Raw genomic sequence first — 57,671 nt, forward strand, 5'->3', positions numbered from 1 at the left:
TGGCCCGATACACCAACAACCTTGCCCGGCGCGGCATCGGCCCTGCTGCTATGCCCGATTGTCGCGGGCCTTGGTACACCGGCGGAAGTTCCGATCAGCGAACTGGCAATACTGGCCGGGTTTGGCGTGTGTTTTGCCTTTGCCTTCATTTTACTTTCGGCCGGGGCCAAACATTTACCCCCTGCCGAAACCGCCCTGCTTAGCGCCCTTGAAACCCCACTGGCACCGATTTGGGGCATTCTGTTTTTCCATGAAATTCCCAACATGCAAACCATCCTTGGGGGTGCCTTGATCATGGTTGCGGTATTTGGCACCTATGGCCATCAATGGCGCAAAAAACGCAAACAGGCCCGCATTGCCTAGCAACCGGGCCTGTTGATTTATGCTGTATGGTGCCCTAACGCTATCGCCAGGCTCAGATCACGCCAGCAGCACGCAAACGTTCGATCTGTTCATCATCCAGCCCACCAATATCTCGCAACACCGCTTCGCTATGCTGGCCCAGGGTGGGCGGGGCAGTTTCATCAAAAATGGGCGTTTGCGACAGTTTTAGCGGGTTGGCAACCGTTGGCACCCTGCCCGCCAGCGGATGATCCAGATATTTCACCGTGCCACGATGTTTGACCTGGGGGTTTTCAAAAACCCGGTCCAATGTATTGATCGGCCCACATGGCACATTGGCCTTTTCCAGAATTGCAATCCAGTCATCGGTGGTTTTTTGTACCATGGCCTGGCGCACCATTGGCACCAGATCGGTCCGGTTGGCCACACGCGCCCGGTTGGTGGCAAAACGCGGGTCCGCACTGGCATCTTCCATGCCTGCGACCTTGCAAAAACTTGCAAACTGGCTGTCATTGCCCACCGCCAGAATGATATAGCCATCCGCCGTCGGGAAGGCTTCATAAGGGACAATATTGGGGTGCGCATTGCCAAGGCGGCCCGGTGCATTTCCCGTGGTCAGGTAATTCATCGCCTGATTGGCCAAAATGGCGGTTTGCACATCCAGCAGGGCCAGGTCGATATATTGCCCCACCCCGGTTGCATCGCGATGGCGAAGGGCGGCCAGAATACCAATGGTAGCATAAAGCCCGGTGAAAATATCAGCCACCGCCACGCCCACCTTCATGGGCTGCCCGCCCGGTTCATGGTCTGGCGCGCCAGTCAGGCTCATTAAGCCGCCCATCGCCTGGATCATGAAGTCATACCCGGCCCGTTTGGCATAAGGGCCATCCTGGCCAAAACCAGTGATGGAACAATAAACCAGCCTTTCATTCACCGCTTTTAGCGATGCATAATCCAGCCCGTATTTTGCCAGCCCGCCAACCTTGAAATTTTCAATCACCACATCGGATTTCGCGGCAAGGTCACGAATAACCTGCTGCCCCTCCGGCGTAGTCATATCCACCGTCAACGATTTTTTACCGCGATTGGCAGACAAGTAATAGGCGGCTTCGGATGTATCATTCCCGGCAGCATCCCGTGCATAGGGCGGGCCCCAGCCGCGTGTATCATCGCCATTGCCCGGCCGTTCGATTTTGATGACCTCGGCGCCAAGATCGGCCAGTGTCTGGCTGGCCCACGGCCCGGCCAGAACACGCGAAAGGTCCAGAACACGAATACCGCCAAGTGCGCCGGTCATGGGAAATCATCCTTCAAAAAGGTATTTTGGCAAAAAAATAAACGGAATACAGGCGACAAACGAAAAACGGGCCACCCGCACCCTGTGCAAGCAGCCCGTTTTCACATCAGGATCAGGCGGTGAAGGCCTGAATGCCGGTTTGCGCGCGGCCCAAAATCAGGGCATGCACATCGTGCGTCCCTTCATAGGTATTGACCGCTTCCAGGTTCATCACATGGCGGATGACATGAAATTCATCGGCAATGCCGTTGCCGCCATGCATGTCACGCGAAACACGGGCAATATCAAGCGACTTGCCGCAGTTATTGCGCTTCATCAGCGAAATGGATTCAGGCGCTGCCGTACCAGCATCGAGCATCCGGCCCAATTGCAGCGCACCCTGCAGGCCAAGGGCGATTTCGGTTTGCATATTGGCCAGTTTCAACTGAATGATCTGGTTTGCCGCAAGCGGACGGCCAAACTGCACGCGGTCCAGGGTATATTGGCGCGCGGCATGCCAGCAGAATTCAGCCGCCCCCATCGAACCCCATGCAATGCCGTAACGCGCCTTGTTCAGGCAACCAAACGGTCCGCCAAGGCCCTTTGCATTGGGCAGCATGTTTTCTTCGGGGACAAAAACATTATCCATCACGATTTCACCGGTGATGGAGGCACGCAGCGAAAACTTGCCTTCGATCTTGGGCGCACTTAGGCCTTCCATGCCTTTTTCAAGGATGAAACCACGAATAACACCGTCATCATCCTTGCCCCAGACGACAAAAACATCGGCGATCGGGCTGTTGGTGATCCACATTTTGGCACCATTCAGGATAAAACCGCCATCGGCCTTGCGTGCCCGGGTTTTCATGCTGCCGGGGTCAGAACCGTGGTCCGGCTCCGTCAGGCCAAAACAGCCAATCCACTCACCCGTTGCCAGTTTCGGCAGGTATTTTTTGCGCTGTTCTTCGCTGCCATAGGCATAAATCGGATGCATCACCAGCGAGCTTTGCACCGACATCGCCGAACGATAGCCGCTATCAACCCGTTCCACTTCGCGGGCCACCAGGCCATAAGCAACATGGTTTACACCGGGTCCGCCATATTCCTCGGGGATGGTCGGGCCAAGCAGGCCCAGTTCGCCCATTTCGCTCATGATTTCGCGATGGAATACTTCATGGCGGTTGGCTTCCAGCACACGGGGCATCAGCCGTTCCTGGCAATAATCATGCGCCGCATCGCGGATCATGCGTTCTTCTTCGCTTAACTGGGCGTCAAGCCCCAGCGGATCTTCCCAGTGAAAATGTACGCGGCCTGCCATGTGTTTCTTTCCTTGTGACATGCGAAATCGGAAATGCCGCTACGGGCGCATGGCCCCGTGGGCGAGACGGCGGCATTTCCGAAACCCTGAAAATTCTGCAATCAAGGCTAGGCATTGGCAGACGCTTTCGCAAATGATAAATCTGTGCAACTTAATGCAAAAAAATCATGAACTTTGCAAATAGGGGCATCAAAAATGGCACGGCGCATTCCTGGCACAAAGGCCCTGGCCTGTTTTGAACAAACCGCCCGGCATGGCAGTGTTTCGCGCGCAGCCGAAGAACTTTACCTGACGCAAAGTGCCGTCAGCCGACAGCTTCAGGGTCTTGAAAGCTGGCTTAACTGCAAATTGTTTATGCGAAAAAAGCAAAGATTGATCCTGACGCCCGAAGGCGAGGATTACCTGCAGGCCATTCGCCCCGCCCTGGACCAGTTGGAAACCGCAACCTTAAAGCTGCTGTCGGGCGGCAGCGACGGTGGTGTTCTGACCATTGCCGCCCCGCCCACCTTTGGCAGCCGGCGGCTGATCCCCTATCTGCCGGATTTTCGGGCCCGGCACCCCGATATCGTGATTAATTTCATTTCACGCATCGGCATGCCCGATTTTGACCGCGAACAAATTGATATCGCCGTTTTATTTGGCAATGGTGAATGGAACGGCCTTGAAGCCCGCCGCCTGGAAGGTGAGGACATGGTGCCGATTTGCAGCCCCGGCCTGATCGCCAATATGGACCATGCCCCAAAGCCCGATGATCTGCGCCAGTTTTCACTGCTGCATATCGCCACCCGCCCCAATGGCTGGCGGGACTGGTTAATAGCCGCCAACCTTGAAGGCATTGACGGTGAAAACGGCCCGAAATTTGAACATTTCACCATGGCAATGCAGGCTGCCATTGCCGGTTTGGGCGTTGCCCTGCTGCCGACCTTTGCCATTGGTGATGAAATGGCCAATGGCCGCATCATCGCGCCCTTTGGCCCACCACGCGCCAGCCCGCACCATTATTTTGCCACCTGCCCGCAAAACCGCGTTCGCACACCCAAAATCCGCGCTTTCATGAAATGGCTGTCAGACCGCGATGAAAAACAAAATCCCGGCCTATGAAACAAAGCCGGGATTCGCAATGTTACTAATGTAACCGACCAACGACCAACCCGGCGACATAACCATGCAAACAAACACCGCACGGGGCTGAAACGGGCTTATCCCCGTTCCTCGATCGCGCGCAGGGCCGACATGCCACGCCGACGCAGCAGGTCGGCGTCTTCGGGGCCATCGATAATTTCAAGCAACCGCACAACGGCCATCAAATGGCGCTGGGCGTTGTCGTAATCCTTCATGGTCAGTTTTGCCATGCCATCCACCCCGGCACGGCCAACCTGGTTCAGCTTCTTTTTAATTTCGACCACGGCCTTGGTTGCCGAACTTTGCGCTGCCAGAATGTGCGAAATGCTGGCGGTTTCGGCAATGGCCTCAGCCGATTGTTCGGCGGCCAGCACCTTGTCGCCATCAAATGGCAGGGCAAATAATGGCGTTACCACCGCCCCCCTGCCCGCCGGACCACGGGGTGGTTGCGGCAGGGCTTCGGTCACGCGTTCGGGGCTGGCACCAAACATGGTATTGGCAATCGCCTGGCTGACGCGGCGGCGTGTCCCCAGCAGCCGTTCCCCCCACGGGCCATCCTTGCGGATGTTCAATTCGCGGGTGATACGCACAAATTCCGATGCGTACCAGCGCGCCAGCTGCAAAATCTGGTGTTCGTCCTTGCCCCGGCTGACACCCTCTTCAACCTGGGTCACAATTTCGGCCAGCATATCGATCACCATGTCACCAGCACTGGCAAGGTTGGTGCTGCCCAATGACCGGTCATCAGCCTTGCTGGAAAGAACACGGATCACTTTAAAAAGCTCGCTCGGTCGCAAAAGGCGGGTCAAAACGGCAGACATGAACTGCGTTTCGTATCCCGGCTTTTCGCGCGATACCTCGATGAACTTTTCACGCAACCACACCAGGTCCGAATTGCTCAGGCTACGGATGGGGGCCGACGGAAACCGCAGGCGCATTTCAATAATCGGTTCTGCCACGCGCAACATGCGGGCAATGGCGGCAAAGGGTTTTAAATGCACGCGCGATCCTAAGCGGGTCGCAAGCGCACGTTCCTGTTTTACGCCCTGTTCGGAAATGGCAATCTGCTGTTCGATGCAGGTTGCAGCCTCGCTCCATAATTTGCGTTCGGCGCGGTAAATATTTTCGCGATGATTGGCTTCTGCCGCCACCTCAAGGTCCTTGCAGGCCTTGTGAAATTCGGCCGAGGCGCTTTCGCACACCACATGCCAGATCGGCATCAGCGACGGCCGGCCAATGCGAATACTGGTTTCCGGCGGAATATCGGTCAGCAGCAAATCCTCAAACGGCGTGCAGAACTGGCGCATCGGTGTCGGATAACGTTCCGGCTTTAACGATGCCAGGCGCGGCCGCAAAATTTGCAAAATCTGATCATGGGGCAAAGGCAGGCGCGGTGCGTTCCTGTCGCTTTCAATCGCGCGGGTAAATTTGGTGATTTCCGCGGTGCTTAACGAATCAAAAAGCTGTTCAAGCTGGTTGATCGAGGGTCCTGCATCTGCCGCTGTGGTCATTGTGCACCCTCCCGGAAACGTTCCAGACGGGTTACCATCTCGGCATCCATGTCGCCCGACCCCAGTTTGCGCACTTCGGCCGCCCACATCACCTGATTAACCCGGATATCAGTCCAGAACGGGTATTCCTCGGGCTCCAGCTCGCTGATCGGAATGATCGGTAAAAAGCTTGCCAGTTCTTCCAGGGCATCACGCTGTTCGGTCCGGTTGATCTGCTTTGCCGCCTGCCAGCGCGCAATCAGTTCTTCCCAGCCATCAAGCAGCCACCATAGCCGGTCGATGCTGCGTTCAATTTCCTTTTCCGCCTTGGGCCAATTCACCAGAACCGCACCAATATCGTTGCTCCAGCGGTCAATCGCGCGCAGCCAGCGCACGGCATGGTCATAGGTGGCCCCCGCACCATTCACCACGTGATTGGCCATAAAGCGGATATTGGACATTTCCGATGTCGACCATTCTTCCAACTCGTTGGAAAGCTTGCGCAGACCCGCAACCAGATCGCGCAACGGCCCCGAACAGCCATCCGTCACCAGCCCGACCGGGCCGGTCAGGATGCTCCATTGTTCCAGGCTATCAATCACCGACTGGTTGGCCGCCCCGGCATCACGGGCAAATTTGTTCAGTGCGGCACGGGCCCGTTTCTGGCCTTCAAGCGTGGCAAGATCGGTGATTTTCATGTCCTGCACATCATCACCGCCCAGCTTGCGCAACGCCTGGTAAACCAGGGTTAGCTGCCCGGTATCGCGGCTGGCATTTTCCAGGGCGTCCAGGCGGGCTGCCTCGCGCGCCAGTTTGACACCGCCCACACCGGTCCGGGCAATATCGCGCGATACCCGGCGCAACAGTTCCGGGTTGGGTTTGGAAACCGGTGCCAGTTCGTCAAACAGCATACGGTCATGAACGGATAGATGAAAAATCTGGCGCATGGTTTCAAGCGGCATTTCATAGGTGCCAAGCCCGCCAGAAAGCCCGGGCAGATTGATAACCAGCTTGTTGTAAGGATCGCGCACCACGCGGGCAAATCGCAACGGGCGCGTCGTAAAGGGCGTTCTGACCCCGCGCGCCTCAAATGTTTTGGGCAATGACGACAACGGGTCCGGTTTCCCCGAAAGACTGCCGGTCGCACCGCTTTGGCCCTGTTGGCCCCGTTGCAGATTTTGTTGTCTTGTCATTCTGCCTATCGATCAGCCCTGCATTACACGGGGTGACCCCTCATAAGTATAATCCGACCTACAAACAAGATTACACCCACTCACCCCAAAAACATATTTCATGAAAGCACGCAGCCCGACAACCCCATTGCCGCAGAAAAACCGCCAAGTGCGAAATCTTTTGCAAAATTGACATGATCCACATCACTTTTGCGCCGTATCACAACCTGACAACCCCATAAAACCGGCAGATTTTGGCGAATTTTTGCCTATCACATCCCGCTAAAATAGCATGGATTACCCCCTGCCCGCACCGATGGAATCCGCACCATCGCGCTTTGTATCTGGGAACGCACAGCCCAATAAAAAAGACCCGGGCAAATCTGCCGGGTCTTTTCAATGTCATCAGCCTTCATTACACGGCAATCACCCAATTGCCTTTTCCGGGCAGCACCCCGTCATGCCAGCGGCAGGGAAACATGGCCGACCCTGTATAGCTGGCTGGTTTCGCCCGTCATTTGATCACCCGGCACATCCGGCCACAGGCAAAACTGCAATTGCCGCCATTCCGTCGGGTCAAAGGCGGCAACAGTTGCCAGCGCCCCTGCCGCCATCGCCCGTTTGACATCATCCATGGCATTTTCGCGCAGGGCGGCAAGGTTGCAATGGGGCGCAATCGGGCGAATATCGCGCGTGGCAAATTTCGCATCACCGGGATTTGCGGCAATGTCAGCCTGCCAGACAATCCAGGTTTGCACCGAAGGCCAGCCAAAATCACCACTTACCGCTGCAAAACCTGGCCCGGAAAGAAAGCTGTCGATGCCTGCTGCCTCATCCCACAGATAAAAAGGGGCATACAGGTTTTCCGTACTGGCCGCAGTGCCATCCTGTTTGCGTGCCGACAGATAGGCCTTGAAGCGCAGACGGGGAAAACCGTCAAGCAGCGGGCCTTTATCGCGAATACGACGGTCAATAATTTCCATGTCATAATCCGCAGGCAGGCTAAAGCTGTATTGCATCGCAATCATGTTACAAACCCTCCTTCTCCACCGGTTCAAACCAGTGGACGGCCGTGCCGTCTTTCACCGGCTGGATGCTTAGATAACTAAAGGAACAATCAGGCACTGCCCCGTGCCAGTGGCGTTCATTGGCCGCAAACCAGACAGCATCACCTTTATGCAGTGTTACAGGTTCGGCGCCCTCACGCTGGGCGCGACCAACACCATCAAGCACAAATAAAAGCTGCCCGCGCGGGTGGCTGTGCCAATGGGTCACAATGCCGGGCGGCACAAAGGCGCACATCGCCGTCATTTCACCCTCCGTACTGCTTGATAACAGCATCTGCACATCGAACCGCCCGTTTGAAACGCCATCTGGTGCGGCCAAAACACCCTCTCCGGCGCGAAAAACGCACATGGCTTGCGGGCAGCTTTGCGCCATATCGAATACGCTGCCCATCATCCGCGCCCACCAAATGTTGACGCCATCACACCCGATGCAAACGACCAGTCATCAAAGGTCGAATTCACAATCGCGACCATTACATCCTCGGGTCGCACACCGGGCGATGCCGCAAGGTTATCCGCCAGCCGCTGGTAAAAGGCGGCCCTGGTTTCAGGCGGGCGGACCTTGCCGGTGGTGATATGAAAGAAAATGTAATCGTCGGATCGCGGACCACCGCAATAATTGCGATCAAAAATCAGCTCGCCGGGCTGGTGCTGGTGAATGGCAGCAAAACGGTCATTGACCGGCACGTCAAAACAATCGACCAGGGCGCGACCAAGGCTATCGACAACAGCCGCAAGATATTCTGGCGACTTGCCAGCAATCAGGGAAATACGGGTGAAAGGCATCTGTCGTTTCTCCAAACGCAATTGACAGATGCAGTATGAAAGCACAGGATTATCCTGAAAATCGCATAATTCAGGATCAAATTTCCTGTTTTTCAGGATCAATAATCATGCGCCTGACCAATCTTGACCTTGCTGCCTTGCGAAGTTTTGTTACCGGTATTGATGCCGGGTCCTTCATGCTGGCAGCCGACCGGCTGGGGCGTTCCACATCGGCGGTCAGCGCCCAGCTCAAAAAGCTGGAAGACCAAACCGGAAGTGCGCTTGTGCGCCGGGCCGGGCGCGGCCTTGCCCTTACTGATCAGGGCGAATTGCTGCTTTCCTATGCCAGGCGCCTGTTAAGCCTGAATGATGAAGCCATCAGCGCCCTGCAAAGCCCGGAGCTGGAAGGCTGGGTCCGTTTGGGGATTCAGGAAGATTTTGGCGAAACCGTTTTGCCACAGGTGCTGGGCCAGTTTGCCCGCGCCCATCCCCGTGTCCGCGTTGAAGGGCGCATTGGCCGCAACAGTGAATTGCGCGAAAAACTTGCATCGGGCCATCTTGACCTGGCACTTGCCTGGGATGACGGCACAGCAAAAGACGACGACATCATCGCATCCCTGCCGCTATGCTGGCTCGGCCCGGCGGACGAAGGCCCCATTCCCCTTTGGCAACCGGGCAGGAATGCCGATCAAAGCGAACCCTTACCCCTTGCCGCACTTGAAGCCCCCTGCATGCTGCGCACAATCGCCTGCACCCACCTTGACCAGCACGGCATCCCCTGGCGGATCGCCTTTGTCAGCCCCAGTCTGGGTGGCATGTGGGCGGCTACGGCGGCGGGCCTTGGCATTTCTCTGCGTACACCCTTCGGCCATCCGGCCAGCCTGCGCGTGCTCGACCCCGCAAGCTACGGCCTGCCCGCCATGCCATCCCTTGGTCTCGCCCTGCTACGCGCCCCCAAACCCGACAATCAAATCAGCAACCACCTCGCCGCCATCATCCGCCAGGCTTTGCAGGATATGCTGCCCGCGGCCTGGACGATGATCAAGAAAAATCCAAGCGACATTCACGATTATAAACTTGATCCGGCTCCTACCGTGATCGAGTTCTGTCGCTTGCCCCCCAACTATCGGCACGTATAACCGTGATGGTCAACCGGATGATTAAGGGAATAAATTTGGAGAACGTCTTTGTATAGCCTGGTGATGTCAAGCGATGACAGCGCATGGATTACTCCGGTTGGCACTGCCCAACTATCGAGCTTTTCGCTTTCACGATATTTAGAATACACTGACGCGGCTCTCGAAGAGAAGTTGAAGCCGGTTTCCTCCTCTACCTTGTCATTCCTGTCAGAAATTCCGACAATATTTCTAAGCGAGCTAAGAAACGACTACGAGAACAACCGTCATGAATACCTTACCATGCGCGTGGGGCGGGTTTGGAATCTGCAAGTTGTCGGGAATGAAATTCGCTATGAGTTTTGCATAGATCGCGATTTCGGAGAAATCACGGTCCACGATCGCCGGCAATTCGAGTTGGCATTCGAGCTTGGTCGATGGGAACTAAACAGAACCCATTGGGCCGTCAAGAAAGGCGACCTTATGCAGTCGCTTAATCATGCGGGTCTTGCCGAGCATTTCAATAATCTGGCACCCGCGATGGCTGTAAACGTACCCCCGCCGCCCGATGAACCGCCATCGGACCAGCCGGTCGTTACCAACGTCGAAGAGTACATGGCGTATGTGCTTTCGCTCAACCCGGCAGCCGACGAAGAGATTTTCTATCGCGGTCATTCTGATCGAAAGTATCGCCTAGAACCAACATTGTTCCGCAGGAATGAGCGAGGCGAGTTTCGCTATCTACAGAAGGAAGCAACGCTCGTTAGAGAAATCCTGACCGCGCAGGCAAACGAATTTTCCAGTGACCAGTACATGCTGGATCGACTTGTCCGCATGCAGCATTTCGGCCTGCCAACGCGACTGCTGGACGTCACATCAAATCCACTGATCGCGCTTTACTTTTGCTGCTCATCTACGAAGTATGATGTTGATGGAAACGAAATCGATGGGGAGGTTATCGTTCTGGCAACAAAATCGGAAAACGTCATGTTTTTCGACTCCGACACGGTGAGTTGCGTCGCCAATCTGTGCCTGATGTCCGAAGGCGATCAGGATGCTCTCGATACGTCGCAGGATAAGACAGCCTTCAATGTCACGCCTGCTTGTCAAAAATTGCTTCATTTTATCAGGCGCGAGAAGCCGTATTTCGAAAATAGGATCGACCCTGCCGATCTGGACCGCATCCTGTTCGTGAGGGGACGAAACACGAATGCGAGAATTATATCACAATCCGGTGCATTTCTTATTTTCGGGAAAGACGCTGTTCTGCCTGAAACGGGGCATAGCTCGCTTAATCTTCACCGCATTACCGTTCGCGATAAAGCAGCCATTTTGGGTCAACTCGCAAAACTCAATATCAAATCGAGCACGGTTTACCCGGGCATTGAGAAGGCCACTGCCGAAATCGCCAACAAATACGAGCTTAACTAGCTACGAAGCCCGAAGGGTTAATGCCGGATGGTAGGGCATACGTGAAAAACACCACCAATCAGCGCGCGCCCGATATCTGACTGATTATAAATAACAATCCGGATTAGTTTGTGCGGCAATCGGCGGTTTTGGTGCGCCCGACAGGATTCGAACCTGTGGCCCCCAGATTAGGAATCTGGTGCTCTATCCTGCTGAGCTACGGGCGCACAACCTTGCGAAGGGTGATCTGACTTAGCAGGTTCAACCGCGCGGATCAATTATTCGATAGGGGCAGGATGCGTTTTCACCCTGGCCCCATTGCCGGTCCATAATCCGCCGCAGGTCAGATAACCTGCCAGCCCCTTCATAACGGGCAAATATCCGGGCCAGGCACCATTGGTAGCGCGGCCCGGACAACAGATTTAATTAAAAATCGATCCCACCGGGATCGTATAGGTCAGTGACAGTACTTCGGCACCGGGGTTTTCATCGCCCAGATTGGCGTTGGAAATATGGGCAAAGCCCAGCCCGACGCGCGACTGGTTATCGAAATGATAGGCCAGCTCAATGCCGGAGCGGAACTCGATCCAATGCCCCAGATCTTCGCCGTCGCCATCGTGGAACGCGCCAACCGATGTATAAAGCGAGGTCGCGAAATGATCGCCCCACAGAATATCGGCCATCACACCACCATATCCATGTACAGCCTTATCCGATGTCACCATCACACCTGCGATCGGACGCAGGAAATCCAGCAGGGCGTGATTATCCCGGTAATCAAGGCGAAACTCGGTCGCTTCGTCATCTTCACCGACATTGAAAATCCCGGTTGAAAAGCCGATCTGGGCCGAATCATTGCTGCTATTGGTAAATTCCTGTGCCTGGCAACTGCCAGCTACAACAAATGCTGCCATCCCCGCCAGCACTCCCCAAAACTTCACGCGCATTAACCATCCCTCATTATATGACACGTCGTTAGTATCGATCTTAGCAAAGCATCGGTTACTGGCAATCTTCTAAATGAAAAACAGCAGGTTATTGCGCAAGCTTTGCAGCAAAAAGGTCGGTGGCACGCACCAGTTCGCGGGCAATGCCCGGTTCGCTGGAGGCATGGCCCGCATCATCGACAATCACCATTTCCGCCTCCGGCCAGGCGCGGGCAAGGTCAAATGCGCTTACGGGTGGGCAGACCAGGTCATAACGCCCCTGAATGATGATTGCAGGCAAATGCCGGATTTTGTGCAGATCCTCCAGCAACTGGTTGTCGCGGAAGAACCCCAGATTGACGAAATAATGATGTTCCAGCCGCGCCAGTGCCAAAGCCACACCATCGCCTTCAAAACCTTCGACAAAGCTTTCGTCGGGCAAAAGCGTGCAGCAGCGCGCTTCATAACCGCTCCAGGCGCGGGCGGCCAGGCTTGCGGCATCGGCACCGTGTTTACCGGCAAAATAATCGCCATAAACATCCAGCAGCGCCTGCGCACCGGGGTTTTTCGCAAGGCCAACAGCAGCAAGAAACTGTTCCTGCGCATCAGGCAGGAAATTGCCCATACCCGTCATGAACCATTCAATTTCCGAGGGGCGGCACAGAAAAATCCCGCGCAGGACAAAACCCAACGCCCGGTCCGGGCAGGCCTGTCCATAGGCGAGTGCCAGCGTTGAGCCCCATGAACCGCCGAAAACCAGCCATTTTTCAATACCGCGATCAACACGCAGGGCTTCGATATCGCCAATCAGGGCCTGGGTGGTATTGTTTTCGAGCGATCCGAACGGGCGCGAACGGCCCGCGCCGCGCTGATCAAACAGAATGATCCGGTATTTTTCCGGGTCGAAATACTGCCGATGGTTAGGAGAAATTCCGGCACCAGGGCCACCATGCAGGAAAATAACAGCAATACCATCAGGATTACCGACATCTTCCCAGTAAATCTGGTGTCCATCCGGGCGATCCATCCAGCCTGATTCGCGCGGTTCAATTTCCGGATACAACATGCCATCCCCTTAAACTGTTCAGACCATCAAGACTTAAAGCATGTCGCCTTTAATGTCTCTATTCGCGTTCAACACATAATGACGCCAGGTTTTGCGGCGCCACATAGGGCCCGCCACGATTTTCAATGACCCCACGCACCAAAACCCGGTGCCCGACCCATGCCGACAGGCCAAAACCCGATGCAGCGATATCGGCCATCTGGTCCCGGTCAAAGGCGACGGTAAAATCCCGTCGCCAGTCCTGACCAAAATTAAGATAGGCGCGATATTGCTGAATCTCGACGGATCGCAAAACGCCCCCAATCACACCATAGGCCCCAATCGCATCAAGCGCCAAGGGCGCAGCATCACCTGCAGCATTTTCCGGCAATGCCGCGTCATGATTGGCGGCGTAAAAGTAACGTGCTTCCGGCTTTGATTGCGCCGCAACCTGACCCGCCCCTGCCCACATGCCTTTATGGTTTTGCCGGGCATGGGCCTCGGTATTGGTCAGGGCCGTTATCGCCATTTGGCGCGTTAAACCCGCCACATCGATCCTCATGGGCTGGTCGGCCTGCCCGCCAGGTAACACCATGGCCAAACCGGCGGCCACAAGTTTTTGCTGCAGCAATTCCCCATCCCGCAGAACAAAATATGCTGGCTGACGCGGGTCAGCACCGGCATCATTTTTGTCATTCCCGGCGGCCTTGCGCCGTTTACCAACGATGGGGTCGGGCAAAGGCACCAGTGTTGAAATATCGCGAAAATGCTGCTGCAAATAGGCCAGAACCGCACCTTCCTGCCCCGGCACCACGGCAATATCAGCCAGCCGGAATGTCATTGCCGTTACTTCGCCAGCAGGCTGGTTTTGCCCCCGTATTTTAACATTCAGGCTGTCAATATCTTCGGGTTTTGCCATTTCAACTACATCATAAAGTGGCAGGTTTAACGCAGGTCCTGCCTTGGCAATTCCGCAGACCAAAGCGGGCGTTTTCGCCGACGATCCGACCAAACCCACCACACCCGCCCCGTCGCCATTGGCAGCCACCTCCCACAAGGATGCTTGGCGTTGCCCCCCAACACCAGGGTTTAGGCCCCAATCATTCTTGCCATCAAAAAGGCCCGCTGTAGCGTTACTGGAGTTTAGCATCGCATTGGCCGAATTTTCAGGTTGGATGGCAGAACTTTTGGGAATGGAATGCGTTAATTCAGGATCAAAGGGATGACCTGCAACCGGGAAAACAGACGAACGCGCCGCCGCTCTTTCGGACATGCCAGATAGAGCAAATATCAGACAGGCCAGCAGGAAGCTGCGCCATGCTGCACCTGGCATGGTATGCATAAATGGCCTGAATGACAGACGGACAATATTTTCGCGTTTTGGGGACCATTTGGGGGACGATAAGGGGGCCATATGCTGGTGGCGTCCATTCTGCAATATTGATCCCGAATGCATCTCGCGATACGAAATTGAATATCGGCGCTGCGCACGTCCTGCCCGTGCAGCCCGGCAACAAAAACACCGGCAGCGGGTCCCTGCTTTTCAGTAAGGCACCCAAGCCACCACCGGTCAAGAAGCGGAGGCCAGGATAGTGACAGGTTGGCAATACAAGCGCAAAGCACGAACCGCATCCATATGGATCGCCCTTGGATTGATGAGCGGCCTTGCCGCCTGCTCCACCAACCCCGCCACCGGTGAAGATACCTTCACCGCCTTCATGCCACCCGCGCAGGAAGCCGAGGTTGGCGCCGAAGAACACCCGAAAATCCTTAAGGAATTTGGCGGCAGCTACGACGCCAAGGATTTGCCAAGCTATGTGACCGAGATCGGCCAGAAACTGGCTGCAGTGACCGAAACACCCAACCAGCAATTCACCTTTACGGTGCTGGATTCGCCCATCGTCAACGCGTTTGCTCTGCCCGGCGGGTATGTTTATGTCACCCGCGGCCTGCTGGCACTTGCATCGAACGAGGCTGAGCTTGCAGGCGTGCTGGCCCATGAAATTGGCCATGTCGTTGCCCGCCATTCCGCCCAGCGTTACAGCCGCGGTGTGCTAACACAAATTCTGGCAGGGGGTTTATCTGCCGCCATTGGCAATGGCGCAGGCGATGTGATTGGCATGGGAGCAAATGCCTATATGCAGTCTTTCTCGCGCGAGCATGAATTTGAAGCTGACAAGCTGGGCGTACGTTACCTGTCGCGCGCGGGTTATGCCCCCGCCGCCATGGCAAGCTTCCTGAAAAAACTGCGTGCCCATTCACGCCTGCAGGCCGAACTGGCCGGTCGTTCACCCGATGATGTTGACCAGTTCGACATCATGGCAACCCACCCGCGTACGGTTGATCGCATCGAACAGGCCCGTGCCGCCGCCAACACGCCGGTTTCGGGCACGCCGCGCCTTGAAACCGTAAAATACATGACCGAAATTGATGGCATCATGTATGGCGATGGCCCGGAAAACGGCTTTATTCGCGGGCGCAAATTTGTCCATGTGCCGCTGAATTTCTATTTTGAAGTCCCCGATGGCTTCTCCATGATCAACCAGCCCGACGCCGTTGTGGCCCAGGATAACAAAGGTGCTACCATCATTTTTGAAGGTGCCCCGGCTGCCGCACAAAATGGCCCGGTTGCCTATCTGCAGCGCGGATTTTCCAAATCCATCCAGTTGCGTGACGTGCAAAAAATTGATGTGAATGGCGAGGAAGCAGCCACCGGATCAGCCGATGTTTCCCTGAAATCAGGCACCCGCGCCCGTCTGCGTGTTGTTGCCATTCTGCATGGCAAATCGGCCTTCCAGTTCCTGTTCCTTTCGCCGCTGGACCAGGCGAATAATTATAACGTGGCGCTACGCCGCACGACCTATAGCTTCCGGTCCCTTAGCGCGTCCGAGAAAAAGCAGTATCATGCCCTTTCGGTCAAAGTGCGCGCGGTGAACCCCGGCTACACCATTGATACCTTTGTTAAATCCATGGCGGTTGACCGCCGCCCGGAAGAAACCTTTGAAGTCATCAATGGCATCGAAAATGCGCAATTGCCACCCGAAGGATCGCTTGTAAAAGTGATCAACGAATAACTGGCAGCACTTGGTTAGAGAATGCACAAAAAATCCCCCGCCGGCCAAAAGCTGGCGGGGGATTTTCATTTTGGGGTCTTTCGGCGCAGCAAACGGCGCGAATACCTAGCTTTCGATGCGATCAACAATCTGTCCGTTCGGGCCAATGGCGGCTGCGACCAGCGTGCCGCCCCGGCCTGCCCCGCCATCCAGCGACAGGGTATATTCCCGTTCGGAAATACCGGGATGATTGTTTGATGACCCGCGAATGATGCGCGCACAATCATAATAACGTTCGGTAATGGCCTCGAACATCGACCCGCCCCACCAGAATGTATCTGTTTGTGCGGTCAACGCGCGCGAGGAATCCAGCCCTGCATGAACAAAAATCAGCGATCCGTCGCTGACATAGGCAGCATGTTTAAGATCGGCCATCAGCGCGCCGTGGCCGGGATGACGACGCAAAGCATCGCTAAGCTGCCCGGTCCATTGCGAAATAAGATGCGCACCCTGGCGCATGGTGGCCTGCACCATTGCCGGGTCAAAACCATAGGCACGCACAATACCGGCGGCACCGCGCGTAAGCATCCATTCAAAGACTTCACCGGGATTGGGCGCAAACTGCAATTGCTGCAATTTGGTCAGCATTTCTTCGGCGGCACCGCGCAAAAACACGATATCGCCCATATCCACGCCATCCTGGGCAATGAAAAAACGGCGAAACAGCAGAATTTCGTTAATGGCGGCAACAACATTGTCACCGGGGCCATCACCCCAGTAATTGCCGGTATAAACCAGCCGGTCACCCGGGCGGATCTTGCGCGCCAGGCGGGAATGAACGGACTGCAGGGCGCCAATATCGCCATTTACAGCCCCGACGACCCATATCCTGTCTGCAGGTTTTAACGACGCCAAAACCGCGGCTGCTTGCGCCATGACATGCTCCTGATGAAAAAACCGGCCCAAGAATAATACCCGGACCGGTTTTAAGAAACTATATGCTTTTGGTGCATTCGCAAATGCGAAATCAGGCGGCTTTCTGCAGCAGCTTTTCCAGCTTGCCCGATGCCTTGTCCTTGTCGATCTTTTCGATCGCGGCCAGTTCGTCTACCAGACGTTCAAACGCAGCTTCGTAAATCTGGCGTTCAGAAAAAGACTGTTCCGGCTGGGTGGCAGAACGATGCAAATCGCGCACAACTTCAGCAATGGAAACAGGGTCGCCAGAATTGATTTTGGCTTCATATTCCTGTGCGCGACGCGACCACATGGTGCGTTTTACACGCGCACGGCCCTTAAGGGTCACCAGGGCTGAATCCATCTGTTTTTTCGAGGAAAGCTTGCGCAGACCAGAGTTGCCCACCTTGTTCACCGGCACACGCAGGGTCATGCGGCTGGAGTCAAAAGTGATAATGTAAAGGCGCAGTTCCTGACCTGCAATTGCCTGGGTTTCCAGGCCGTCAACACAGCCAACGCCGTGCGCAGGGTAAACAACAAAATCGCCAACAGCAAAGGGCAACTTATCCGACATCAAAGCTTCCTTCCGGCCCAAACGGCCTGGTCATATAAAACACCTTGGTCCAATCGACGCGAAGGCATACACGACCATGCTTTTGGCTTAGCCGCGGTAACAGACAGGTAATAAAACGGAAATCCGACAGTGCGGAACGGAGCCTGCCGAGCCCTCAACGCGAAGAAAGACCATAACACAACTGACCGGCCGATCACAGAACTTTTCCGTGCGGCCGGGTCATTGCTGCCATGCGCAGAAAGTTATCCTGCGCTATTTTACTGGTCTTTAGGGCGGTTAACGCCCTTAGTCACCGGCGCCGGGCGCCTCGGACAGAAGTTCGGTCTTGCCCGTTTTGCCATTCCATTCATCGGCATCTGACGGTGCATCCCCTTTACGGGTAATGTTTGGCCAGATTTCGGCAAATTTACGGTTAAGTTCAAGCCAGTTATCCAAATTTGGTTCCGTATCGGGAATAATGGCTTCAGCCGGACATTCGGGTTCGCAGACACCGCAATCAATGCATTCATCAGGGTGAATAACCAGGAAGTTTTCACCTTCATAGAAGCAATCGACGGGGCAAACCTCGACGCAGTCCTGATACTTACACTTGATGCAGTTTTCCGTCACCACATAGGTCATGGTGTAACTCCGTACAGGTTGCGGGGCCTGTGGCGGCTGCGCCCACCGTCGGCCTATTGTTCTCTCTCTCGGGCATTGGTTATCACGCAGGGGGGCGGTGTGCAACTCCAATAAAACACTACTTTTTTTAGTAGTATTAATTGCAAAACCACCATTCGCGCCAATGTTATGAATGCGACATCATTTTGTAATTATTGTAAAATAATCCATCCCCAAGCAGGAATTATTTTGCCCTGCACACGCCCCGGAAGCCTTGCAACAATTGCAATTCTGCTGCCCTTAACATACTGTTTGCTTCCATGAATGGTCGTAGAACCATGTTTTGGGGTGTGGATAGCGGAGGCCAGCCTGAAAAATGCGCGGCTCCAGTGGCAGAATCGCCTGTCTTTCAAGCAGGCGCGGGCCGCTGTCATAATTACTTTGCTGATTGGTGTTGGCTTCAGTGCGCTCCAGATTCTCTGGGATTTGCATGGAGAACGTAACCAGATTGACAGGACCGTAAACCAGGTTCTGTCAACGGTGCGGGAATCTGCGACCCAGGCGGCCTATGGGCTTGATGAAACCCTGGCTGAACGCGTGGTTTCCGGCCTGTTTGAATATGAACCAATCTATCTGGCCCTGCTGCGCGATGATTTTGGCAATGTTCTGGCCAAACAGCAGCGCCAGCAGGCATCATCCAGCCTGAACTGGCTGACATCGATGATGTTTGGCGACAACCAGCATTACGAAATCCCGCTAACCATTGGCGACTCCGGCGATCTGGTCGGCTATCTGGAAATCGATGTGGATACCGGGCTGATTGCCGCAGGCTTCATCAACCGTTCCGCCATGATCCTGGCATCCGGGCTGGTGCGCAATTTCCTGCTGGGTATTGCCCTGACGGTCTTTTTCTATATTGCCCTGACCAAGCCCCTGTTAAGGCTGGTGCATTCGCTGCGCCAGGTGGACCCGGCCAGCCCCGCCACCACCAAGGTCGATATCCCCAGCAACCATTCGACCGATGAACTGGGCCTGCTTGCACAGTCAGCCAATGGCCTGCTGATGGAAATTGACGACAATTTATGGCGCCTGCGCGAGGCCGAACAAAACCTGCGCGAACGCGAAAGCCGCCTGCGTGGCATCATGCAGAACGTGGCAGACGGCATCCTCAGCATCGATTCGGATTGCCAGATCCTGCAATGCAACCCGGCCTGCCTGCAATTGCTGCATCTGCCCGAAGACACCGAACTGGTCGGGCATAGCCTGTATGACTATATCGTCGATGCTTCCCAACTTAATCTGGCTCAGGTTCTTGAAAAGAACGAACGCGACGGCGATTCCTTCCGCCCGGTTCTGGACCGGTCTATCGAACTGGTTCTGCGCTGTGCCGATGGCAGCAAAATTCGCGTTGCGGCGGTTTTCCGCCCCATGCAGTTTGAAGAAAACCTGCTTTATACCGTTGTCTTCCACGATGTAACTGCCCAGCGCCGCTATGAAGAACGGCTGGTCTATATGGCCAACCATGACCCGCTGACCGATCTTCCCAACCGCTCGATGCTGGAGCTTAGCCTGCGCAACGCCCTGACCGATTTCCGCGAAAAGGGATCGGGCAGTGAAACCGAGGTGGTGCCGCTGTTAACTGCAACCGCCCTACTGTTCATCGACCTTGACCGTTTCAAACTGGTCAATGACAGCCTGGGTCACGATTTTGGCGACCTGCTGCTAAAAGAAGTTGCCAACCGTTTGCGCGGGGTCATTCGCCGCAGCGACACTTTAGGCCGCCTCGGCGGTGACGAATTCCTGATCATCATTCCGCATTTAAATGAAACCCAGGAAGCCGCCAATCTGGGCCAGACAGTGCTGGAAGCCTTTTCACCGGCATTTGAAATTCGTGGACGCCAGCTTTTTGTCTCGCCCTCTATTGGTATTGCCCTTAGCCCGGCGGATGGCGATGATTTCGCAACCCTGATGCGCAATGCCGATGCCGCCATGTACAGCGCCAAGGCCCGTGGGGGTGGCACCTATCATTTCTTCACCAAGATGATGAATGAAAGTGCCGCTGCCCGCCTGGCAATGGAAAATGACCTGCGCGACGCCATCAAGCGCGAACAGTTTGAAGTCTATTACCAGCCGAAAATTCATCTTTCGACCGGGCGTCTTTCCGGGCTGGAAGCACTTCTGCGCTGGAACCGGCCGGGGCGCGGTTTTGTCTCGCCCATGCAGTTCATTCCCATCGCCGAGGAAACCGGCCTGATTGGCAAAATCGGCGAATGGGTTTTGCGCCGCGTCTGCCAGCAAATCATTGAATGGGATCACCAGGGTGTAACCCCGGTGGTGGTTGCCGTTAACCTGTCGACCCGGCAATTGATCGAAGGGCGCATCACCGAAACCATTTCCAATATCCTGCAGGAAACCGGCGTGCCGCCGTCGCGCCTGGTTCTGGAAATTACCGAAACCGTGATGATGCAGGGAATGAACCGTGCTGTTGCCATCCTCAGCGAAATTCGCCGTCTCGGTGTCCAGATTGCGATTGATGACTTTGGCACCGGCTATTCATCACTGACCTATCTTAAACGCCTGCCGATCAATTCCATCAAGATCGACCGTTCCTTCATTCGCGACATCACCACCGACCCTGATGATGCCGCCATCACCAACACCATCATCATGATGGGCCGCAATCTTGGTTTGCGGGTGATTGCCGAAGGTGTCGAAACCACCGATCAACTGGAATTTTTGCGCGCCCATGATTGTGACGAAATCCAGGGATTCCTGATTTCCGAACCCCGCCCGCCTGCAGAAATCGCCGCTTTGATGGAACAACTGGAACAGGCATGACGATCTGCTTTATAATGAAAGCATGATCTGCCCCGGATATGTCCGGGCATGCCACCTGCCCCGCCAGCTTCGTGCTGCACCAATTTGAGGATTTTATGTCACATCCCCGTTCCGTTCTTCTGGTTGATGACAGCAAGTTTGCCCGTCTGCTGGTCAAGGCATTTATCGAAAGCAGCTTTCCCGGCTGGTCCGTTGACGAAGCCGAAGAAGCCGGCAGCGCCCAGAAAAAAGCCGATGACAACCGTTATGACTATTTCATCATCGATTTTAACATGCCTGGCAAAAACGGGCTGGAACTGGGGGCCGATATCCGCAAACAACACCCGGATTCAACGGTGGCCCTGCTAACGGCCAATATCCAGCAGGATATTCAAAAACAGGCCGATGCCCTTGGCATGGATTTCATTGCCAAGCCGCCGACGCAGGAAAAAATCGCCGCCTATTTCTCAGCCAAAGAAGCCTCCAATGATTGATTTATCCGATCTCGAACGCGATACGATTACCGAGCTGATCAATATCGGCGTCGGCCGTGCTGCGGCCTCTCTGTCGGAAATGGTCGATCAGTCTGTTGAACTGACCGTGCCTTCCATCAGTTTCGTGCAACGGTTTTCCGATGCCAACCTGATCGCCGCTCCACACGAAGTCGTTTCTGCCGTCACCCAAAGCTTCAAGGGCCCGTTTAACGGCGATGCCCTGCTGGTATTTCCCGAAAAACGCAGCCTGGAACTGGTCCGCCGGTTATTACAGGTCGATGTCCCGCTTGATAGCCTCAGCGACCTCGAACAGGAAGCGCTGATGGAAGTTGGCAATATCATCCTGAATGCCTGCCTGGGCAGCATTTCAAACGTGCTGGGGCATCCGATCAACTGTTCGATGCCTGTTTTCCGCAAATGCGAAACCCGCGACCTGATGCCCGATATCAGCCCGATCAGCCCGATTGAAGATGAAACAACCGTCCCGTTTCTTTTGATCCTGCATGTTCAATTCATGCTGCGCGAGAACGATATTGACGGTTATGTTCTGTTTGTCATGGATCTGGATTCAATTCAGACTTTGAAACAGATGGTTCAGCGATATCTGGAAAATGCGTTAAGCTAGCGCCCAAAACCCGGTCTGGACCCTTTAAAACGCCCTCGTGCTACCGGCACATCCGGCCGCAAGGAGCATCGACGCCATGCCCAATGGCAGCAAAAATTCCACCAGCGCCACTGGCCATTCCGATAGCGGCCAGCCCCAAATGGCGGCCACACCGGGCAATCCTGATTTTGGCAAGGCGATCAATCCCGATGCCGAACTTTACCTGACCCTGCTTGAAAACAGCGATGTTGGCATTGTCACCATCGACCAGGATAAAACCATCCGTTTCTGGAATAGCTGGATGGAAAAGGCATCGGGCCACATGACAGCGCATGTTCTGGGTAAAACCATGAATGACGTGTTTGGCGATGCCATGCCATCCCGCCTGCACAGCGCCATTCGCGATTGCCTATCGCTGGGTATGCCGGCCATGATTTCGCCCTCGCTGAACAAATCGGTGCTGCCCTTACGGCCGCTGCCGCAATTTGCCGAAAAATTCCCGCAAATGCAGCAATCCATCCGCATTCAGCCTGTCCGCATCAGCGATGGCAACCTGTTATGTTCAATCACCGTGCGCGATGTCACCCTGGCTGTCCAGCGCGACCAGCTTTTGCGCCGCCAGGCCGCCGAACTGGCCGAACTGGTCACAAAAACCCGTCGCAGCGAAGACCGCACCCGCGCGATTTTGCAAAACACCATCGATGCCATTCTGGTTGCATCGGAAGACGGTATTCTTGAACCGCTCAACGCCCGCGCCCAGGAACTTTGCGGCCCGCAGGGCGACCCCGAAATCAAAAATATCATTCAATTCCTGCTGCCTGATAGCGGTAATAACCCGCCACCCAAGCCCCCCAGCGACCGCCTGCTGACCGACCTTGGCACCGGGGTTATCGAAATTCTCGCCTGCCCGGCCAATGGCCATAACATTCCGCTCGAAGTCGCCATCAGCCATTTTACCGCCTATGGCCGCTATCATTACATCATCACGCTCCGCGATATTTCCCAGCGCAAACGCCACGAACTTGAAATCCAGAACACCATGCAGGAACTGGAAAATTCCAACGCTGAGCTTGAACAGTTCGCCTATGCCGCCTCGCACGATTTGCAGGAACCACTGCGCATGGTGTCTAGCTACACCCAGCTTCTGGCACGGCGCTACCGCGAAAAACTTGACGATACGGCTGATGAATTCATCCATTACGCCGTGGATGGCACCCAGCGCATGCAGCGCATGATCGACGATCTGTTAACGCTTTCGCGGGTGGGGCGTCATGGTAAACCGTTCCAGCCTGTCGCGCTGACCGGGCTGTTTGATGCGATCGAGGCCAATCTCAAACGTGCGGATTCCGCCCCGGCGGGCAATATCATGCGCGCACCCGACCTGCCCGTTGTTGTCGGCGACCCCAGCCAGCTTTTGCAGCTGTTCCAGAACTTGGTGTCGAACGGCCTGAAATACAGCGACCCGGCACATGCCGAAGTCCGTATTTCCGCCCGCGAATTTGAAAGTTTCTGGCGCATTTCGGTATCCGATAACGGCATTGGCATCGACCCGCAATATCACGCCAGCATCTTTGAAATTTTCAAACGCCTGCATGGTTATGGCGAATATGCCGGAACCGGCATTGGCCTGGCACTTTGCAAAAAAATCGTCGAACGCCATGGCGGCAATATCCATGTCGAAAGTGCGCCCCACGAAGGCAGCACCTTCCATGTCGACCTGCCCAAAGAGCACAGCGTATTGTGATTGCCGACAAAACCATGTAGTTTTCGTTTACGTAAGCGTAAACTTTAAAGATGTTTCATGACAGACAGTTTTTCCATCACCGATCTCGCCCGCGAATTTGACGTCACGACCCGCACCATCCGCTTTTACGAGGATCAGGGACTGATCGCACCGGCGCGCCAGGGGCAGACCCGCATTTACGGGCAACGGGACCGGGTGCGCCTGCGCCTGATCATGCGGGGCAAACGGCTGGGTTTTGCGCTCAAGGAAATTCGCGATCTGCTGGACCTTTATGAAACCGACCGCAGCGAAATAACGCAGCTTACCATCCTGATCGACAAGATCGATGAACGCCGCGATGCCCTGTGCAAACAGCGCGCCGATATTGATGCCACGCTGGAAGAACTTGATCTGCTTGAGGAAAGCTGCCAGTCGGAACTGACCCGCAAATCCGGCTAAAGCACGCCGTTTCCAGTATCAATACCTGTCCGTCCCCCTGCACGCCTTTGTGCCACGCAAACCCGCAATCAGGTCGCGATCCGGGCAATGACAATATCAACAAAGGCCCGCAAGCGACCCAGATCGCGCAAATCGCGGTGATACCCCATCCAGATGGAGCGCATCGGCGGTTCATCCAGCCCGCCCAGGCGGCGCAAATTGGGCACCTGATCCCCCACTGGCCGGGGCAATACCGTAATACCCAATCCCTGCGCGCACATTTGCGCCTGCACATGACGGTTATTGCTGCGCAAAACGATATCGGCCCTCGGAAAATGGTCCTGTAACCACAGCGTATCGGGAAAAGTGCCAAGCGATGCATCCATCGTCAAAAGCCGGTATCCCTTGCCATCACCAATCACCGGGTCGGGCACATCCTTGGCGATATAGGCGCCATAGGGCATATCAAGCAACCGGCGTTGAATGATGTCGCGATTATTGAATGGCACAATACGAAAGGCGAGGTCAGCCTCGCGCCGGGCAAGGTTAAACAGGCGCGAACTGGTTAAAATCTCCACCTCGACCGATGGAAATTGCGCGTTGAATTCGCGCAACACCGGGGGCAGTACATAGCCACCAAACCAGTCGGCACAGGCAAGACGCACCAGCCCTTCGGGCTCGCGCAGCCCCCCGGCAAGCCTGCGTTCCAGCGCCAGTGCGTTTTCTTCCATCTGCTCGGCCAGGGCAAAAATCGACCGTCCCTCATCGGTCAGGACATACCCATCTGCCGTGCGCTGAAACAGGATCTGCCCGGTGGCATCTTCCAGCGCCTTTAACCGGCGCCCCACGGTGGGATGGCTGCTTTTCAATATCCGTGCAGCAGCGCCCAGCGACCCGGCCCGTGCCACCGCCAGAAAGACCCGCACATCGCTCCAGTCCATTCCCACGCCTCCCTTACCGATCATTCCACAAAGCCCGGCTCGCGCGCTATCCGATGCCCCAAATGGCACGCACTTGTTGTTACGGCAACACCGGCACAGTCCAAGCATTCCTGCGCGGCATGAACAGCCAACCGTACGACAAATTGCCCCGCCCTAAGGCCCGCGCATGACAATTCCGCTGCTTTCCACCGCTTCAAATCGCCCCGCCGGCACTGCCTCGGACACCCCGTACAAATTTGAACGAACAAAGTGCATGATTGTTCATTGATAAACAACCCCGTTCGCGGCACAACAGGGGCAATCCTGTTTCCCGATGAATGGAAAAAATCATGTCTGCTTCAAACACTGCCGATGCGCCGTTCCGGCTGCGTCGCCCGCTCGTGTTTGCCATGGCCGCTGCAACCGGCATTGCCGTCGCAAACATTTACTACAACCAGCCCATGCTCAATATCATCTCGCATGACCTGCCTGCGGCGTCCTCGCTGATTTCCCCCGTTACGCAGCTGGGCTATGCCCTGGGCCTGTTCCTGCTGGTGCCGCTGGGCGATATGATCAACCGCCGCAAACTGGTGCTGGTGCAGTTTCTCGTCCTTGCGGCTGCCCTAGCACTACTGGCCGGTTCCACCACCACGGCAATGATTGTGGGTGGGTCAATCCTGGTTGGGATGACAGCCACTGTCGCCCAGCAGATCATTCCCTATGCCGCCCATCTAAGTGCGCCGGAAAAACGCGGTGCCACCGTGGGTACCATCATGTCAGGCCTGCTGGCGGGCATTTTGCTCAGCCGGGCAATTGCCGGGTATGTTGCCACTGGTCTTGGCTGGCGGGCGATGTTCATCATTGCGGTCCCGGTCGCCGTAATTGCCGCCATCACCATGTTCACTATGCTGCCCGATGACCGCAAACAGGTCCCAGCAAGCTATCCCAAGCTGATGGGGTCCATGCGCCACCTGTGGCGGGATTATTCCGAACTGCGCCGTGCTGCCCTGACCCAGGCGCTTTTATTTGCCGGTTTTTCGGCTTTCTGGACGGTCCTGCCCTTCCTGCTGGCACAGCCGCAATTCAATATGGGCGCGGAAATTGCCGGTCTGTTTGGTATTGTTGGCATGGTTGGCGTCATGGCCGCCCCCATTGCCGGGCGCCTGGCCGACCATCGCGGCCCACGCATTGTTGTGCGTCTGGGTGTGCTGGTTGCGTTGGCATCCTGGGTTCTGTTTGCCACATCCACCACCATCACCAGCCTTGTCATTGGTGTGATCCTGCTGGATTTCGGCATGCAGTCTGCCCTGGTATCAAACCAGCATATTATCTATTCGCTGGAACCTGCGGCACGTGCGCGCATCAACACCATTTTCATGGCAACCATGTTTCTGGGCGGTGCGGCCGGGTCGGCACTGGCGATCTGGGTTTGGCATCACGGCGGCTGGATCAATGTTTGCGAAATCCTGATCGCGGCCAGCGTGCTTGCCGTCATCATGCAGGTTCGCGCCCCGCGCACCATCCAGAACGCCCAAGCGAACTAATCGCAAGGCCCCGCCGGGTACACCTGACACATCCGGCACACCGGGCACACCTATCCATCAAAAACAGGGGCGGCGGGCCAAAACCCGCCGCCCTTTTTGTTTATCTGGCCTGCCATCATCCATTGCCGCCCGGCTTGGGGCGCATAAGGCGCAAAGGGCGCATCAGGAACATCGCACCACCCGCAACCGTTTACCGGGCAGCAACACACATAACGCCACCTGGCAGGCCTGCGGAATTCAAGATGCAGGCTGGTCCGTTTCTGGCGCGGGGACGGGCACGCGCGGCGTGGAAGGGCGGGTAAACAGGAAAATGCAAACCGGAATGGCAACCAGCAACTGCACCAGCGGCACCCAGCGCGCCTGGACAAACACCAGCGACATACCGATCATAAGGACAAAGGTCGATGCCGCCATGATTTTGGCGCGCAGGCTGATCACACCATGATGTTTCCATTGCTTGATCGGCGGGCCAAGACGCGGATGTTCATGCAGCCAGCGATGCAACCGCGGGGAGCCCTTGCCAAAAGCCCAGGCAGCCAGCAACATGAAGGGCGTTGTCGGCAGCAATGGCAGAAAAATCCCCGCCACACCAAACGCGACAGACAACCAGCCCAAAACAATAAAAAGATGTCCCGGATGCAAAAGAAGGCTCCTCATACCGCCAGATCAGCCCGGCGGGTTATTCCAGTCAGTCTGGATCAGACCATAATTCCTGTATCGGTTTCATTTTACGCAAATCAAATGGCATCGGTGCAGGAATGCCCACCACGATCGGCAAAATGAATCCCATAAAGGGAAATATGCTTTAACATCACCAAACTTCAACTATTTGCAAATCATTATCAACACGCCATGAGTTATTTTATAATCCGCATTCCCGCCAGTGCCAGCCCCCTGCCCGTTTTTTGGGGCGGAGGCGCATCATGATTCCGATTGGTGATGGCCTTTATCTTGATGAAAACCATCTGGAATTTCATTTTGTGCGTGCATCTGGCCCCGGTGGCCAGAATGTGAACAAGGTTTCGACCGCCGTTCACATGCGGGTACGTGTCAGCGAATTGACCGAACTGCCCGACCGGGTACGCGCCCGCCTGCGCGAACTGGCGGGCAGCCGCCTGACCAATGGTGACGAAATCATCATTGATGCCCAGCGTTTCAGAACCCAGGAACGCAACCGCCAGGATGCGATTGACCGTTTTGTCGAATTGCTGCGCAAGGCGGCCGAACGCAAAAAGTTCCGCGTCAAAACCCGCCCGTCCCTTTCGGCCAAACGCAAACGTGTGGATGCCAAAAAGAAACGTGGTGATGTCAAAAAAATGCGCCGCAGCCCAGTTGATTAAACCGCGATATCTCTGCCCTTAATCGCACTGACCAAACAAAACTAACGTGCTTTCCTGCCTGTTTGCCCGCCCATGCGCCAACCGGCCACGCCTGCACCCTGGCATAACCGGCACAGCCCCCTGCCCGAATGGCAAAGTGGCCATATCCTTCTATCGCATTGCGGGTGCCCGCCAGCCTGCCTAGGTTAAAACCCTGCCATTCACCTTACGGCCCCCGCCACACAGGATAGCCCACCACCATGACACCGGACTGGAAACATATCGCCGCAGCATCAATGCCCGCCAATTGCGGATGGCAGGGCAGCTATCGCGTGCGATATTCCGAAATCGGCGATAATGGCCGCGTCACCCTGCCCGCACTGGCCGATTACATGCAGGATGCCGCCGGTTGGGGCGCAAAACGCCTGCAACTGGCCTATGACGATACGGTCGATCAGGGTGTGGCATGGGTTTTGGCACGCATGATCATCATGGTGCATCATTACCCCGCCAATGGCGAAACCATTGCCCTTGAAACCTGGCCTTCCGGCTTTGCCCATCGTATGGCCAGCCGCGACTGGCGCCTGCGTGATGAAAAAGGCGATATCTGTGCCGTGGCGCAAAGCTTCTGGGCGCTGTTTGACCTTAATGAACGCCGCGCGGCGCGCTGGCCGGACTGGCTGGTAAAACGCCTGCCCGATCCACCCGGCCCCAAATTGATCGATGTTGGATCCCGCCCGCCATCACCGCCCGACGGGCTGGTCAAGCAAAACGCATTTACCGCCCAGGCCCCGGACCTTGATATTTACGGGCACGTCAATAACGTGCGGCTGATGCAATGGGTGCTGGCAACGGCCAATGATGGCAAACCAAATTTTCAACCTGCCGGTCTTGATATCCAGTTTCGGGCCGAATGCCGGTTTCAGGACAATGTCATCATCCGCGCACAGGATAATTACGCCACCATCAGCCGACAGGACGCAAGCGACAAGCAAGGCGATGACAGCCGTAACGCCACATTCACCGATCTTGTGCGCGCGCAAATCCTGCGCTGATCGCGCTAAATTTCCGACCCGATCAAATGCCAAAGGGCAGCATGTAAACCCCATGCTGCCCTTTGTGGTTTCTGTTCCAGACCAGTCCGATCAGGCAATCACACTTTATACAGGAAATTTCCGGGCATGAATGGCCTTGGGCTCCAGATGTGTTTCCAGCCCGAATACGCCAAATTCCCGTCCCAGGCCCGATTGCTTGAAGCCCCCAAAGGGTGCCTGTGGTTCATGGAAAAGCCCATTGACCAGCACCCGCCCGGCATTGATCTGCCGGGCAACACGATATGCCCGTTCGTCATCGCCAGAAAAAACATAGGCCTGCAGGCCGTAATCGGTGTCATTGGCAATGCTGATCGCGTCTTCTTCGCCGTCATAGGCAATCAGGCACAGAACAGGGCCAAAAATCTCCTCGCGGGCGATGGTCATATCGTTGGTGACGTCCCCAAACAAAGTCGGACGGACAAAATATCCCCCCAAACCCTCCGGGTGGCCCGGCCCGCCAATCAGCAATCTGGCACCTTCCGCGATGCCTTTATGAATATAGCCCTGCACACGGTCATATTGTGCCTGGCTAACCATCGGACCGATCTGGCTTTGCGGGTTATCGGGCATATCCACGACCATCGCCTTGACCACCGCAATGGCGGCGTCTTCGGCCTGTTTCATCAGATGACGGGGGACCAGAATACGCGTTCCGGCAATGCAGGCCTGGCCGCTATTCATAAAACCCGCCGTAATCGCAAGGGGCATGACCTCGTTTAAATCGGCATCATCCAAAATCACGGTCGGTGATTTTCCACCCAGTTCCAGTGTCACGCGTTTCATGGTTTCCGCCCCATTACGCCAAATGCGTTTGCCAACACGGGTTGAACCGGTAAACGAAATTTTGGCAATGTCGCGATGCAGGCTGATATGTTCGCCCACCACATCGCCCCGGCCATTGACCACATTCAAAACCCCGTCAGGCAGGCCCGCCTTGTGCAGGGCTCGTATCAGGATATCGGTTTGCAGGGCGCTCATTTCGCTGGGCTTGATGACTGTGGTGCAACCTGCGGCCACGGCCGTTGCCAGCTTGTTGGTAATAAAACCAGCATTGCTGTTCCAGGGGGTAATCACGCCAACCACACCAACCGGTGTCATTTCCACCCGCGTTGCCTTGATGGCGCGGATGAACTCATAAGTCTTCAGCGCCTCGGCCATCGCCAGGAAATTATGCGCCATCATGTCCATCCAGTTGCGCATAATGCCAACCGGCCCGCCATATTCCTCTACCACTGCGGCCAGAAGGTCATCCTTGCAGGGGATGACTGCATCATGCAGGGCATGAAGCATGTCAAGGCGCTGCTGAAGGGTGGTGGCGGCAAAGGCCGGGAAGGCAGCCTTGGCTGCGGCAATGGCGCGGTCGGCATCGGCTTCATTCCCCAGCCTGACTTTGCCAATCACAGCGCCGGTTGCCGGGTTGTGCAAATCAGCAAAGTCAGTGCCAATGGGCGTTTCAAACCGGCCATTTATGTAAATTTCACCAATCAAATGCATCACGCCATCCTTTGTTCAAACAGGGTCATTTCCCGCTGGGACAAAGATAGGCAGGAGATTATATTTAGATAAGCAGGACAAACCCGCATGTAATGTTTGGAAAATCGCAACAATGCATAAATCCGGCCTGGTTGAACTTGAAGCCGTCCTTGCCGTGGCCCGGCGGGAAAATTTCCGCGCGGCTGCCCATGATCTTGATATGTCGCCATCCGCGCTCAGCAACGCCATCGCCGGGCTGGAACAGCGGCTTGATGTGCGCCTGTTTAACCGCACCACACGCAGCGTTTCCCTGACCGAGGCCGGTGCCCAATTTGTCGAACAGATCGCCCCGGCCCTGTCGCGCATTCATCAGGCGGTTGAAAACATCAACACCCACCGCGATACGCCCAGCGGCACCCTGCGCATCAATGCCTATGCCGGGGCAGCACGGCAGGTATTCACCCCCGTCGTCACCGAATTCATGAAACGCTATCCCGATATGCAGGTCGAAATTGTTACCCAAACCCAGTTTATCGATATCGTCGAAGACGGGTTTGATGGCGGCCTGCGCCATTTGGATGATGTGCCGCGCGATATGATCGCCATTCCAGCAGGCCCGGCGATGGAATTTGCCGTGGTCGCCGCCCCGGCCTATTTCACAAACCGCCCCAAACCCCATACACCGGACGACCTGTTGCAGCATGACTGCATCAAATCACGGCTGGGAAGTGGTGCGATCTATCGCTGGGAATTTGAACATAACGGCCTTGCCAGCAGCCTTGAGGTTCCCGGTAAACTGGTGCTTGATGAAATCAACCTGCTGCTTGATGCCGCACGGGCAGGCATCGGCATTGCCAACCTGCCCTTATCTGCCGTGCAGCATGACCTTGCCGCCGGAACCCTGATGCGGGTATTGGCAGACTGGGCACCGGTCTTTTCCCGGCTGGCATTTTATTATCCCAGCCGCAAACACGTTTCGGCGGGGTTGCGGGCCTTCATCACACTTCTGCGCGAATTTGAAACCCGCCGCCAGCACGAAGATATACCCTATGGCCCGGTGATCCCGTTTTAATCCAGGGCGGGACTGATCACCGGGTCAGCACGACATCGCCCCTTTGCCCATCAGGCCTGTTCAAGTGCCTCGAATAACAGGGCAACGGGTTTAAAACTGCGGCGGTGATGCACCGTTGGCCCGGCGTGATTTAGGCCCTCCATATGCTTTTTCACACCATAACCGGCATTACCTTCCCAGCCAAAATGCGGATAACGCAGTGCTAGCCTTGCCATGGCGCGATCACGCACCACCTTGGCAACAATCGATGCCGCGGCAATCGACAGCGATTTGCTATCGCCCTTAACCACGGTTTGCACCGCGCAGGGAAGTCCCGGGTCCCGGTTGCCATCCACCAATGCCTGGTCAGGTAATTCCGGCAGGCGGGCGACCGCGCGGCGCATGGCAACATAGGTCGCCTGCAAAATATTGATGCGGTCAATTTCACGCACTGACGCCGCACCAATGCCAACAATTGCACAATCCATAATCCGCGCGGCAAGCAGGTCACGCTTTTTGGCCGACAGCTTTTTGGAATCATTTAGCAGGTCATACAAATCACCAATGCGCGCATCTTCGCGCGGCAAAACAACAGCCGCCGCCACCACCGGCCCGGCCAACGGCCCCCGCCCCACTTCGTCAATCCCGGCAATAATACCGCGATACTGGTCTTCAATCGCAAAGTCGGGCATGCCCGTCATCTACCTGTTTTGCATTGGCCCTACCGGGCTGGCCAGCATTGTGCTTATCCGTCTAATGGCCCTGTCATATCACGTCATGCAGCGGCAGAAACAGCCCGTTTAAATGACCAGACATATCACCTATAGCGGCCTCTCTGGCACACCGTCACATCTTCACACAGGCTAACCATCATTGCGGGGCGTAACACACGGCCTGCAATTTATTGCCATCCGGGTCGCGCACATAGGCGGCGTAATAATCCGGCCCGTAATGCGGGCGTTCGCCTGGTTCACCTTCGTCCATACCACCATGTTTCAGGGCCAGTTCATGAAAGGCGCGCACCTGTTCGCGCCGGTCGGCCAGAAAGGCGATATGGGTGCCGTTGCCCCATGTTGCCGGGCGGCCATCTTCGGGGCTGTAAATATAGATCGTGGGCATCTCGCCATCACGTTCATAGGCCAGCGGTTTTTCAGGCGGCTTTGGCAGGCGCTCAAACCCGATTGCCCCTAAAACCGCATCGTAAAACCTTGCTGATCGCTCCTTGTCATTGGTGCCCAGGGTAATGTGGCTTAGAACGGCCATGGAACGCCCCCTCAATTTGCAATTATTGATTATTCGGTGTGTCGCATCATCAGCATAGCAAAAACGGCATGCTTGCGTTTCACCAAAAACGTCCCTACCGGCACCCTCATGACAGCCCCCGACACAAACAAAAACACCGGCCCTGTTGCCAGAACCGGTGTTGTTCATCTTTGTTTCTGCCGTCGCAGCAGTCAGCCGGTTAGTCCTGCGGCAGTTTGCCGGGGTCTTTGGGCTGTTCTGCGGGTTTGCGTGCATCAAAGGTGGCCCAGCCTTCGGCTTCGCCGGTATGGGGCAAATCATCCTTCGGGTCGACATGGCGCAGCAGATACGCCTTGCCAATCAAATTCGCCGTGATCGGCGCGGTCAGGAACAGGAAGATCGTGATCAGCAATTCATGAATGGTGAATGTGCCGCGCTCAACCCAGAAAAACAGCATCGATGCAATCAGGATCGCACCAACGCCAACCGTGGTGGCCTTGGTCGGTGCGTGCAGGCGCATCAAAAGGTTGGGCAGCTTCACCAGCCCGAACGAGCCGATCAGGGTAAAAATACCCCCAATCACGATCAGAACGGAAATGACGAGTTCAACAACAAATTCCATCACATCCATTCCTATTCGATGATGTCGCCGCGCAGGACAAACTTGCAATAGGCCACCGTGGAAACAAACCCCACCATGGCAAACAGCAAGGCCGCCTCGAAATACATCGCCGTTGCCCGGCCAATGCCATAGAGCACCAGAAGTGCGATACCATTGATCGCCATTGTATCAACCGCAAGAACACGGTCCGCAATGGTCGGCCCGAAGGACAGACGCCACAGATTGATCAGCAACGCCAGACCCGCACAAACAAACGCAAAGTTCAGGGCATATTCAATCATTCGAAAATCTCCTTCAAACGGCGTTCGTAGCGCGATTTGATATCGTCAACCACGCCCTGCGGGTCCGGGGCATGCAGGCAATGCACCAGAAGCGAACGTGCATCACGCGACAGATCGACCGTAACGGTGCCCGGCGTCATGGTAATGGTGCCGGCAAGGGCGGTAATGGCTTCGGGCGATGTCAGGTCCAGCGGCACGGTCACACTGGCGGGTTCCAGGCTGTCCGCCTTGCGAAACAGAACCAGCCCCGCCACCACGACATTGGCCACCAGAATATCCCACAGAACAATCAGGCCATATTCGCAAATCGCCCAAATATTGCCGACCTTGGGCCGGCCCGGCCAGAAGCTTTGGCTGATCAGGGGAATGATCACTGCAAGGATGATCGCAAACACCACCGTACCAACCGAAATCTCGTTGGCCAGCATCACCCAGATCACGATCAGGGCCGCGCTAAGCAGCGGGTGGGGAAGATAACGTTTCAACATCATCACTGTCCTTTCTGCTGCTTATTGTGCAAATGGCGCAACGGTGGTGATTTCGGCAACAGGGGTATCTGGCCCCATCACCGCGCGAATATAGTCCGTCGTATCAAACAGTTCGGCACTGGTTTCATGCAGGTATCCCGTAACCGGCCCGGCAAAGACCGTCAGGGCCACCAGCATCGCCAGCATCATGCCTGCGGCAATAACCGTCTGGCGCGGAAAGGTCTGGTCCGGGGCGGTTTGAATTTCGCCTTCAATGGCTGAACTTTTCCAGAAAAGCACACTGCCAGCCCGGCCAAAACCGATGATGTTAAGAAACGACGTTCCCAAAATCGCCACCCAGATCCACACGGCATAGGGCGAGTTCTGGGCCGCACTCAGGATTTGCAGTTTCCCAAGGAACCCCGAAAGCGGCGGCAGGCTGGCCATGGCAATGGCCCCCATGAAAAACAGGGCTGCAATCAGGCCGCTATCACGAATGGCCGGGGCCGAATTAAGGCTGCCCCCAAATTGCCCGCGCCGCGAAATCACCAGATCGGCAATCAAAAACAGCGCCGCACCGGCAAAGGTCGAATGCAGCATGTAGTAAAGGCCCGCCGCCACGGAATCCGGGGTGAACAGGGAAACCGAAATCATCAATGTTCCCATTGATCCGACAACGGCAAAGGCCACCATGCGGGTTAGTTGCCGTGCGGCCAGCACGCCAACCATGCCCACAACCAGCGTCACAATCGCAGCAGGCAGCAGGTAAGGTGCCACCAGCCACGAAAGGTCACCGGCCGATCCACCAAATGCCAGCGAATAAAGCCGCAGGATGGAATAGGCACCCACCTTGGTCATAATGGCAAACAGGGCCGCAACCGGGGCCGGGGCATTGGCATAGGTGCCTGGCAGCCAGAAATGCATCGGCACCATTGCGGCCTTGATGCAGAACACTAAAAACAGGATCAGCGCACCGGCCTTAAGCAACGCAATATCGGCATCACCAACCAGCGGCACCTTCAAGGCCAGGTCCGCCATATTCAGCGTACCGGTAACCGCATAAATCAGGCCAACACCAATCAGAAACAGGCTCGAACCGGTCAGGTTGACCACGATATACTGCATCCCGGCTTTCAGGCGGTTTTCGCCCGCGCCATGCAGCATCAGGCCATAGGATGCGATCAGCAGAACTTCAAAAAACACAAACAGGTTAAAGAAGTCGCCAGTCAGAAATGCGCCATTCACACCCATCAGCTGAAACTGGAACAGGGCATGGAAATGCTTGCCACGCTTGTCCCATTCGCGTGACGAATAAAACCAGACAATAACCGCCAATATGGATGTCAGAAGCACCATCATCGCCGACAGGCGATCCAGCACCAGAACAATGCCAAAAGGCGTTGGCCAGTTGCCCAGCGAATACATTTCCGGCCCGGTATGGGCGGCATGAAACACCAGCGCAATCGACACAGCCAGCAGCGCAACCACCGTGAACGCCGAAAAAACCCGCTGCAATATCAGGTCATGGCGGACCGCCAGAACAGTCAGTGCCGCCATGACAGCCGGCAGCACGACGGGTACGATCATCCAGTTACCCATTATTTCGTTTCTCCGGAATCAGTGGGGCCGCCGGGAAGGCCATCAACATGGTCATTGCCGATCTCAAGATAGGTGCGCAAGGCCAGCACCACGATCAGGGCTGTCATGCCAAAGGAAATCACAATCGCGGTCAGAACCAGCGCCTGCGGGATCGGGTCGGTATAGCCCGGTGCCGTTTCGCTCAGGATCGGGGGCAGATCAACCTGCAACCGGCCCATGGCAAACAAAAACACGTTCACCGCATAGGACAGCAGCGACAACCCGATCACCACCGGAAAAGTCCGTCCACGCAGCAGCATGTAAACACCACATGCCGTTAGAAGACCGATACTGCTTGCTACCAGAAACTCCATAATATCAGGCCTCGTTCTGCTGCTGCGACGTCAGGGGACGCGCCACCGACGGGTCGTGATCCATCGGTTCGGTGTTGATGTCGATATGTTCGGCCATGCGTTCCACCTGCGACAGTTTGGCAAGGGCAAGCATCACGGCCCCCACCACCGTCAGGAACACGCCAAGGTCAAAGCCCATCGCACTGGCAAGTTCGATATCGCCGATAAACGGAATATGGAAATGCCCGAACGTGCTGGTCAGGAACGGATAACCCGCGACCCAGGCCCCCATGCCGGTAATAGCCGCGGCAATCACACCAAGGGCAATCAGCGCATGGTAATTGGCGCGCATACGGTTCTGGGTCCAGCCAAAGCCCGACGCCATATATTGCATGATCAGGGCAATGGACACGACCAGACCGGCAATAAAGCCACCGCCCGGTTCGTTATGCCCCCGCAGGAAGATATAAACTCCCACCATCAGCGACAGCGGCAACATTACCCTTGTGGCAATCACCATCATCAGCGGGTGGCGTTCGGCCGATTCACGGTGTTCTTTCACCCAGTTCGCCAGCCGTGCTGCGGCCTTGCCGCTGGCAACACTTTCGATCAGGGCAAAAATGGTCAGGGCGGCAATGCCCAGCACCGTGATTTCACCAAAGGTATCGTAACCACGGAAGTCGACCAGAATAACGTTCACAACGTTATGCCCGCCGCCCTTCAGCAACGAATTTTGCAGGTAATAATCGGCAATGGTTACGCCGTCGCGGGTCATAACGGCCCAAACGGCCCCGGCCATGCCAAGGCCAGCTGCCACCGCAATCAGAATATCGCGGAAACGGCGGCCAGATGTGCTTTCCTTCGGGGTTTCCTTGGGCAGAATGTTAAGGGCCAGCAACATCAGGATCACGGTCACAACTTCGACCGAAATCTGCGTCAGGGCCAGGTCCGGTGCGGACAGGTAAATAAAGCCCAGCGACACGATCAAACCGATCACACCGACAAACAGCAGAACCAGCAAACGATTATAATGCAGGATCAGCGTTGCCGCACATGTCAGCATCAAAAGCGCCCAGCCAATCACAACCGGTATGCTGACCGGCAGCAATTCGCGTGTTCCTGCCATAAAGCCATCATGGGTAAAGAAGCCGGTAAAGCCAATGGCAACAGCCGCCAGCACCATGATCGACAGATAAAGCTGCAAAGATCCGCTATGGAACAGGTCTGTCACCCCGCGTGACAGGCCAACCAGCTTCTGGATAAAGCAGTCAAACATGGCCTTGGCTTCGGGGCGCGACAGGTTTTTGGTTGCGTTCATCAGGCCACCATGGCGCCACAGCAACAACAACCCGCCAATAATCGCAATCGCACTTAACATCAGCGGCGTATTGAAACCATGCCACAGGGCCAGGTGGAATTCCGGCAATTCATCACCAATCACCGCCCGCGATGTCACATCCACCAGCGGCCCGGCAATAACACCGGGGAACAGGCCAATCAGCACGACCAGCACTGTCAACAATGCCGGCGGGCCCCACAGGCCAAAACCGGGATCATGCGGGTGATGGGGGTATTCCTTCTGTTTCGGGCCGAAAAACACATGTACGATAAACCGGAAGGAATAAGCCACCGAAAACAGCGCCCCAACCGTAACCAGAACCGGGAACACCCAATCTTGCCCCAGCCACGCGGTATGCAGGGACTGGTCCAGCATCATTTCCTTGGACAGGAAGCCGTTGAAAGGCGGAGTACCACCCATCGATGCCGCGGCAATAATGCCAATGGTCGCGGCAATCGGCATCAGGCTGGCAAGGCCGCCCAGACGGCGGATGCTGCGTGTGCCAGCTTCATGGTCGATAATGCCCGCTGTCATAAACAGGGCCGCCTTGAATGTGGCGTGGTTGATGATGTGAAACACGCCTGCGACGGCAGCTAAAGGTGTGCCAAAACCAAACAGCATGGTCACCAGGCCCAGATGGCTGACCGTCGAATAGGCCAGAAGCCCCTTCAGGTCATCCTTGAACATGGCAATCCACGCGCCCAGAACCATCGTGATCAGGCCCGATGTGGCAACAATGTAAAACCATTCATCGGTGCCCGATAATACCGGCCACAGGCGCGCCATCAAAAACAGGCCAGCCTTCACCATCGTTGCCGAATGCAGATAGGCCGAAACAGGCGTCGGGGCTGCCATGGCGTGGGGCAACCAGAAATGGAACGGGAACTGTGCTGATTTGGTCAGACAGCCCAGCAAAATCAGCACCGTTGCCAGCGCATAAAGCGGCGATGATTTGATCATATCGCCATGCTGCAAAATCACGCTGATGTCATAGGACCCGACGATATTGCCCAGAATAAGCATACCGGCAATCATGGAAAGCCCGCCAGCCCCGGTGACGGTCAGCGCCATACGCGCGCCCTGTCGCCCTTCGGGCAGGTGTTTCCAGTAACCGATCAACAGGAATGAGCTAAGCGAGGTCAGTTCCCAGAAAATCAGCAAAAGCAGGATATTGTCGGACGTCACAATGCCGACCATTGCGCCCTGGAACAACAGCAGGAACACATAGAACCGGCCCATCGGGTCATTCTTCGACAGGTAGAAACGGGCATAAATGATAATCAGAAGCCCGATCCCCAAAATCAGGGTGGCAAAAAGCAGCCCCAACCCGTCGAGGAAGAAATTCACATTCAGCCCCAGCGCGGGCAGCCATTCATAATGAACCCGGATAACTTCGCCAGCCATGACAGCCGGTGCCTTCGAGGCCAAAAGAATCAGCGCAAGCAGCGTGACAGAACCCGTCGCGGTTGCGCAGGCATTGCGTCCGGCCCTGATCATGATCGCTGGCAGCAAAGCGCCCAGAAAGGGAAGCAAAACAATGAGGGTAAGACTCATGAAAGACCCTTGTTTTTTGGAAGATGACGCAACGCCCCCGCGCGCGCAGCAAGAAAATTCTGGCAGAACCTAATATTTGTCCCGAATGTGGTCAAGAAAACCCCACCCGGGCATTTTTATTGCTTAGGGTGCCGACCCTGATGGGTCAAGTGAACCTGATCACCCAAGAAAAAGCGCTGTTTTTATCGCGCTGGCAACGATTTTTTCTAATTTTCCTATTCAAAAGAAGGACTAACGCCTTCCCTGGGCCAGTTTTCGGGCTTCGGGCATGGCCCGCAAACGCGCCATTGCAATAACCCCCATCACAGGGCCAACTGCCAACATCGCAAAAGATGCCCACCAGCCCGCCATATCGGCCACCAAAGGCACCAGATGGATCGATATCAGGGCAATGAAAAAACCCACCGCATTTTGCAATGTCAGGGCGGTTCCAACATGCTCGGGTTCGGCCAGTTCAATCACGCAGGATGAAAACTGCGCGGAATCCGCGACAACCGATATCCCCCAGATCAAACATACCCCCACCAGCACCGGAAGCGGCGCACCGGCAAGCGCGCCTGTAATCAGCGCGCAAAACCCGCTAATGCCCATGGCCGAAATGGTAATGGTCGTCCGCCCCCAGCGGTCGGCAAAAATACCGCCCAAAAGGCTGCCCAGCGCGCCAATCCCCACAATGGCAAAGGTCGTTAATGCCGCCCAGACCGATGCGTTTTCAAGGCCCCGTTCCTGATAGGTGCGAAACAGAAACAGCCCCGTCCAGCCCCACATGGCATACAGTTCCCACATATGCCCGAAATAGCCATAACCGGCATAACGCAACGGTTTATCGGCAATAATATGCCCCACCACACGCGGGTCAAACCGCGGGGACCGCCCCGGTGTACCGCCCAGTTTAACCAGCAAAACACCCAATGCCGCCAGCCAGGCCGAACAGCTTGCCGAGACCATCACCAATCGCCAGTCAAGCGGCAGTGCCACGGAAAACAGGTGCGGCAGGGCCGAACCCAGCGTTAACGCCCCCACCAGCAAACCAACCAGAAAGCCGGTATCACCCCTGGCCCAGGTTGCCACCATTTTCATGCCAATCGGGTAAATGCCCGCCATGCACATGCCCGTTAACAGGCGCAGGAAAATAACAACAACCCCGTCAACCGGCACCACCAGGATCAGGATATTGGCGCACCCCGCCACCAGCGAACACAGGGCAAAAAAACGCCTGGGGTCCAACCGGTCGGCCAGGCCCAGAAAGGCACTGGTAAGCGTGCCTAAAATGAACCCCATCACCACCGAACTGGTAAATAACGAGGATTGCAAAGCCCCCAGATGAAACTCGCTGCGCAATTGCGGCAACACCGCCGTTGCCGAAAACCACAATGACAATGCCAGCAACTGGCAGACCGTTATCAGGCTGACTTCCAAAAACTTGGTTCCGCGCACCCGCCTACCCCATTTAACCCCAAATCCAGCCCGAATATTTCAGATCACACATATCCTGCAACATCATATCCGGGCCGGTTAATCACAAATCAGCCAGTAAAGCCTCCCCGCCGCAAACGGCCCTGTCAGGCCGGATGCACCCGTGCGATCATGTCGATAATCGGTTCCAGATCGGCCCATAAATCATCCGGGTCTTCCATACCGATCGACAGGCGCAATACAAGGCCGCCCGGGGCATTGCCAGTGAACTGGCGCATGGCACCAATTGCCATTGGCACCATCAGGCTGTGCGTGCCACCCCAGGATGCGCCGATGGAAAATGTTTTGGCATTATCAATATGCCCATCAAGCTCGGATGCCATATCAGCCGGAACCACGATGCTGAAAAGGGCAGATGCCCCGGCAAAATCGCGTTTCCACATGTCATGTTGCGGATGGCTGGGCAAGGCAGGATGCAGCACCATTTTCGCATCCATCCTGTTTGCCATCCGGGTGGCAAAATCCAGGGCAACGTCGCTACCATGTTTCAGGCGCACCGCCATGGTCTCCATACCGCGCAATACCAGCGAACAATCATCGGGCGAAACACCAATGCCCAGCATGCTCAAGGTGGATTTCAACCGGTCATACAGCCCATCGTCATTGACCGAAACCGACCCCATCAGCAAATCCGAATGGCCGCCAAAATATTTGGTCAATGCCTCCACCACGATATCGGCACCATAATTTAACGGTTTGAAATGAAGCGGGCTTGCCCAGGTATTATCAATACCAACGGGAATGCCCCGTTCGCGCGCGGCCCGCACAATGGCGCGCAAATCCTGCACTTCCATGGTGGCGGAACCGGGGCTTTCAACCCAGACCAGCTTTACGCTGTCATCAAGTTCGGCGGCAATATCGGCACCAATTAACGGGTCATATACCCTGTGATGAATACCGCGTTCGGCCAAATACCCGTTGCACAGCGTGCTAACCGGCGGATAGGCGCAATCAGGCACCAAAACCGTATCGCCCGGTTTTAAAAGCGCCAGAAACACCAGCGAAATTGACGCCTGCCCGGAAGGTTGCAGCATGGTGTATTTCGCCCCTTCGAGGGCGGAAATCGATGCCTCAAGGGTGCGTGTCGTTGGCGTGCCATGCAAACCATAAACATATCCCGATGGTCCGCGCTCCATTCGTTTGGCAAAGGCCTGCGCATTGGGAAAGGCAATGGTCGATGCCCGGTAAGTCGGCGTTGCCAGGCTGGCAAAACCTTCGTGGGAAACTTCGGGCGGGCAAACGCAAACGGTTTTGTCTTTCATGTGGGGCGCTCCGTGGTGGCGGGATTTTGGAATTCGTCAGGATCAATCAGGACCCATCAGGGTAATTCAGGGTAATTAAGGCTTACTCAGGTTTTTCTGGCGGGTGGCGGCAAATCTGGTGGCGGTGCGCCTGGCCCGTTTTGGGGGTGTGACGTTAAATGCGGGCGGCAACACAGTGCATTCATAGCAAATCGCATTTACCCCGGCCATGCAAGGACCTTGGCTGCGCACATTTGTTCCCTGCGTGCTCCCCGCCTGTGCCAGGCCAAAAAAATGGCTGTGCGGTACCAGGACCACACAGCCAGTTTATTCCCGAGCGGGAATGAAAGCCCGGCATGGCACGGCCAAACCGGACTTGTTCAAAAATAGAAATCAGATTTCAATTATAGTCGCGCTGGTCATCGATCACCTTGCCATCATTGGGCAGGCTGCCCGGTGTGGCCGGTTCAACAATGCCGCGCAATTTGCACACATCATGAATGGTGGCTGCCACCGCATCGGCATCAAACCTGGCGGCATCGGTTTCGCAGGCCAGCGTCATGACATCATTGTCATTGACCCGCGACACAACCAGCCGCGCCTTGGCAATTTCGGGGTGGCGGCGCACAACTTCGGCCACCTGCTGCGGGTGCACGAACATGCCTTTGACCTTGGTGGTCTGATCCGCACGGCCCATCCAGCCCTTAATACGCTGATTGGTCCGCCCGCACGGGCTTTGGCCCGGCAAAATGGCCGAAAGGTCGCCGGTGGCAAAGCGCACCAGTGGATAATCCATATTAAGGGCGGTCACCAAAACCTCGCCCACCTCGCCATCGGCAACCGGCGTGCCAGTACCCGGGCGGACGATTTCAACAATGATATCCTCAGCCACGATCATGCCTTCGCGGGCATCGCTTTCATAGGCAATCAGGCCCAGATCGGCACTGGCATAACATTGCAGCATGGTCACACCCCGTTCGGCAAACCAGCCGCGCAGAGATTCCGGCAATGCTTCGCCCGAAACCAGCGCCCGGCTGATGGACGAAACGTCCGCGCCCATTTCATCGGCCTTTTCGATCAGGATTTTCAAAAAAGATGGCGTGCCAACATAGCCCGTCGGGCGGATATCGGTAATCGCCTTGACCTGGATTTCGGTTTGCCCCACCCCGGCCGGAATAACCGCACAGCCACAGGCCCGCGCACCGCTGTCAAAAATAAAACCGCCCGGCGTTAAATGATAGGACATGCAGTTATGCACCACATCGCCGGGACGAAAACCCGCCGCGAAATAGGCCCGGCCCATGCGCCACCAGTCATCCCCTTTGCCTTCCGGGTCGTAAATTGGCCCGGGGCTTTGAAAGATACGGCCCAGCGCGCCAATCGGCGTGGCATTTAACCCGGCAAAGGGCGGCTTTGCCGCCTGCATTGCGATCAGGTCGGATTTGCGGGTTACCGGCAGCTTTGCCAGTTCCTCACGGTTGGTCACCGCGCCGCTGGCGACATCCTTCAATATCGTGCCAAAACCGGCACTTTTTTCGCGGGCATGGGCAATCAGGCCCGGCAGCGATGCCATAAGGCGGCCTTCGCGGGCATCGGGGGCCTGTGTTTCCTTGTCGTCAAAATAGGTCTGCAATGTCATGGCCTGTTCCGTCTGCGTTTGGTCTGCCAGTTCGCGGGTCGGGTTTTGCGGGGCGCATCATGCCAATGCCTGAAATGAACGAAAATCTAGCGAGCATTTCCTGTCTGCTTTGACTGCGCCCTGTCCTTAAAGCCAGCGTTTGCGCCGTTTATAGGATTTGATGTTCTTGAAGCTTTTGCGTTCTTCCGAACCACCGCCAAGGTAAAATTCCTTGACGTCTTCATTGTTCAAAAGCTCGTCGCGGGTGCCATCAAGCACCACCTTGCCGCTTTCCATGATATATCCGTAATCGGCAACCTTAAGGGCGCAATTGGCATTCTGTTCAACGATCAGCATCGTAATCCCCTGATCACGATTGATCTTTTCAATGATGCCAAACACTTCCTTGACCAGCAAGGGTGACAGCCCCATCGACGGTTCATCGAGCAAAATCATTTTCGGGCGTGCCATCAGGGCGCGGCCAATCGCCAGCATCTGCTGTTCCCCGCCCGAAAGATAACCGGCAAGGCCAGTGCGTTCACGCAAGCGCGGGAAATATTCATAAACCATATCAATGTCATCTTTGACGCCATTATCCTTGCGGGTATAGGCGCCCAGGCGCAGATTTTCGAGGCAGGTCATATCCTCGATAATGCGGCGGCCTTCCATCACCTGGAAAATGCCCGAACGGACAATATCTTCGGGATAACGGTTGGAAATGGGCTGTCCGGCAAAGGTAATTTCGCCGCGGGTGACTTCGCCGTCTTCGGTTTTGAGCAACCCCGAAATCGCCTTGAGCGTGGTAGACTTCCCTGCCCCGTTCGGGCCAAGCAATGTCACGATGCTGCCCTGGGGCACATCAAGCGATACGCCGCGCAAAACAAGGATCACATCGTCATAAACGACTTCGATGTTATTTACCGACAAAAGCGGCGGCGCGGTTTCAATTTTGCGGGCAGCTTCGGACATGGATCACCTTCGCAACAGCAGCAGAAAAACGACATAACAAATCAATAAATCAAACAATTAGCCCGGCGGAGGCTTACTCCCCGCCACCATGGTGCCGGAACCGTTTGGGGAAAACAGCAGGTTCCGACACCAGGCGGGAGACATCCTTTCAACGCGAAAGGAAGCTGATCTTAGTAGCCAAGCCAGTCATCACGGCGCGGCAGGGTGACGGTTTCAAGTTTGGTCACCTTGATGTCGCCGCCATGGGCTTCACCGCTATAGATATTGACGGTGTTGATGCCGCGATGGTCTTCGGCCGTCCAGGTGGCGGGCATGCAAACGCCTTCCAGGCCTTTCGGCACCCAATCGGTGCGGGCATACATGCCCTTCTTGATGTTGGCACCGGTGATGCCACCATTTTCCTTGGCCCATTCCATGGCTTCTTTCATGTAATAGACTGAGCAAATGCCGCGAATGTAATGATGGGTGCGGAATTCCTTGCCCGATTTGTCAGATTCCATCGAAATCTTGCGCACCAGGTCCATGCCTGGAACGCCTTCATCGGTCCAGAAGCTGGTCATGACCGGGAAAACGTAATTATCGACATCGCCAATGGTTTTCAGGGTTTCGTAGTCGCCCGCCCAAATGTTGGCAAGCCAGGTCGGATCAACCCCAACCGTGCCACAGGATTTCACCAGCGACACCACCGACGGCCCAAGGTTGCCAAGGTAACCATAATCGGTACCGGCTTCTTTCAGGGTCAGGCACTGTGCCTTGAAATCACCCGGCTTCATGGAAACCACAACCGGGCTGGTTACTTCAAAACCCAGTTCATTGGCATATTCCGCACAGGCTTCTTTCGGGGCGTTCGGATAGGGGTGGTTATCGCCGATATGGCTGAAAACGGGTTTGCCTTCGCCGCCCTTGTCTTTCCAGTCCTTGGCGGCCCACTGCACCATTGCCCGGCAGGCATCGGAATAGGATGCGCCATAAAAGAAATTATAGGGTGCTGGTTTTGCCGTTTTCGGGTTTTTGCCGGTCGGGTCGGTCAAATGGCCGGAATAGGATGCCGAAAACACTGGCACTTCATCCTTGGCAACAAACGAAATCAGCGCTTCGGTGTCACCCGTTCCCCAGCCCTGCATCGCGATCATGTTGTTGCGCGAACGCCATTTCTTATAGTTCGCAATGGCCTGCGGCACCTTATAGGCGTAATCGACCGATTCAAATTCAAGTGGGGTGCCGGAAATGCCGCCATTTTCATTGATATAGGAAAGCGCATCACGCACACCATCGGCATAGAATTTGCCGATAAAGCCGGTGGCCCCGGTAATATCCATCAAATGGCCGACAAACACGCTGTCTTCGGCCTTGGCCGCGCCAACCGAAAGACCGGTTGCGATCATCGCGGTTGCAGCAATCAGTTTCTTCATCTCGACGTCTCCCTTGGACGTTTCATTGAACAAAAAAGCCTCCCGGTCTCCCCCATGTTTTTATTGTCCAGGCGGGTGTCATCACCCGCCCGGTGGGGGTTTTGGTCAGTACGAGAAGGGATAAAGCTTCCAGTACGCCCTGATCTGTTGCCAGCGGTGTGCTAACCCGTCGGGTTCAAAGATCAGGAACAGGATAATGGCCAGACCGATCGCCATCTCCTTGATATAGGCCAGGCCATCGGTAACAGCGGTGCTGTTGGCCCAGTCAAAAACGCTTAAGGCACTTACGCCGGTTTCCATAACCTCGGGCAGCAGCACCATAAATACGGTGCCCATCAGCGCCCCTTTAACCGACCCAAGGCCGCCAATAATGATCATGCCCAGAAACTGGATGGACAGCAGAATGGTAAAACCCTCGGCCGAGACATAACCCAGATAATGCCCGTAAATAGCCCCGCCGACACCGGCATAGAAGGACGACACCCCAAAGCTGAGCAGACGGTATTTCGTCAGGTTGATGCCCATGATTTCGGCAGAAAGGTAATGGTCGCGAACCGCAACAAAGGCACGCCCGTCGCGCGACCGGATCAGGTTGCTGCCCAGCACATACATGATCACCAGGAAAAACAGGCAAACATAAAAGAAGCTGAAATCATCGGTAACTTCATAGCCAAACACATTGACCGGGTTTGCCGCCGCCCCATAGGAACCACCGGTAAACCAGTCGGCCCGGGCAAAGAAATCCTCAAGGATGAACTGGGCAGCCAGGGTGGCAATTGCCAGATAAAGCCCCTTGATGCGTGCAGCTGGCAGGCCAAACAAAAGGCCAACTGCCGCCGTTACCAGCCCCGCCAGCGGAATGGAAAGCAAAACGGGAATGCCGGTATGGTTGTTAATCCAGGCTGATGCAAAGGCACCAAAACCGAAAAACGCCGCATGTCCCAGCGATATCTGCCCGGTAAAGCCAACCAGAATATTCAGCCCCAGCGCCGCAATGGCAAAATAGGAAATCTGGATGAACAGGTTTACATAATACCCATCAAGCACAAACGGGATCAGCCCCACCGCAACAATGCCAAGAATGGCGGCATTGCGGACAAAGGTGGTGTCAAATATCCGCGTGTCCTGCCGATAGGTGGTTCTGAAATCGCCACAGGGACGCATTGAAAAGCCGGCCATAATGGATCGTCCCCCTGATCAGATACGTTCGATGTCTTTGGTGCCAAACAGGCCATAAGGCTTGATGCACAGAATAATGATCAGCACGTAAAACGGTGCGATGGAAAACAGGTTGCCCCAATGCAGATACTGGCCATCAACAAACTCGGCCCCGTTTTCAAGAAGGCCGATAATCACGCCCCCGGCAATCGCCCCGATAATGGAATCAAGCCCGCCCAGAATAACCGCCGGAAACACCTTGATCCCGATCACCGACAGGCCCGATGACACACCATTGACCATGCCGATCACGATGCCTGCCACCCCGGAAACCAGTGCTGAAATCGCCCAGGACATGGCAAACACGGTCTTGACCGAAATGCCCAGGCTTTGTGCCACCTGCTGGTCAAAGGCCGTGGCCCGCATGGCCAGGCCCAGCTTGGAATATTTGAAGAACCAGTAAAACGCCGCCATGATCACCAGCGATATGGCGAAACTCATGATATAGGCAGTTTCGATCTGCATTCCGAACAGGCTGACAGTGCGGGTATCAAACACCTGCGGATAGGTCGCCGTGGTGGCACCGAAAATCCATTTGGTGGCCGCCTGAAAGAAAATCGACAGGCCAATCGTCACCATGATCACGGAAATGATCGGTTCGCCAATCATGGGGCGCAAAATCACCATTTGCAGGATCACGCCAAACGCCATCATGAACAGCAGGGTAAAAACAAAACCCAGCCAGAACGGCATTTGAAATTCGACCAGAAACGCATAACAGACCCACGCCCCGATCAGCAGGAATTCGCCCTGCGCGAAATTGACCACCTGGGTTGATTTGTAAATCAGCACGAAACACATGGCGACCACGCCATAAAGTGTTCCGACAATCAGCCCGTTCAGCAAAAGCTGAAACAACAGTTCAAAATTCATGGTGCCATCCCTGTCATGGCGAGGATGCTGCCATCCCCGGTTCTGTTTTTTGCCGCGTCTTTATTCGGCGGCTTTCGGGGCTTTGTGTGCCCCGTTCGGACCTTCCAGATCGACCACACGCACACTGGTCTGAATCCGGGTTTTTGATCCGTCCTGGAACGTAATCATGGTGTCGATATCGACCTTATCGGTGCCCGAATAAACCGCATCGATAATGTCGGCATATTTTTCGGCAACCACGCCACGGCGCACCTTGCGGGTACGGGTCAGTTCGCCGTCATCGGCATCCAGTTCCTTGTAAAGCAACAGGAACCGGCGAATGCGCTGTGCTTCGGGCAGGGTTTCGTTTACCTGGCGCACTTCCTCGGCGATCATGTCATAGACCTGCGGCTGGGAAGACAGGTTGGTATAGTTGGTAAAGGCAATACCGCGCTGTTCCGCCCATTTCGCCATAATCGAAAACCGGATGCAGATCATGGCCGACAAAAACGGCAGGCCCTTGCCCAAAATCACGGCTTCGGCGATGAAGGGCGAAAATTTCAGTTTATTTTCAATAAACTGCGGCGAATAACGTACCCGCGTGGATGTTTCGGCCAGGTCTTTCAAACGGTCAATCACCACCAGGTGATTATTGCCTTCCTTGAAATAACCGGCATCCCCGGTATGCATCCAGCCATCAACCACATCCTCGTCATAGGCGGACTGGTTTTTATAGTAGCTGGTAAACATGCCCGATGTGCGTGCGACAATTTCGCCCACCCCGTTTTCATCGGTATTGATGACCTGGATTTCCGAATTATCAAACGCGAGACCCACGGTATCGAAATCAATATCGCCGGGCTGATGGATGGTATAGGCACCACAAAGTTCGGTCTGACCATAAAGCTGGCGCAGCGGAACCCCCATGGCATGGAAAAACTTGAAAGTTTCCGGCCCCATTGCCGCACCGCCCGTGGCGGCAGATCGCAAATTGCTAAATCCCAACCGGTCTTTAAGGGCATTCATCAGCAAAATATCAGCCGCCTTTGAATGGCCGCCATTATCAAGCGCTCCACGGGCCAGCTTCATGCCCCAGTCATACATTTTCTGCTTGAAGGGTGTTGAATCCATCATGCGCGCCCGGACATCGGCGGCAATGGCTTCCCACACACGCGGGGCCAGCAGCACGAAATTCGGTCCAATTTCGCGCAGGTCCGCCATCATGGTTTCCTGCTCTTCAACGAAATTCACGATCTGGCGGCTGACCAGCGACTGCCCGACAACATAAACCTGCTCCATGATCCAGGGCAGTGGCAGCACCGATACATAATTATCGCCCGGCAATTTCGGGTCGGCCCGCAAATAGGCAGCGCAATGATCCAGGAAATCCCCGGCATTCAGCATCGCCATTTTCGGCTTCGACGTGGTGCCCGATGTGGTGCACAAAATTGCGCATTCATCACCGCGGGTTTCCCCGACCATACGGGTATAGGCCATGGCATCGGCGGCCTCGACCTTCCGGCCCATATCATACAGGTCTTCAACAGCAAGCAGGCGCGGATCATCATATTTGCGCATCCCGCGCGGGTCGCAATAAATGATCTTTTCAACGGTGGGGATCTGGTCTGAAAGCTCCAGCAGCTTGTCGCACTGTTCCTCGTCTTCGGCGATAATCACTTTGGCTTCGCCATAGGTGATCAGGAAGGCGACTTCGTCATGCAGGCTGTCCTGATACAGGCCAAGCGACCGTGCCCGCAAGGCATGGGCCGAAATTTCCGCCCACACCCATTCGGGCCGGTTTTCACCGATGATGCCCACAACATCGCCAGCGCCAATGCCCAGTTCCCGCAGGCCAAGGCTCATCCATTTCACGCGGTCGTTATAATCCTGCCAGCTGAATTCCTGCCAGACGCCAAATTCCTTTTCGCGCATGGCAACATCGTCGGGCCAGTTTTTGGCGTTATAGGCCAGCACCTTGGGGAAGGTATCAAGCATGGCAACGTCGGCATAATCAGGCACAGTATATTTCTTCATTGTCAGGCGACCTTCCCGGATACGCTGTCGTCTTCGTCATCTTCTTCGCCGAGATAGGCTTTCTTGACGTGATCGTTTGCCATCACCTCTTCGGGCAGGCCTGCCGCAATCTTGCGGCCAAAATCCAGCACCATGACCCGCGATGAAATATCCATCACAACACCCATGTCATGCTCGATCATGACAACGCTCATGCCCCATTCTTCATTCAGATCAATGATGAAGCGGGCCATGTCTTCCTTTTCTTCAAGGTTCATGCCCGCCATCGGTTCATCCAGAAGGATCAGGTCCGGGCGCAGCGCAACCGCACGCGCCAGTTCCACCCGCTTGCGCAACCCGTAGGAAAGCGTGCCAGCCGTTGCCTTGCGAATATGCGAAATTTCAAGAAAATCGATCACGTCTTCGCAGAATTTGCGATGTTCCAGCTCTTCTTTCTGCGCACCGGAAAACCAGTAAAGCGGGCCGGTCAGGAAATTGTTTTTCAAAAGGTGGTGGCGCCCGACCATGATGTTATCAAGCACCGACATATGACCAAAAAGTGCCAGGTTCTGGAACGTTCTGCCCACGCCCAGTTCGGCGCGCGCATTGGGTTTCAGGCCCGTTACGTCCTGGCCCTTGAAATGCACCGATCCACTGGTGGGGTGATAACGCCCGGAAATGCAGTTCAGCATCGATGTTTTACCCGCCCCGTTGGGGCCGATAATCGAAAACAGCTCGCCTTTCTGCACCGAAAAACTGACGTCACTCAACGCCCGTACACCGCCAAAAACCAGCGATACGTCGTTGATGCTCAAAATTGGGTCCGGTGACGTCATCGTCTTGGTATCCTCCCTGACCTGGGCCGCGTTCACCCGCAATCTGCCCGCCTGGGCAATCTGCAATGAACCGTCCAAATTTCAGCGTTTCCCTGATTTGCGTTTGTTCTTTTTTACCCTGCCGGTCGATACCGAAAAGGTTGCAACGCAATTAATACGTATTTGAGTACCAAATTCACACTATAGCGTCAACGCGTTGCTGACGCTGCTTTTGCCAACAATCGCGCTTATCGCATCGCACAACCATTCCGATTAGGGTAAATGCGCCACACGGAACCAACATTCCGTAACGTTAATATTTGATGGGGGATGTATTCCAAAAATCGCGATTATCGCGTTGCGGCATTGAAAAAAACGTTTTTCAACTTAACATTTCGTCGTTTGCAGGCCCGTTTTTGAAATTTCATTTCGCAAAATCCCTGCCGATTCGCAATTGCATAACACCTCAAAACTGTTTCGCACTGCACTGAAACGACACTTCTTTTATCGTGCCGCCCACCCGCGCAACACGGGATGCAGCAGACAATTGCGGTCACCAAAATACGCCGGGACGAAACGGGACTCGCAGGCCAATCGCCACGCCCGCTCATCCAAAACACCGCATTTTTCGCGGTAAATTAGAAACAGCATCACCAGCCATGCGGGCAAAGCCCTGTTATTAGGGTGATTTCGCGAAAGACCCTTTTCGGGGTCTGGACTTTCTCCGGGATTTGTGGTGTAACGCCTTCGCACTTCATATGTGTATCGTGACCCGCGTCACGGTCAACAGATAGCCCACCGCTCGGCGCTCCGACGGTCGGGGTGTCTTGTCACGACAAGCCCTTTAACCACCTTGAGGAGGGTCTGATGTCCATTTGTGGCAAAGACAACCTGCAAACGCGCCGCACTTTGAAGGTCGGGGATGAATCCTTCGACTATTTCAGCCTTAAAGTTGCATCCGAAAAAATCGGCGACGTTTCTAAACTGCCTTTCACGCTGAAGGTCGTTCTGGAAAACCTTCTGCGTTACGAAGACGATTTCACCGTTAAGGCCGACGATGTCAAAGCTGTCGTCGAATGGCTGAAATCGCGTAAAAGCACGCACGAAATCAACTATCGTCCGGCACGTGTGCTGATGCAGGACTTCACCGGCGTTCCCGCCGTCGTGGACCTTGCTGCCATGCGTGATGCCGTGGTCAATATGGGCGGCGATGCCCAGAAGGTGAACCCCCTTTCACCGGTTGACCTGGTCATCGACCACTCGGTCATGATCGACTTCTTTGGTACCGACGACGCGCTCGACAAAAACATGGAAGTCGAGTTCGAACGTAACGGCGAACGTTACGAGTTCCTGCGTTGGGGCCAGAACGCATTCAACAATTTCCGCATCGTCCCCCCGGGAGCAGGCATCTGCCACCAGGTGAACGTTGAACATCTGGCGAAAGTTGTCTGGACCGGCAAAGACGGCGCAGGCAAAACCGTTGCCTATCCTGACACCCTGGTTGGTACCGATTCCCACACCACCATGGTCAACGGCCTTGCCGTTCTGGGTTGGGGTGTTGGTGGTCTCGAAGCCGAAGCCGCGATGCTCGGCCAGCCGATTTCGATGCTGATCCCGGAAGTTATCGGCTTCAAGCTGACCGGTGCGCTGAAAGAAGGCGTCACGGCAACCGACCTCGTTCTGCGCGTCGTTCAGATGCTGCGTGAAAAAGGCGTTGTGGGCAAATTCGTCGAATTCTATGGCGATGCCCTTGACCATATGAGCCTGCCGGACCGTGCGACCATCGGTAACATGGCACCGGAATATGGCGCGACCTGTGGCTTCTTCCCGATCGATGACGAAACCCTGAACTATATGCGCTCCACCGGCCGTTCCGACGAACAGGTCGCCCTGGTTGAAGCATATGCCAAGGAACAGGGCATGTGGCGTGAAAGCGGCTTTGAAGCCGAATACACCGACACCCTGGAACTCGACATCTCGACCGTCGAACCGGCACTTTCCGGTCCGAAACGCCCGCAGGACCGCGTTCCGCTCAAGGATGCGGTTTCAAGCTTCACCAAAACCTTTGCCGATATGGCACCGGGTGTTGACGCCGACCGTACGGTTGAAGTCAAAGGCGAAGATTTCGCGATGAAAGACGGTAACGTTGTTATCGCCGCCATCACGTCCTGCACCAACACCTCGAACCCGAGCGTCCTGATCGCTGCCGGCCTTCTGGCCAAAAAAGCAGCCGAAAAGGGCCTGTCGCGCAAACCGTGGGTCAAAACCTCGCTTGCACCGGGCTCGCTGGTTGTTGCCGACTATCTGGAAAAGGCCGGTCTGCAGACCTATCTTGACCAGCTTGGCTTTAACATTGCCGGCTTTGGCTGCACCACCTGTATCGGTAACTCCGGCCCGCTGGCTGGTCCGATTGCCGGTGCAATTGAAGACCAGGACATGCTCGTTACGGCCGTTCTGTCGGGTAACCGTAACTTTGAAGGCCGTATCAGCCCGCACGTGAAGGCAAACTACCTTGCCTCGCCGCCGCTGGTTGTTGCCTATGCCATCGCTGGTAACCTGAAGGTTGATCTGAACAATGACCCGCTGGGTCAGGATCAGAACGGCAATGATGTTTTCCTGAAAGACATCTGGCCGTCCAACAAGGAAATCGCTGACACCATCGCGGCCTCGATCTCGGCCAAGATGTACAAGGACCGTTACGACAATATCTTTGCCGGTCCGAAACCGTGGCAGGAAATCCAGATCACCGAAGGTGAAACCTACGAGTGGAACGGTAAATCCACCTATGTTCAGAACCCGCCCTATTTCGTCGATATGGCTGCTGAACCGGGTGAATTCTCCGATGTGCACGGCGCCCGTCCGCTTCTGATCCTCGGTGACTCTGTCACGACCGACCACATTTCTCCGGCCGGTTCGATCAAGGAAGAAAGCCCGGCTGGCGAATATCTGAAAGCCAATGGCGTTGCCGTTCGTGACTTCAACTCCTACGGTGCACGCCGTGGTAACCACGAAGTCATGATGCGCGGCACCTTTGCCAACATCCGTATCCGTAACGAAATGGCACCGGGCACCGAAGGTGGTGTTTCGGTTCATTACCCGTCTGGTGAACAGGGCTGGGTCTATGATGTTGCCATGCGTTACCAGGAAGAAGGCACCCCGCTGGTTGTTGTTGCCGGTCAGGAATACGGCACCGGCTCCTCGCGTGACTGGGCTGCCAAAGGCACCAATCTTCTGGGTGTGAAGGCCGTTATCGCCGAAAGCTTTGAACGTATTCACCGCACCAACCTGGTCTGCATGGGCGTCCTGCCGCTGCAGTTCAAGGCGGGTGAAGGTCGCAAGTCGCTCAAGCTCGACGGTACCGAAACCTTTGATATCACCGGCATCGCCGATGGCATCACCCCGCAGCAGGATGTCACCGTTCGCATCACCCGCAAGGATGGTTCGACCGAGGAAGCAACCGCCGTCTGCCGTATCGATACCGAAAACGAAGTTCTGTATTTCCAGAACGGCGGTATCCTGCAGTTCGTGCTGCGTAACATGATCAAAGAAGCCGCCTGATTTATTATCCTTAAAGGGTAATCAGACGTAATCGGAACACCCCGCCTATTCTTCTGGCGGGGTGTTTTTTTTTGATTTGGAATTGATCTATCTCCTAACCTCTGCTGGACTAATTGCGTAAGTGTTCAAAATTGCTCGTTCCTGTATCCCCACACAGGCGGCAGAACCGGTTGTCACTATTAACGATTGCGCCACAAGAAAAATGACCAGTTACGCCAAAATGCCGGCTCCGCTTGCCTCGGTGCGTGTCGGAACCCTGGCACAGGGAAAAGTCCTGACCTGCGGGCCGGATTTACCACTGGGCGATGCCATTACGCTGATGCACCGCCAGCGCAGAAGTTCCATTGTCGTAACCGAAGAAAACCGCCCGGTTGGCGTCTGGACGGAACATGACTGCCTGACCATCAGTGCCGAAGACCCCACCGCCTTTTTGCGCCCGATTTCAGACTGGATGTCATCGCCGGTCCGCACCATGTCGGCCCATGCCTCGGTCGAGGCAGCAACCTTTCGCATGCGCCGCGACAAACTGCGCCATCTGATCATTATTGACGATTCGGAATGCCTGGTCGGGATTGTCAGCCAAAGCGACCTGATCCGCGTCCCCAGCGCCATTCATCCGCTGCGCGAACGCGACGTCGCCTCTATCGTACGCCGCAATACCGTTACCGTGCCGGGCGAAACGCCAATCGGCCTGTTGCAGGCCGCCATGAAAGAAGGCGAATGCGACAGCGCCATTGTCTTCAAACCGGCCCCGGTTGCCCACACCGTACAGCCCGGTGGGCCTGCCACCACCTGCGAGACCACATCTGATAACGCATCTGAAATACCCGTCCCAAAACCGGCAGAAATTGAGGCCGTCACCGACGAATTTGGCATTGTCACCGAACGCGACATTGTCGGCTATCTGGTCCATCGCAGCGCATCGGGGTCAGCCTGGGAAATTGCCAGCCGTCCGGTTCGCCGGGTGCAGGACCGCACAAGCCTGCAGGATGCCCGCCAGATCATGATCGATCATCAGATCCGCCATCTTGTGGTGACGGACCTGCAAAATACCGTGCTGGGTATTTTATCCTTTAACGATCTTCTTGCCTCGATCGAGCAGGATTACCTGCAGCATATGCATGATGCGATGGAAGACCGTGATACGGCACTGGCCCGCGCGCAAAAATCGCTGCATCTCAGCCGCAAGATCATTGAAAGTTCGCCCGATGGCATCGTCATTGTCGATGACCAGGGCCGAATCGAGGATGTAAACCCCTCCTTCACCCGCGTTACCGGCTATAGCCGCAACGAAGCGATTGGCAAAAGCCCCAATCTTTTGCAATCGGGCCGCCATGACCGCGCTTTTTACGAAGATATGTGGCAAAGCATCACCCGTGCCGGGCGCTGGCAAGGCGAAATCTGGAACCGGCGCAAATCGGGCGAGATTTACCCCGAATGGCTGTCCATCATTGCCATTCGCGATGAAGATGGCCGGATATTGCAATATGCCGGTATTTTCTCCGACATTACCGATCGCAAACAGACGCGCGAAGACATGCGCCGCCTGTCGCATTTTGATGAACTGACCGGTTTTCCCAACCGTCGCCGGTTTCTGGATGTGTTGGGCCGGACACTTAATGAACGGCGTGGCAGCAAGGATAGTGTCGCCGTCCTGCTGATCGATATCGACAATTTTCAGCGCATCAACAACACGCTGGGCCATGCCATTGGCGATGATGTGCTGGTCGACTTTGCCGGCCGCCTGAACCGCGCCCTGCCCACCGATGCGACACTGGCCCGCATGGGCGCGGATGATTTTGCAATCATGCTGCCCCAGCAATATGAACATGACACACTGGAAACCGTTGCCCAGGATTTGATGGAGGTATTCAATCACCCCCATTTTTCGGCCAGTGGCGGCGAGCTTTTCATCACCGCCAGCATGGGTATCACCCTTTATCCCCGTGATGGCAGCGATACCACCATGCTGTTGCGCAATGCCGAAATTGCCATGCTGCGCGCCAAAAACCACGGCCGCAACCGGTTTAACCATTATAACCGGTCGATGAACACGGTCAGCAGCGATACCCTGGCCCTTGAAAGCGACCTGCGCCACGCCCTGGAACGGCGCGAACTTTACCTTGCCTACCAGCCGCAATTCATTGCCGCCAGTGGCCTGCTGTCAGGGTTTGAAGCCCTTATTCGCTGGCGCCATCCCAAGCATGGTGAATTAGGCCCCGATAAATTCATTCCGCTGGCCGAAGAAATCGGCATGATCGATGAAATCGGCCTGTGGGTATTGCGCACCGCCTGCACCCAAACCGTGAAATGGCGTCAGCAGGGGCTGCACAATATCACGATGGCGGTGAATGCATCGCTGCAGCAATTTAACAGCCCGATTGAATTTGGCGATCTGGTTGCATCCGCACTCAACGAAACCGGGTTGGCGGGCGACCGGCTGGAAATTGAAATCACCGAAAGCCTGTTCATGCAGGATATCGAAGATACCTGCCGCAAATTGCAGCGTATCAGCGATCTGGGTGTTAAAATCGCGCTTGATGATTTTGGCACCGGCTTTTCCAGCCTGAGTTACCTGCGCCATGTACCGTTTGATGTGCTGAAAATCGACAGAAGCTTTGTCAATGATATCGGCAAGGGTATTGGCGGCAGCGAACTGGTCCGCACCATCATCAATATGGCGCACAATCTGGGCAAAAGCTGTATCGCCGAGGGGGTTGAAAACCTGCTTCAGGAACAGTTCCTGCGTGAAAATGGCTGCGATTTTCTGCAGGGCTTTTTGCGTGGCCGCCCTGTCCCGGCAGAACAGATCGAAATCACCTTTGCTGACCTGTTTTCGCCGCCACACCGCGCAGGCGGATATAACCCGAATTAACCAGCTTAAGGCCCTTTGCCCGCATAACGGCTTGTGGCCGGGCATTGCACACATAAAAAGGGCGGAAACGGTTTCCCGTTTCCGCCCCCTGTCTATCCGACGGGATGCTGGTTTAACCAGCCTTAGCCAACCAGACCCTGGATCAGGATGAAGGCAATGGCAGCCGGTGCAATGAATTTCACCAGAATACCCCATGCATTGATCCAAACCGGAATCTGACCGTTATGCGCTGCGATATCAGCCTTGGCAGCGCCCCAGACAACCCAGCCCACAAACAGCGAAATAAACAGACCGCCGATCGGCAGCAGCAGTTTGGAGGACAGGAAGTCCATCAGATCAAAGAAGGTCATGCCAAAGAATTTGGTATCGGCCATGATCCCCATTGAAAGCGAGGACGGAATGCCCAGAACGAAAATGATGGCCCCCATGACAACCGATGCAACCTTACGGCTGATACCACGGTCATCAACGAAATAGGCAAC

The 57,671-nt window shown here is 55.6% G+C and carries 50 protein-coding genes and 1 tRNA gene (2 of these 51 only partly in view); 16 read left to right on the top strand and 35 right to left on the bottom strand.

The annotated features are described in order from the left end of the window. Nucleotides 1-363, top strand: the end of a protein-coding gene (locus CSC3H3_RS16070) for a DMT family transporter (RefSeq protein WP_172963439.1). 525 nt of this gene lie to the left of the window's left edge; 363 of the gene's 888 nt are visible here — the last part of the coding sequence; the start codon falls outside the window, past its left edge; its stop codon occupies nt 361-363. A gap of 52 nt (nt 364-415) precedes the next feature. On the opposite strand, the gene CSC3H3_RS16075 is transcribed toward CSC3H3_RS16070, so the two are convergent. Further along, nucleotides 416-1,639 (bottom strand): CaiB/BaiF CoA transferase family protein, encoded by a 1,224-nt coding sequence (locus CSC3H3_RS16075; RefSeq protein ID WP_101285496.1) that lies wholly within the window; start codon nt 1,637-1,639, stop codon nt 416-418. A gap of 112 nt (nt 1,640-1,751) precedes the next feature. Then, nucleotides 1,752-2,936 carry an acyl-CoA dehydrogenase gene (locus CSC3H3_RS16080; protein WP_101285497.1) on the bottom strand — a complete coding sequence of 395 codons (1,185 nt, stop codon included), beginning with the start codon at nt 2,934-2,936 and terminating at the stop codon, nt 1,752-1,754. A gap of 195 nt (nt 2,937-3,131) precedes the next feature. On the opposite strand from CSC3H3_RS16080, the gene CSC3H3_RS16085 reads away from it, so the two are divergent. Next, on the top strand, nt 3,132-4,037 hold the full coding sequence (locus CSC3H3_RS16085; protein WP_101285498.1) for a LysR substrate-binding domain-containing protein: 906 nt from the start codon (nt 3,132-3,134) through the stop codon (nt 4,035-4,037). 98 nt (nt 4,038-4,135) lie between these two features. On the opposite strand, the gene CSC3H3_RS16090 is transcribed toward CSC3H3_RS16085, so the two are convergent. The 5 genes from CSC3H3_RS16090 to CSC3H3_RS16110 all read right to left on the bottom strand — a co-directional run bounded on the left by CSC3H3_RS16090 (nt 4,136) and on the right by CSC3H3_RS16110 (nt 8,573). Then, nucleotides 4,136-5,569, bottom strand: coding sequence for a hypothetical protein (locus CSC3H3_RS16090; protein ID WP_101285499.1), 1,434 nt, complete (start codon nt 5,567-5,569; stop codon nt 4,136-4,138). Continuing rightward, a complete protein-coding gene (locus CSC3H3_RS16095) occupies nt 5,566-6,741 on the bottom strand; it encodes a hypothetical protein (RefSeq protein WP_101285500.1) in 1,176 nt (391 codons plus the stop codon). Before CSC3H3_RS16095 ends, CSC3H3_RS16090 begins: the two co-directional genes overlap by 4 nt. A gap of 437 nt (nt 6,742-7,178) precedes the next feature. Further along, on the bottom strand, nt 7,179-7,748 hold the full coding sequence (locus CSC3H3_RS16100) for a DUF4865 family protein (protein ID WP_101285501.1): 570 nt from the start codon (nt 7,746-7,748) through the stop codon (nt 7,179-7,181). A gap of 1 nt (nt 7,749) precedes the next feature. Further along, entirely contained in the window at nt 7,750-8,181 is a 432-nt protein-coding gene (locus CSC3H3_RS16105; RefSeq protein WP_215907514.1) for a cupin domain-containing protein, read from the bottom strand. Beyond that, nucleotides 8,178-8,573 (bottom strand): tautomerase family protein, encoded by a 396-nt coding sequence (locus tag CSC3H3_RS16110; RefSeq protein WP_101285502.1) that lies wholly within the window; start codon nt 8,571-8,573, stop codon nt 8,178-8,180. Before CSC3H3_RS16110 ends, CSC3H3_RS16105 begins: the two co-directional genes overlap by 4 nt. Nucleotides 8,574-8,680: 107 nt before the next feature. Here CSC3H3_RS16110 and CSC3H3_RS16115 point away from each other — a divergent pair, with 107 nt between their 5' ends. Together CSC3H3_RS16115 and CSC3H3_RS16120 are read left to right on the top strand one after the other, a co-directional pair. Further along, a complete protein-coding gene (locus tag CSC3H3_RS16115; RefSeq protein WP_101286270.1) occupies nt 8,681-9,691 on the top strand; it encodes a LysR substrate-binding domain-containing protein in 1,011 nt (336 codons plus the stop codon). 48 nt (nt 9,692-9,739) lie between these two features. Continuing rightward, complete coding sequence (locus tag CSC3H3_RS16120) at nt 9,740-11,098, top strand: FRG domain-containing protein (RefSeq protein ID WP_215907515.1); 1,359 nt, start codon at nt 9,740-9,742, stop codon at nt 11,096-11,098. Nucleotides 11,099-11,227: 129 nt separating this feature from the next. Here the strand turns inward: CSC3H3_RS16120 and CSC3H3_RS16125 are convergent. The 4 genes from CSC3H3_RS16125 to CSC3H3_RS24465 all read right to left on the bottom strand — a co-directional run bounded on the left by CSC3H3_RS16125 (nt 11,228) and on the right by CSC3H3_RS24465 (nt 13,967). Continuing rightward, a tRNA-Arg gene (locus CSC3H3_RS16125) sits at nt 11,228-11,304 on the bottom strand. A gap of 195 nt (nt 11,305-11,499) precedes the next feature. Continuing rightward, nucleotides 11,500-11,991 (bottom strand): acyloxyacyl hydrolase, encoded by a 492-nt coding sequence (locus CSC3H3_RS16130; protein ID WP_245881144.1) that lies wholly within the window; start codon nt 11,989-11,991, stop codon nt 11,500-11,502. A 121-nt stretch (nt 11,992-12,112) separates the two neighbouring features. Next, a complete protein-coding gene (pip, locus tag CSC3H3_RS16135) occupies nt 12,113-13,069 on the bottom strand; it encodes a prolyl aminopeptidase (protein ID WP_101285504.1) in 957 nt (318 codons plus the stop codon). 58 nt (nt 13,070-13,127) lie between these two features. Then, on the bottom strand, nt 13,128-13,967 hold the full coding sequence (locus tag CSC3H3_RS24465; protein ID WP_157831932.1) for a hypothetical protein: 840 nt from the start codon (nt 13,965-13,967) through the stop codon (nt 13,128-13,130). A 673-nt stretch (nt 13,968-14,640) separates the two neighbouring features. Here CSC3H3_RS24465 and CSC3H3_RS16145 point away from each other — a divergent pair. Further along, nucleotides 14,641-16,122 (top strand): M48 family metalloprotease, encoded by a 1,482-nt coding sequence (locus tag CSC3H3_RS16145; protein WP_245881145.1) that lies wholly within the window; start codon nt 14,641-14,643, stop codon nt 16,120-16,122. Nucleotides 16,123-16,227: 105 nt separating this feature from the next. Here the strand turns inward: CSC3H3_RS16145 and CSC3H3_RS16150 are convergent, their stop codons facing one another. The 3 genes from CSC3H3_RS16150 to fdxA form a co-directional block, all read right to left on the bottom strand. Next, entirely contained in the window at nt 16,228-17,037 is an 810-nt protein-coding gene (locus CSC3H3_RS16150; protein WP_101266299.1) for a hypothetical protein, read from the bottom strand. A gap of 91 nt (nt 17,038-17,128) precedes the next feature. Next, nucleotides 17,129-17,629 (bottom strand): CarD family transcriptional regulator, encoded by a 501-nt coding sequence (locus tag CSC3H3_RS16155; protein WP_101266300.1) that lies wholly within the window; start codon nt 17,627-17,629, stop codon nt 17,129-17,131. 285 nt (nt 17,630-17,914) lie between these two features. Beyond that, nucleotides 17,915-18,250, bottom strand: a complete 336-nt coding sequence (fdxA, locus tag CSC3H3_RS16160; protein ID WP_101266302.1) for a ferredoxin FdxA — start codon at nt 18,248-18,250, stop codon at nt 17,915-17,917. 519 nt (nt 18,251-18,769) lie between these two features. Between fdxA and CSC3H3_RS16165 the strand changes: the two genes are divergently transcribed. The 5 genes from CSC3H3_RS16165 to CSC3H3_RS16185 all read left to right on the top strand — a co-directional run bounded on the left by CSC3H3_RS16165 (nt 18,770) and on the right by CSC3H3_RS16185 (nt 24,326). Further along, nucleotides 18,770-21,067, top strand: coding sequence for a putative bifunctional diguanylate cyclase/phosphodiesterase (locus CSC3H3_RS16165; RefSeq protein ID WP_245881146.1), 2,298 nt, complete (start codon nt 18,770-18,772; stop codon nt 21,065-21,067). Nucleotides 21,068-21,162: 95 nt separating this feature from the next. Then, a complete protein-coding gene (locus CSC3H3_RS16170) occupies nt 21,163-21,540 on the top strand; it encodes a response regulator (protein ID WP_101266662.1) in 378 nt (125 codons plus the stop codon). Further along, nucleotides 21,533-22,165: a chemotaxis protein CheC gene (locus tag CSC3H3_RS16175; RefSeq protein WP_101285507.1), complete on the top strand. Its 633-nt coding sequence runs from the start codon at nt 21,533-21,535 to the stop codon at nt 22,163-22,165. Before CSC3H3_RS16170 ends, CSC3H3_RS16175 begins: the two co-directional genes overlap by 8 nt. A 76-nt stretch (nt 22,166-22,241) precedes the next feature. Then, nucleotides 22,242-23,888: an ATP-binding protein gene (locus CSC3H3_RS16180; protein WP_245881147.1), complete on the top strand. Its 1,647-nt coding sequence runs from the start codon at nt 22,242-22,244 to the stop codon at nt 23,886-23,888. Between the two features lie 57 nt (nt 23,889-23,945). Further along, nucleotides 23,946-24,326, top strand: coding sequence for a MerR family transcriptional regulator (locus CSC3H3_RS16185; protein ID WP_101285508.1), 381 nt, complete (start codon nt 23,946-23,948; stop codon nt 24,324-24,326). A 68-nt stretch (nt 24,327-24,394) separates the two neighbouring features. Here the strand turns inward: CSC3H3_RS16185 and CSC3H3_RS16190 are convergent, their stop codons facing one another. Beyond that, nucleotides 24,395-25,246 (bottom strand): LysR family transcriptional regulator, encoded by an 852-nt coding sequence (locus CSC3H3_RS16190; RefSeq protein WP_101266307.1) that lies wholly within the window; start codon nt 25,244-25,246, stop codon nt 24,395-24,397. 329 nt (nt 25,247-25,575) lie between these two features. On the opposite strand from CSC3H3_RS16190, the gene CSC3H3_RS16195 reads away from it, so the two are divergent. Beyond that, nucleotides 25,576-26,769, top strand: coding sequence for an MFS transporter (locus CSC3H3_RS16195; protein ID WP_245881148.1), 1,194 nt, complete (start codon nt 25,576-25,578; stop codon nt 26,767-26,769). A gap of 237 nt (nt 26,770-27,006) precedes the next feature. On the opposite strand, the gene CSC3H3_RS16200 is transcribed toward CSC3H3_RS16195, so the two are convergent. Further along, nucleotides 27,007-27,411, bottom strand: a complete 405-nt coding sequence (locus tag CSC3H3_RS16200) for a YbaN family protein (protein ID WP_215907516.1) — start codon at nt 27,409-27,411, stop codon at nt 27,007-27,009. A 281-nt stretch (nt 27,412-27,692) separates the two neighbouring features. Between CSC3H3_RS16200 and arfB the strand changes: the two genes are divergently transcribed. Beyond that, on the top strand, nt 27,693-28,109 hold the full coding sequence (gene arfB / locus CSC3H3_RS16205) for an alternative ribosome rescue aminoacyl-tRNA hydrolase ArfB (RefSeq protein WP_101266310.1): 417 nt from the start codon (nt 27,693-27,695) through the stop codon (nt 28,107-28,109). Nucleotides 28,110-28,348: 239 nt separating this feature from the next. Next, a complete protein-coding gene (locus tag CSC3H3_RS16210) occupies nt 28,349-29,143 on the top strand; it encodes an acyl-[acyl-carrier-protein] thioesterase (RefSeq protein WP_101285509.1) in 795 nt (264 codons plus the stop codon). Between the two features lie 105 nt (nt 29,144-29,248). On the opposite strand, the gene CSC3H3_RS16215 is transcribed toward CSC3H3_RS16210, so the two are convergent. Continuing rightward, nucleotides 29,249-30,676, bottom strand: coding sequence for an aldehyde dehydrogenase family protein (locus CSC3H3_RS16215; RefSeq protein WP_101285510.1), 1,428 nt, complete (start codon nt 30,674-30,676; stop codon nt 29,249-29,251). A 112-nt stretch (nt 30,677-30,788) separates the two neighbouring features. On the opposite strand from CSC3H3_RS16215, the gene CSC3H3_RS16220 reads away from it, so the two are divergent. Further along, nucleotides 30,789-31,727, top strand: coding sequence for a LysR family transcriptional regulator (locus CSC3H3_RS16220; RefSeq protein WP_101285511.1), 939 nt, complete (start codon nt 30,789-30,791; stop codon nt 31,725-31,727). Between the two features lie 50 nt (nt 31,728-31,777). Here CSC3H3_RS16220 and CSC3H3_RS16225 read toward each other — a convergent pair whose 3' ends face one another. From CSC3H3_RS16225 to CSC3H3_RS16305, 17 genes are all read right to left on the bottom strand, one after another. Next, nucleotides 31,778-32,398: a ribonuclease HII gene (locus CSC3H3_RS16225; protein WP_101285512.1), complete on the bottom strand. Its 621-nt coding sequence runs from the start codon at nt 32,396-32,398 to the stop codon at nt 31,778-31,780. A 178-nt stretch (nt 32,399-32,576) separates the two neighbouring features. Beyond that, the gene (locus CSC3H3_RS16230) at nt 32,577-32,969 is read right to left on the bottom strand and encodes a VOC family protein (RefSeq protein WP_101285513.1); all 393 of its coding nucleotides are present in this window, start codon (nt 32,967-32,969) and stop codon (nt 32,577-32,579) included. 199 nt (nt 32,970-33,168) lie between these two features. Beyond that, nucleotides 33,169-33,570, bottom strand: coding sequence for a Na+/H+ antiporter subunit G (locus CSC3H3_RS16235; RefSeq protein ID WP_101286275.1), 402 nt, complete (start codon nt 33,568-33,570; stop codon nt 33,169-33,171). Between the two features lie 11 nt (nt 33,571-33,581). Continuing rightward, nucleotides 33,582-33,851, bottom strand: coding sequence for a K+/H+ antiporter subunit F (locus CSC3H3_RS16240; protein WP_101266319.1), 270 nt, complete (start codon nt 33,849-33,851; stop codon nt 33,582-33,584). Continuing rightward, entirely contained in the window at nt 33,848-34,342 is a 495-nt protein-coding gene (locus CSC3H3_RS16245) for a Na+/H+ antiporter subunit E (RefSeq protein WP_245881149.1), read from the bottom strand. The genes CSC3H3_RS16240 and CSC3H3_RS16245 overlap by 4 nt, the downstream gene beginning before the upstream one ends. Before the next feature lie 18 nt (nt 34,343-34,360). Further along, nucleotides 34,361-35,917, bottom strand: a complete 1,557-nt coding sequence (locus CSC3H3_RS16250) for a monovalent cation/H+ antiporter subunit D (protein ID WP_101285514.1) — start codon at nt 35,915-35,917, stop codon at nt 34,361-34,363. Further along, nucleotides 35,917-36,270 carry a Na+/H+ antiporter subunit C gene (locus tag CSC3H3_RS16255; RefSeq protein ID WP_101266325.1) on the bottom strand — a complete coding sequence of 118 codons (354 nt, stop codon included), beginning with the start codon at nt 36,268-36,270 and terminating at the stop codon, nt 35,917-35,919. The genes CSC3H3_RS16250 and CSC3H3_RS16255 overlap by 1 nt, the downstream gene beginning before the upstream one ends. Before the next feature lie 4 nt (nt 36,271-36,274). After that, on the bottom strand, nt 36,275-39,142 hold the full coding sequence (locus CSC3H3_RS16260; protein WP_101285515.1) for a monovalent cation/H+ antiporter subunit A: 2,868 nt from the start codon (nt 39,140-39,142) through the stop codon (nt 36,275-36,277). A gap of 231 nt (nt 39,143-39,373) precedes the next feature. After that, nucleotides 39,374-40,579, bottom strand: a complete 1,206-nt coding sequence (locus CSC3H3_RS16265) for an MFS transporter (RefSeq protein WP_101285516.1) — start codon at nt 40,577-40,579, stop codon at nt 39,374-39,376. Nucleotides 40,580-40,704: 125 nt separating this feature from the next. Then, nucleotides 40,705-41,880, bottom strand: a complete 1,176-nt coding sequence (locus tag CSC3H3_RS16270; RefSeq protein WP_101285517.1) for a trans-sulfuration enzyme family protein — start codon at nt 41,878-41,880, stop codon at nt 40,705-40,707. A gap of 379 nt (nt 41,881-42,259) precedes the next feature. Beyond that, nucleotides 42,260-43,498 (bottom strand): phenylacetate--CoA ligase family protein, encoded by a 1,239-nt coding sequence (locus CSC3H3_RS16275; RefSeq protein WP_101285518.1) that lies wholly within the window; start codon nt 43,496-43,498, stop codon nt 42,260-42,262. A 126-nt stretch (nt 43,499-43,624) separates the two neighbouring features. Next, nucleotides 43,625-44,446, bottom strand: coding sequence for an ABC transporter ATP-binding protein (locus tag CSC3H3_RS16280; protein ID WP_101285519.1), 822 nt, complete (start codon nt 44,444-44,446; stop codon nt 43,625-43,627). A gap of 170 nt (nt 44,447-44,616) precedes the next feature. After that, entirely contained in the window at nt 44,617-45,858 is a 1,242-nt protein-coding gene (locus tag CSC3H3_RS16285; RefSeq protein WP_101266337.1) for an ABC transporter substrate-binding protein, read from the bottom strand. Nucleotides 45,859-45,963: 105 nt separating this feature from the next. Next, complete coding sequence (locus tag CSC3H3_RS16290; RefSeq protein ID WP_101266339.1) at nt 45,964-47,037, bottom strand: branched-chain amino acid ABC transporter permease; 1,074 nt, start codon at nt 47,035-47,037, stop codon at nt 45,964-45,966. A gap of 18 nt (nt 47,038-47,055) precedes the next feature. Then, nucleotides 47,056-47,949: a branched-chain amino acid ABC transporter permease gene (locus CSC3H3_RS16295; protein ID WP_101266341.1), complete on the bottom strand. Its 894-nt coding sequence runs from the start codon at nt 47,947-47,949 to the stop codon at nt 47,056-47,058. Between the two features lie 60 nt (nt 47,950-48,009). Then, nucleotides 48,010-49,962, bottom strand: coding sequence for a long-chain fatty acid--CoA ligase (locus tag CSC3H3_RS16300; protein WP_101285520.1), 1,953 nt, complete (start codon nt 49,960-49,962; stop codon nt 48,010-48,012). 2 nt (nt 49,963-49,964) lie between these two features. Further along, nucleotides 49,965-50,777: an ABC transporter ATP-binding protein gene (locus tag CSC3H3_RS16305; RefSeq protein ID WP_101266344.1), complete on the bottom strand. Its 813-nt coding sequence runs from the start codon at nt 50,775-50,777 to the stop codon at nt 49,965-49,967. Between the two features lie 846 nt (nt 50,778-51,623). Between CSC3H3_RS16305 and acnA the strand changes: the two genes are divergently transcribed. Further along, entirely contained in the window at nt 51,624-54,314 is a 2,691-nt protein-coding gene (gene acnA / locus CSC3H3_RS16310) for an aconitate hydratase AcnA (protein WP_101285521.1), read from the top strand. Between the two features lie 202 nt (nt 54,315-54,516). After that, nucleotides 54,517-57,189: an EAL domain-containing protein gene (locus tag CSC3H3_RS16315; RefSeq protein WP_101285522.1), complete on the top strand. Its 2,673-nt coding sequence runs from the start codon at nt 54,517-54,519 to the stop codon at nt 57,187-57,189. Nucleotides 57,190-57,311: 122 nt separating this feature from the next. Here the strand turns inward: CSC3H3_RS16315 and CSC3H3_RS16320 are convergent, their stop codons facing one another. Next, on the bottom strand, nt 57,312-57,671 hold the end of the coding sequence (locus CSC3H3_RS16320; protein ID WP_101285523.1) for a sodium-dependent transporter. 975 nt of this gene lie beyond the right edge of the window; the window shows 360 of its 1,335 coding nt (coding positions 976-1,335); the start codon falls outside the window, past its right edge; it ends in the stop codon at nt 57,312-57,314.

This window comes from Thalassospira marina, assembly GCF_002844375.1.
In the GTDB taxonomy this organism is placed as follows: Bacteria; Pseudomonadota; Alphaproteobacteria; order Rhodospirillales; family Thalassospiraceae; genus Thalassospira; species Thalassospira marina.

Bases quoted from the DNA above. Each gene is read 5' to 3' on its own strand.
- CSC3H3_RS16295 (WP_101266341.1), bottom strand. From the start codon at position 47,949: ATGAATTTTGAACTGTTGTTTCAGCTTTTGCTGAACGGGCTGATTGTC.
- CSC3H3_RS16175 (WP_101285507.1), top strand. From the start codon at position 21,533: ATGATTGATTTATCCGATCTCGAACGCGATACGATTACCGAGCTGATC.
- CSC3H3_RS16220 (WP_101285511.1), top strand. From the start codon at position 30,789: ATGCATAAATCCGGCCTGGTTGAACTTGAAGCCGTCCTTGCCGTGGCC.
- CSC3H3_RS16080 (WP_101285497.1), bottom strand. From the start codon at position 2,936: ATGGCAGGCCGCGTACATTTTCACTGGGAAGATCCGCTGGGGCTTGAC.
- CSC3H3_RS16150 (WP_101266299.1), bottom strand. From the start codon at position 17,037: ATGGCGCAAGCAGCCGCGGTTTTGGCGTCGTTAAAACCTGCAGACAGG.
- CSC3H3_RS16315 (WP_101285522.1), top strand. From the start codon at position 54,517: ATGACCAGTTACGCCAAAATGCCGGCTCCGCTTGCCTCGGTGCGTGTC.
- CSC3H3_RS16155 (WP_101266300.1), bottom strand. From the start codon at position 17,629: ATGTCGGATAAGTTGCCCTTTGCTGTTGGCGATTTTGTTGTTTACCCT.
- CSC3H3_RS16285 (WP_101266337.1), bottom strand. From the start codon at position 45,858: ATGAAGAAACTGATTGCTGCAACCGCGATGATCGCAACCGGTCTTTCG.
- CSC3H3_RS16255 (WP_101266325.1), bottom strand. From the start codon at position 36,270: ATGGAGTTTCTGGTAGCAAGCAGTATCGGTCTTCTAACGGCATGTGGT.
- CSC3H3_RS16230 (WP_101285513.1), bottom strand. From the start codon at position 32,969: ATGGCCGTTCTAAGCCACATTACCCTGGGCACCAATGACAAGGAGCGA.
- CSC3H3_RS16190 (WP_101266307.1), bottom strand. From the start codon at position 25,246: ATGGACTGGAGCGATGTGCGGGTCTTTCTGGCGGTGGCACGGGCCGGG.
- CSC3H3_RS16180 (WP_245881147.1), top strand. From the start codon at position 22,242: ATGCCCAATGGCAGCAAAAATTCCACCAGCGCCACTGGCCATTCCGAT.
- CSC3H3_RS16095 (WP_101285500.1), bottom strand. From the start codon at position 6,741: ATGACAAGACAACAAAATCTGCAACGGGGCCAACAGGGCCAAAGCGGT.
- CSC3H3_RS16235 (WP_101286275.1), bottom strand. From the start codon at position 33,570: ATGGAATTTGTTGTTGAACTCGTCATTTCCGTTCTGATCGTGATTGGG.
- CSC3H3_RS16275 (WP_101285518.1), bottom strand. From the start codon at position 43,498: ATGACATTGCAGACCTATTTTGACGACAAGGAAACACAGGCCCCCGAT.
- CSC3H3_RS16100 (WP_101285501.1), bottom strand. From the start codon at position 7,748: ATGATTGCGATGCAATACAGCTTTAGCCTGCCTGCGGATTATGACATG.
- CSC3H3_RS16130 (WP_245881144.1), bottom strand. From the start codon at position 11,991: ATGGCAGCATTTGTTGTAGCTGGCAGTTGCCAGGCACAGGAATTTACC.
- CSC3H3_RS16280 (WP_101285519.1), bottom strand. From the start codon at position 44,446: ATGTCCGAAGCTGCCCGCAAAATTGAAACCGCGCCGCCGCTTTTGTCG.
- CSC3H3_RS16185 (WP_101285508.1), top strand. From the start codon at position 23,946: ATGACAGACAGTTTTTCCATCACCGATCTCGCCCGCGAATTTGACGTC.
- CSC3H3_RS16250 (WP_101285514.1), bottom strand. From the start codon at position 35,917: ATGGGTAACTGGATGATCGTACCCGTCGTGCTGCCGGCTGTCATGGCG.
- CSC3H3_RS16245 (WP_245881149.1), bottom strand. From the start codon at position 34,342: ATGATGTTGAAACGTTATCTTCCCCACCCGCTGCTTAGCGCGGCCCTG.
- CSC3H3_RS16110 (WP_101285502.1), bottom strand. From the start codon at position 8,573: ATGCCTTTCACCCGTATTTCCCTGATTGCTGGCAAGTCGCCAGAATAT.
- pip (WP_101285504.1), bottom strand. From the start codon at position 13,069: ATGTTGTATCCGGAAATTGAACCGCGCGAATCAGGCTGGATGGATCGC.
- CSC3H3_RS16195 (WP_245881148.1), top strand. From the start codon at position 25,576: ATGTCTGCTTCAAACACTGCCGATGCGCCGTTCCGGCTGCGTCGCCCG.
- CSC3H3_RS16305 (WP_101266344.1), bottom strand. From the start codon at position 50,777: ATGACGTCACCGGACCCAATTTTGAGCATCAACGACGTATCGCTGGTT.
- CSC3H3_RS16215 (WP_101285510.1), bottom strand. From the start codon at position 30,676: ATGCATTTGATTGGTGAAATTTACATAAATGGCCGGTTTGAAACGCCC.
- arfB (WP_101266310.1), top strand. From the start codon at position 27,693: ATGATTCCGATTGGTGATGGCCTTTATCTTGATGAAAACCATCTGGAA.
- CSC3H3_RS16300 (WP_101285520.1), bottom strand. From the start codon at position 49,962: ATGAAGAAATATACTGTGCCTGATTATGCCGACGTTGCCATGCTTGAT.
- CSC3H3_RS16105 (WP_215907514.1), bottom strand. From the start codon at position 8,181: ATGATGGGCAGCGTATTCGATATGGCGCAAAGCTGCCCGCAAGCCATG.
- fdxA (WP_101266302.1), bottom strand. From the start codon at position 18,250: ATGACCTATGTGGTGACGGAAAACTGCATCAAGTGTAAGTATCAGGAC.
- CSC3H3_RS16290 (WP_101266339.1), bottom strand. From the start codon at position 47,037: ATGGCCGGCTTTTCAATGCGTCCCTGTGGCGATTTCAGAACCACCTAT.
- CSC3H3_RS16075 (WP_101285496.1), bottom strand. From the start codon at position 1,639: ATGACCGGCGCACTTGGCGGTATTCGTGTTCTGGACCTTTCGCGTGTT.
- CSC3H3_RS16260 (WP_101285515.1), bottom strand. From the start codon at position 39,142: ATGAGTCTTACCCTCATTGTTTTGCTTCCCTTTCTGGGCGCTTTGCTG.
- CSC3H3_RS16210 (WP_101285509.1), top strand. From the start codon at position 28,349: ATGACACCGGACTGGAAACATATCGCCGCAGCATCAATGCCCGCCAAT.
- CSC3H3_RS16090 (WP_101285499.1), bottom strand. From the start codon at position 5,569: ATGACCACAGCGGCAGATGCAGGACCCTCGATCAACCAGCTTGAACAG.
- CSC3H3_RS16085 (WP_101285498.1), top strand. From the start codon at position 3,132: ATGGCACGGCGCATTCCTGGCACAAAGGCCCTGGCCTGTTTTGAACAA.
- CSC3H3_RS16225 (WP_101285512.1), bottom strand. From the start codon at position 32,398: ATGCCCGACTTTGCGATTGAAGACCAGTATCGCGGTATTATTGCCGGG.
- acnA (WP_101285521.1), top strand. From the start codon at position 51,624: ATGTCCATTTGTGGCAAAGACAACCTGCAAACGCGCCGCACTTTGAAG.
- CSC3H3_RS24465 (WP_157831932.1), bottom strand. From the start codon at position 13,967: ATGGCAAAACCCGAAGATATTGACAGCCTGAATGTTAAAATACGGGGG.
- CSC3H3_RS16270 (WP_101285517.1), bottom strand. From the start codon at position 41,880: ATGAAAGACAAAACCGTTTGCGTTTGCCCGCCCGAAGTTTCCCACGAA.
- CSC3H3_RS16170 (WP_101266662.1), top strand. From the start codon at position 21,163: ATGTCACATCCCCGTTCCGTTCTTCTGGTTGATGACAGCAAGTTTGCC.
- CSC3H3_RS16115 (WP_101286270.1), top strand. From the start codon at position 8,681: ATGCGCCTGACCAATCTTGACCTTGCTGCCTTGCGAAGTTTTGTTACC.
- CSC3H3_RS16240 (WP_101266319.1), bottom strand. From the start codon at position 33,851: ATGATTGAATATGCCCTGAACTTTGCGTTTGTTTGTGCGGGTCTGGCG.